Annotated in this window: 40 protein-coding genes, 1 tRNA gene and 3 pseudogenes (1 of these 44 cut by a window edge); 7 read left to right on the forward strand and 37 right to left on the reverse strand. The window is 60.3% G+C overall.

Features of this window, described 5'->3' with window-relative positions:
* Positions 1-80: 80 nt before the first annotated feature.
* Together ACS4RS_RS03330 and ACS4RS_RS03335 are read left to right on the forward strand one after the other, a co-directional pair.
* On the forward strand, positions 81-1,454 hold the full coding sequence (locus tag ACS4RS_RS03330) for a glutamate--cysteine ligase (RefSeq protein WP_439008728.1): 1,374 nt from the start codon (positions 81-83) through the stop codon (positions 1,452-1,454).
* 148 nt (positions 1,455-1,602) lie between these two features.
* The gene (locus ACS4RS_RS03335; protein WP_449313874.1) at positions 1,603-2,481 is read left to right on the forward strand and encodes a DUF937 domain-containing protein; all 879 of its coding nucleotides are present in this window, start codon (positions 1,603-1,605) and stop codon (positions 2,479-2,481) included.
* 88 nt (positions 2,482-2,569) lie between these two features.
* Here the strand turns inward: ACS4RS_RS03335 and ACS4RS_RS03340 are convergent, their stop codons facing one another.
* Positions 2,570-2,869 (reverse strand): DUF1127 domain-containing protein, encoded by a 300-nt coding sequence (locus ACS4RS_RS03340; RefSeq protein ID WP_439008726.1) that lies wholly within the window; start codon positions 2,867-2,869, stop codon positions 2,570-2,572.
* Positions 2,870-3,073: 204 nt separating this feature from the next.
* Here ACS4RS_RS03340 and ACS4RS_RS03345 point away from each other — a divergent pair, with 204 nt between their 5' ends.
* The gene (locus ACS4RS_RS03345; RefSeq protein ID WP_439008725.1) at positions 3,074-4,030 is read left to right on the forward strand and encodes a LysR substrate-binding domain-containing protein; all 957 of its coding nucleotides are present in this window, start codon (positions 3,074-3,076) and stop codon (positions 4,028-4,030) included.
* Positions 4,031-4,050: 20 nt separating this feature from the next.
* Here the strand turns inward: ACS4RS_RS03345 and ACS4RS_RS03350 are convergent, their stop codons facing one another.
* The 3 genes from ACS4RS_RS03350 to ACS4RS_RS03360 all read right to left on the reverse strand — a co-directional run bounded on the left by ACS4RS_RS03350 (position 4,051) and on the right by ACS4RS_RS03360 (position 6,265).
* A complete protein-coding gene (locus ACS4RS_RS03350; RefSeq protein WP_439008724.1) occupies positions 4,051-4,692 on the reverse strand; it encodes a TetR family transcriptional regulator in 642 nt (213 codons plus the stop codon).
* A gap of 292 nt (positions 4,693-4,984) precedes the next feature.
* The gene (locus tag ACS4RS_RS03355; protein ID WP_439008723.1) at positions 4,985-5,401 is read right to left on the reverse strand and encodes an MAPEG family protein; all 417 of its coding nucleotides are present in this window, start codon (positions 5,399-5,401) and stop codon (positions 4,985-4,987) included.
* A gap of 108 nt (positions 5,402-5,509) precedes the next feature.
* Positions 5,510-6,265, reverse strand: a complete 756-nt coding sequence (locus ACS4RS_RS03360) for an SDR family oxidoreductase (RefSeq protein ID WP_439008722.1) — start codon at positions 6,263-6,265, stop codon at positions 5,510-5,512.
* Positions 6,266-6,358: 93 nt separating this feature from the next.
* On the opposite strand from ACS4RS_RS03360, the gene ACS4RS_RS03365 reads away from it, so the two are divergent.
* Positions 6,359-7,276, forward strand: a complete 918-nt coding sequence (locus ACS4RS_RS03365) for a LysR substrate-binding domain-containing protein (RefSeq protein ID WP_439008721.1) — start codon at positions 6,359-6,361, stop codon at positions 7,274-7,276.
* 7 nt (positions 7,277-7,283) lie between these two features.
* On the opposite strand, the gene ACS4RS_RS03370 is transcribed toward ACS4RS_RS03365, so the two are convergent.
* The 3 genes from ACS4RS_RS03370 to ACS4RS_RS03380 form a co-directional block, all read right to left on the reverse strand.
* A complete protein-coding gene (locus ACS4RS_RS03370; RefSeq protein WP_449313875.1) occupies positions 7,284-7,835 on the reverse strand; it encodes a hypothetical protein in 552 nt (183 codons plus the stop codon).
* Positions 7,836-7,837: 2 nt separating this feature from the next.
* Positions 7,838-9,322: an IMP dehydrogenase gene (gene guaB, locus ACS4RS_RS03375; protein ID WP_439008719.1), complete on the reverse strand. Its 1,485-nt coding sequence runs from the start codon at positions 9,320-9,322 to the stop codon at positions 7,838-7,840.
* Between the two features lie 303 nt (positions 9,323-9,625).
* A complete protein-coding gene (locus ACS4RS_RS03380) occupies positions 9,626-10,588 on the reverse strand; it encodes an MBL fold metallo-hydrolase (RefSeq protein ID WP_439011764.1) in 963 nt (320 codons plus the stop codon).
* 379 nt (positions 10,589-10,967) lie between these two features.
* On the opposite strand from ACS4RS_RS03380, the gene ACS4RS_RS03385 reads away from it, so the two are divergent.
* Positions 10,968-12,392 (forward strand): DHA2 family efflux MFS transporter permease subunit, encoded by a 1,425-nt coding sequence (locus ACS4RS_RS03385; RefSeq protein ID WP_439008718.1) that lies wholly within the window; start codon positions 10,968-10,970, stop codon positions 12,390-12,392.
* Between the two features lie 41 nt (positions 12,393-12,433).
* On the opposite strand, the gene ACS4RS_RS03390 is transcribed toward ACS4RS_RS03385, so the two are convergent.
* Genes ACS4RS_RS03390 through ACS4RS_RS03400 form a run of 3 tightly spaced genes read right to left on the reverse strand, consistent with a single transcriptional unit; the run spans position 12,434 to position 15,164 of the window.
* Positions 12,434-12,817, reverse strand: coding sequence for a VOC family protein (locus ACS4RS_RS03390; protein ID WP_184693065.1), 384 nt, complete (start codon positions 12,815-12,817; stop codon positions 12,434-12,436).
* Between the two features lie 55 nt (positions 12,818-12,872).
* Positions 12,873-13,592, reverse strand: coding sequence for an SAM-dependent methyltransferase (locus tag ACS4RS_RS03395; RefSeq protein WP_439008717.1), 720 nt, complete (start codon positions 13,590-13,592; stop codon positions 12,873-12,875).
* Between the two features lie 9 nt (positions 13,593-13,601).
* A complete protein-coding gene (locus ACS4RS_RS03400; protein ID WP_439008716.1) occupies positions 13,602-15,164 on the reverse strand; it encodes a Ppx/GppA phosphatase family protein in 1,563 nt (520 codons plus the stop codon).
* Positions 15,165-15,408: 244 nt separating this feature from the next.
* Here ACS4RS_RS03400 and ACS4RS_RS03405 point away from each other — a divergent pair.
* Positions 15,409-15,482: transfer RNA gene (locus ACS4RS_RS03405), tRNA-Gln, on the forward strand.
* Between the two features lie 119 nt (positions 15,483-15,601).
* Positions 15,602-17,728 (forward strand): DUF6538 domain-containing protein, encoded by a 2,127-nt coding sequence (locus ACS4RS_RS03410; RefSeq protein WP_439008715.1) that lies wholly within the window; start codon positions 15,602-15,604, stop codon positions 17,726-17,728.
* Positions 17,729-17,749: 21 nt separating this feature from the next.
* On the opposite strand, the pseudogene ACS4RS_RS03415 reads toward ACS4RS_RS03410, so the two are convergent.
* The 27 genes and pseudogenes from ACS4RS_RS03415 to ACS4RS_RS03545 all read right to left on the reverse strand — a co-directional run.
* Positions 17,750-20,079 (reverse strand): annotated as a pseudogene (locus ACS4RS_RS03415) (hypothetical protein).
* 217 nt (positions 20,080-20,296) lie between these two features.
* On the reverse strand, positions 20,297-20,608 hold the full coding sequence (locus ACS4RS_RS03420; protein WP_439008713.1) for a hypothetical protein: 312 nt from the start codon (positions 20,606-20,608) through the stop codon (positions 20,297-20,299).
* A gap of 401 nt (positions 20,609-21,009) precedes the next feature.
* Positions 21,010-21,759, reverse strand: coding sequence for a DUF429 domain-containing protein (locus ACS4RS_RS03425; RefSeq protein ID WP_449313987.1), 750 nt, complete (start codon positions 21,757-21,759; stop codon positions 21,010-21,012).
* Positions 21,760-21,962: 203 nt separating this feature from the next.
* Positions 21,963-22,748, reverse strand: a complete 786-nt coding sequence (locus ACS4RS_RS03430; RefSeq protein WP_439008711.1) for an ATP-dependent Zn protease — start codon at positions 22,746-22,748, stop codon at positions 21,963-21,965.
* Positions 22,749-22,774: 26 nt separating this feature from the next.
* A complete protein-coding gene (locus ACS4RS_RS03435; RefSeq protein ID WP_439008710.1) occupies positions 22,775-23,653 on the reverse strand; it encodes an AAA family ATPase in 879 nt (292 codons plus the stop codon).
* Positions 23,654-23,724: 71 nt separating this feature from the next.
* On the reverse strand, positions 23,725-24,639 hold the full coding sequence (locus tag ACS4RS_RS03440) for a hypothetical protein (protein WP_439008709.1): 915 nt from the start codon (positions 24,637-24,639) through the stop codon (positions 23,725-23,727).
* A gap of 481 nt (positions 24,640-25,120) precedes the next feature.
* Positions 25,121-26,212: a hypothetical protein gene (locus ACS4RS_RS03445; RefSeq protein ID WP_449313876.1), complete on the reverse strand. Its 1,092-nt coding sequence runs from the start codon at positions 26,210-26,212 to the stop codon at positions 25,121-25,123.
* 370 nt (positions 26,213-26,582) lie between these two features.
* Positions 26,583-27,761 (reverse strand): hypothetical protein, encoded by a 1,179-nt coding sequence (locus tag ACS4RS_RS03450; protein WP_449313877.1) that lies wholly within the window; start codon positions 27,759-27,761, stop codon positions 26,583-26,585.
* 626 nt (positions 27,762-28,387) lie between these two features.
* Positions 28,388-28,885 (reverse strand): hypothetical protein, encoded by a 498-nt coding sequence (locus tag ACS4RS_RS03455; protein ID WP_439008705.1) that lies wholly within the window; start codon positions 28,883-28,885, stop codon positions 28,388-28,390.
* A gap of 10 nt (positions 28,886-28,895) precedes the next feature.
* Complete coding sequence (tnpB, locus tag ACS4RS_RS03460) at positions 28,896-29,249, reverse strand: IS66 family insertion sequence element accessory protein TnpB (RefSeq protein WP_439008704.1); 354 nt, start codon at positions 29,247-29,249, stop codon at positions 28,896-28,898.
* On the reverse strand, positions 29,246-29,632 hold the full coding sequence (tnpA, locus tag ACS4RS_RS03465; RefSeq protein WP_439008703.1) for an IS66-like element accessory protein TnpA: 387 nt from the start codon (positions 29,630-29,632) through the stop codon (positions 29,246-29,248). The genes tnpB and tnpA overlap by 4 nt, the downstream gene beginning before the upstream one ends.
* 279 nt (positions 29,633-29,911) lie before the next feature.
* Positions 29,912-30,529: a hypothetical protein gene (locus ACS4RS_RS03470; protein WP_439008702.1), complete on the reverse strand. Its 618-nt coding sequence runs from the start codon at positions 30,527-30,529 to the stop codon at positions 29,912-29,914.
* Positions 30,526-32,475 (reverse strand): BREX-3 system phosphatase PglZ, encoded by a 1,950-nt coding sequence (pglZ, locus tag ACS4RS_RS03475; RefSeq protein ID WP_439008701.1) that lies wholly within the window; start codon positions 32,473-32,475, stop codon positions 30,526-30,528. Before pglZ ends, ACS4RS_RS03470 begins: the two co-directional genes overlap by 4 nt.
* Positions 32,472-35,258 (reverse strand): DEAD/DEAH box helicase, encoded by a 2,787-nt coding sequence (locus tag ACS4RS_RS03480; protein ID WP_449313878.1) that lies wholly within the window; start codon positions 35,256-35,258, stop codon positions 32,472-32,474. The genes pglZ and ACS4RS_RS03480 overlap by 4 nt, the downstream gene beginning before the upstream one ends.
* Positions 35,255-37,636 carry a DNA methyltransferase gene (locus ACS4RS_RS03485; protein ID WP_449313988.1) on the reverse strand — a complete coding sequence of 794 codons (2,382 nt, stop codon included), beginning with the start codon at positions 37,634-37,636 and terminating at the stop codon, positions 35,255-35,257. The genes ACS4RS_RS03480 and ACS4RS_RS03485 overlap by 4 nt, the downstream gene beginning before the upstream one ends.
* Positions 37,637-37,666: 30 nt before the next feature.
* Positions 37,667-38,074: pseudogene (locus tag ACS4RS_RS03490) on the reverse strand (hypothetical protein); the annotation flags it as partial.
* Positions 38,075-38,076: 2 nt separating this feature from the next.
* Entirely contained in the window at positions 38,077-41,826 is a 3,750-nt protein-coding gene (locus ACS4RS_RS03495; RefSeq protein WP_439008698.1) for a DUF6079 family protein, read from the reverse strand.
* Positions 41,823-42,356, reverse strand: a complete 534-nt coding sequence (gene brxF, locus ACS4RS_RS03500) for a BREX-3 system P-loop-containing protein BrxF (protein ID WP_439008697.1) — start codon at positions 42,354-42,356, stop codon at positions 41,823-41,825. The genes ACS4RS_RS03495 and brxF overlap by 4 nt, the downstream gene beginning before the upstream one ends.
* A gap of 824 nt (positions 42,357-43,180) precedes the next feature.
* Positions 43,181-43,861, reverse strand: coding sequence for a transposase (locus ACS4RS_RS03505; protein WP_439008696.1), 681 nt, complete (start codon positions 43,859-43,861; stop codon positions 43,181-43,183).
* 325 nt (positions 43,862-44,186) lie between these two features.
* Positions 44,187-44,510: pseudogene (locus tag ACS4RS_RS03510) on the reverse strand (type I restriction endonuclease subunit R); the annotation flags it as partial.
* Positions 44,511-44,849: 339 nt separating this feature from the next.
* Entirely contained in the window at positions 44,850-45,371 is a 522-nt protein-coding gene (locus ACS4RS_RS03515) for a hypothetical protein (protein WP_439008695.1), read from the reverse strand.
* Between the two features lie 392 nt (positions 45,372-45,763).
* Positions 45,764-46,414, reverse strand: a complete 651-nt coding sequence (locus tag ACS4RS_RS03520; protein WP_439008694.1) for a hypothetical protein — start codon at positions 46,412-46,414, stop codon at positions 45,764-45,766.
* A 1-nt stretch (position 46,415) separates the two neighbouring features.
* Positions 46,416-47,405, reverse strand: coding sequence for a hypothetical protein (locus tag ACS4RS_RS03525; protein WP_439008693.1), 990 nt, complete (start codon positions 47,403-47,405; stop codon positions 46,416-46,418).
* Positions 47,406-47,889: 484 nt separating this feature from the next.
* On the reverse strand, positions 47,890-51,003 hold the full coding sequence (locus ACS4RS_RS03530) for a sacsin N-terminal ATP-binding-like domain-containing protein (RefSeq protein ID WP_439008692.1): 3,114 nt from the start codon (positions 51,001-51,003) through the stop codon (positions 47,890-47,892).
* A 1-nt stretch (position 51,004) separates the two neighbouring features.
* Positions 51,005-54,010, reverse strand: coding sequence for a helicase-related protein (locus ACS4RS_RS03535; RefSeq protein ID WP_439008691.1), 3,006 nt, complete (start codon positions 54,008-54,010; stop codon positions 51,005-51,007).
* Positions 54,011-54,209: 199 nt separating this feature from the next.
* Positions 54,210-54,740 carry a hypothetical protein gene (locus ACS4RS_RS03540; RefSeq protein WP_439008690.1) on the reverse strand — a complete coding sequence of 177 codons (531 nt, stop codon included), beginning with the start codon at positions 54,738-54,740 and terminating at the stop codon, positions 54,210-54,212.
* A gap of 628 nt (positions 54,741-55,368) precedes the next feature.
* Positions 55,369-57,671, reverse strand: the end of a protein-coding gene (locus tag ACS4RS_RS03545) for a RecQ family ATP-dependent DNA helicase (protein ID WP_449313879.1). Its footprint extends 2,806 nt past the window's final position; the window shows 2,303 of its 5,109 coding nt (coding positions 2,807-5,109); the start codon falls outside the window, past its right edge; the stop codon is at positions 55,369-55,371.

Consider the following 57,671-nt stretch of genomic DNA (forward strand, 5'->3'; position numbering starts at 1 on the left):
GCAACATACGTGACTTGGGTCCTAATCAGCCTTCCAGCTGCCCGGCCCCCTGGGCGCCTTTTTGAATACAGGTACCCCGCATGGCCCGCGACACCACCGACCAGACACCGCTCTCTTCGGTTCAGGATCTGACCGATTATATCGCCGCCGGCAACAAGCCGCGGGAGCGCTTCCGGATCGGCACCGAACACGAGAAATTCGCCTTCTTCCGCGCCGACAACAGCCCGGTTCCCTATTTCGGAGACGCCAGCATTTCCGCCCTTTTAACCGGCTTGCAGGCGAAAAGCGGCTGGGAGCCGATCGTGGACGGCGGCAACATCATCGGTCTTGCCGAGCAGAACGGCATGGGCGCGATCTCGATCGAGCCCGGCGGCCAGTTCGAACTGTCCGGCGCGCCGCTGGAAACGATCCACGAAACCTGCAGGGAATCGAACCAGCATCTGGCGACGCTGCGCGAAATCGCCGAGCCGATGGGCATCCGCTTCCTCGGCATCGGCGGCAGCCCGAAATGGACCTATGCGGAAACCCCGCAGATGCCGAAATCGCGCTACGAGATCATGACCCGCTATATGCCGAAGGTCGGCAGCCAGGGTCTCGACATGATGTACCGCACCTGCACGATCCAGGTGAATCTCGATTTTTCCTCCGAAGACGATATGCGCAAGAAAATGCGCGTTTCGATGAAGCTGCAATCGCTGGCGACCGCGCTCTTTGCATCCTCACCCTTCACCGAGGGCAAGCCTAACGGGCTGCTCTCGTGGCGCGGCGCTATCTGGCGCGATGTCGACAACCGGCGCGCCGGCCTGCTCGATTTCACCTTCCGCGACGACTTCGGCTTCCGCGACTATGCCGAATGGGCGCTCGACGCGCCGATGTATTTCATCGTCCGCGAGGGCCGCTATCACGACTGTACCCATGTGACCTTCCGTCAGTTCATGAATGGCGCATTGAAGGGTGAGATCGCCGATCCGGCCCCGACGATGGGCGACTGGACGAACCATCTTTCGACACTCTTCCCCGACGTGCGGCTGAAGCGTTTCCTCGAAATGCGCGGCGCCGACGGCGGCCCGTGGCGGCGCATCTGTGCCTTGCCGGCCTTCTGGGTCGGGCTGCTTTACGACGATGCCGCGCTCGACGCCGCCGACCAGTTGACGAAGGATTGGAGCTTTGCCGAGATCGGCGCGCTGCGCGATGCCGTTCCGGCGCAGGCGCTGAAGGCTGACTTTCGCGGGCACCCGCTCTTCGACATGGCGCGGGAAGTGGTCGGCATATCAAGGGCCGGCCTCAAGGCGCGCGGCAAGCTCAACGGCGAAGGGCAGGACGAGACAATCTTCCTGGCGCCGCTCGACGAGGTGCTCGCCAAGAAGGCGACGCTCGCCGAGGATCTGCTGTCGCTCTATCACGGCCGGTGGAACGGCTCCGTCGAGCCGGTGTTCGAGGACTATCAATACTGAGCCTGCCCGAGGTCTTCGCCAAGTCGGAAAACCACCCGGCAGCTTTGCAGGTACGGCTTTAAGTTCTTATAGCAAAAAGCCGTTTGCACATTTCCTTTTCCGGATATAGTGGCGTGACACGCGTCACGACTCGGGGAAAGGGACCTCCATGCTGCCACTCTTCGACATGATGATGCAGGCACAGAACGGCGCGGCGATGGAGGCGGTCGCCCGCCAGTTCAATCTCGCCCAGGAGCAGGCGACTAAGGCGATGGCGGCGCTGATGCCGGCCTTCTCCGCCGGCCTGAAGCGCAGCACCAGCAACCCTTATGATTTCGTCGGGCTGATGCAGGCCGTCTCTTCCGGCAATTATGCGCGCTATTTCGAGGATATGAACCGGGCCTTCACGCCGGAGGGCATCTCCGACGGCAACAATATCCTTGCGCAGCTTTTCGGCTCGAAAGAGGTTTCGCGCGCGGTCGCTGCCCAGGCCGCACAGATGACCGGCATCGGCCAGGATATCTACAAGCGGATGCTGCCGGTGCTGGCCGATACGCTGATGGGCGGGCTCTTCAAACAGACGACCGGACAGATGGCTTCGGCGGTCAACCCCTTCGTCAACACGGCGATGGGCGAGACTATCCAGCAATGGCTGGAAAGTACCGGCTTCGCGCCGAAACCGAAGGCGGCGCAGCCGAGCATCTTCGACAATCCCTTCACGCAGGCGATGCAGCAGATGTTTTCGGTGCCGAAGGCCGAACCGGCACCTCAGCCGAACCCCTTCCTCGACAACCCTTTCGCCAAGGCTTTCCAGGAAATGATGGCCGGGCTTGGGCAGCCGGCGGCAGCCAAGCAACCGGCTGCCAAGACGCAAGAGGTGCCGAAGGCAGAAGCGCCGAAAGAAGAGGCGAAGGTCAATGCCGACAGCTACGCCGAAATCCTGAACGCGATGTTCGACAGCGGGCTGGAAGTGCAGAAGACCTACCAGAGAAACCTGGAAGCGATCTTCGAGACCTATCGGCCGAAGCCGCCTGAAACCAAGGCATAAAAAAACCCGGAGATGGCTTGGGAAAAGCCGATCACCGGGTCAAGCGGCAGGGCTATTGGCTATCACCCTGCGGGGAAACGCGACGCTCCTATTCGTGGTAGGAGCGGAAGAGCTGCAGGCGCCAGCGATTGCGCGCCGAGCGCGTCAGATGTTCCGACGGGTCCTCGAAAAAGGTCGAGGCCAGGAACGCGGAGGTCAGGTCGGCCCTGCTTAGGCCGATATCCCTCAGCTGACTGTCATTCAGATCGTGCAGCGTGTTGATCTCCATGCGATTGCGGAACCCGCGAAAGAGGAAGACCAGCGGAGCGAGGCCTGCGACCAGACGCTGGAAAAGCGTCGGGGCGAGCTTGCCGCAGTCGAGTTCTGTTGTCCGGTTTGTCATAAGCATCGAACTCTCCTTTCTCGAGGGCACGCAACAACCCGCCCCTCCCGCGAGGTCGAACGGGAAGGGATAAGGCTGAATTCTGCTTGGACAGGCAGGGCGTCTGTCCTTCACTTTGCTTGATTTGCATCCCGAAGATGCCAAAGAGCTATTGATCAGTCCAACGAATGTTTCTAATGATTATCATCAGCTATCTTTATGGGTGACACAATGTCCGCGCCTCTTGATCTCGACCAGTTGCAGACTTTCATCGCCATCGTCGATTCCGGCAGCTTCACCAAGGCCGCCGACAGGGTCTACAAGACCCAATCGGCCGTTTCCATGCAGATGCGCCGTCTCGAAGAGCGCATCGGCAAGCAGTTGTTCATCAAGGACGGACGCGGCAACCGTCTGACGGTCGAGGGTGAAAAGCTGCTGAATTACGCCCGGCGCATCATCCGTCTCAACAATGAGGCGATCGCGGCCTTCGACGACAACAGGCTGGAGGGGACGCTGCGCATCGGCACGCCTGACGATTATGCCGACCGCTACATGCCCGAGATCATCGGCCGCTTCGCCAAGACGCATCCGAATGTCGAGCTCTACATTGTCTGCGAGCCCTCGGTGGACTTGGCCGATCGCATGCACAAGGGCGAGCTCGATATCGCGCTCGTCACCCACAATCCGCGCGAGCGCATGTCCGACGTGGTGAGAACCGAGCCGCTCTGCTGGGTGGGTTCGGCCAACCATCCGATCCGCGACGACGCGCCGGTGCCGCTTGCCGTCGGCCGGCGCGATTGCCAATGGCGCCAGCTCGCCTGCTCGGCGCTCGATGCGGTGGGGCGCGAACACCAGATCCTGTTCACCAGCTGGTCCTGCACCGTCGTTGCCGCTGCCGTGCTTGCCGGCATGGCGGTCTCAGTGATGCCGGAATCGGCGCTGCGCACCGGCATGAAGGTGCTGAGCCAGGCAGACGGCTTTCCGGCGCTGCCGCCGGTGCAGATCGGCATCATGAAGCGCCCGGGGGTTTCGCTCTCGCTGATGAACGCGATCACCGCGCATATCACTGCCTGCCTCGACAACATCACGCCTGCCGTCGTCGACGACACGCTGGAAGCCGATGTCAAATCCGCCCAGGCACGTCTTTATCCACGGCTGAAGGCCGCCAATATGGTGCCGAGCTGGTAGGAGATAAGAGGTAAGCGCCCTTAGGCGGCGCGCTTTGCGGTGGCGGCGAAAAGGGAAGCGCGGATGACGCGTTTCCACTCGTCGAGCATGCGTCGCGCCAGGGCCTTGTCGCTGACGGCGGCAAGCCGGATGACGGCGCCGATCAGGTGGCTGAACAGGTAAGTGCGCGCATACATCTCTTCGTCGCAAAGGTCGGGCGCCAGCCGGCGTACGGCCTCATGAAAGATGCCGGCGACGCGGCCGCTATGCTCGATGTTCAGCTGCAGCAGATCCTGGTCGGTCTCCGTTCCCATCCAGACGCCGAGATAGACCGGATCATCATGGTAGGACTCGTAATACCAGTCGATGATATCGCAGACCACGTCGAGCGCCTGGTCGAGCGTCTGAACGTCGGCAAACATCGCCGCCGTCTTCGCCTGGATTGCCGAGGCGTGTTGGTCGAACAAGGCTTTGACGATCGCCGCCTTTTCGGGAAAATACTGGTAAACCGAGCCGATCGGCACTTTGGCGGCAACGGCAAGTTCCGTCATCCGCATGGCGCTGACGCCCTTTTCGGCAATGATCTTGGCAGCGGCAGCGAGAATGAGGTCCAGCCTCTGGATACTGCGCTCCTGCTTCGGCTTCCTGCGCAAGCCGATCCGATCCATGCTTTCCACGCCCATGTCGTTCCCGTTCTTATCGTTCGCGCGGGGCAGGCATCATGCCAAATCAGCGCGTCGGGCGGGTATGACATTGCAGGTCTTCATCAGTCGTAAATGAAAACGCTCGCATTTTAACGACCGGCAAAGCCATGTGAAATCAGGCCTCTAGATCATATCATGCTAATTGATCAGCAGCCGAAAGACCTGAAATAGTTGTAGGATTCTTTGACCGAAGAGATATCCATGCCGCGGCCCGAGACGAGTGACAATTGCTGTCCACCCGGGCGCCTGGCGAGGCACTCCGTGCCGGTCCTCAGCCCATGGCCATCCATACGGCGAGCCAGACCCACATCGCGCCCAACACCAGGTATCCGGCGGCGAAGAGCGGGCTGCGGTAGCGCAGATCGTTGCTGGTGACATGGACGGCGGCATGGACATAACGCAGGGCGACGAAGAGCCAGGCGAGGCCGACTGCCGCGATATTGTCGGCCTCGGTGACATAGAGAAGAATACAACAGGCGTAGAAGAGCACAGGCAATTCGAACTGATTGGCGAGGCAATTCTTGACAACGAGGCTTTCAGCCGGCTCGTCGCGATTTTCGCGATAATCCGATTTCGCGACACTGCCGGCGCGGACCATTTTTGCCCGCCGCTGCCCGAGAAGCGCATAAAGACCATAGACCAGCGCCACATGGGCAAGGAGTGGCCAGAAGATTTGATAGCCGGTCATTTCGCCACTGCCTTTTCCGCTTTCGCATATCGCGAGGAGCATTAGCGGAAAGGTCAGGCGGATGCCAGGGGCGGCTCGCCGCTGGCATCCGCAAAGCCGATATTGTCTTTACACCTGGGCGCTGCCGCCATCGACGAAGAGTTCGGCACCGGTGACGAAGCTCGAATCATCCGAGGCGAGGAAGAGTGCGGCAGCAGCAACCTCCTCGGCACGGCCAACCCTGCCCATTGGCACCTGGGCCGCCAGGGCATCCAGCAAGCCCTGCTGTTGGGCTGGATCCTTACCCGCCAATTCGACCAGTCCGGTCGTTTCCGTCGGGCCAGGACTGAGCGTGTTGATCCGAATGCCGCGATCCTTCAAGTCGAGGATCCAGTTGCGCGCAAAGCTGCGCAAGGCGGCTTTCGATGCAGCGTAAACGCTGAAGGCGGGTGTGCCGCTCGAGCCTGCTGTTGATCCCGTCAAGATGATCGATGATCCTCGCGAGAGCAGAGGCAAGGCCTTCTGCACAGTAAAGAGAACCCCCTTCACGTTCCGATCGAATGTGTCGTCATAATGCTCTTCCGTGATTTCGCCGAGGGGCAACATGGAGCCGCCACCTGCGTTGACGAAGAGCACGTCAACTCTCCCGGCCTCAGCCTTCACCTTTTCATAGAGGCGATCGAGGTCAGCGAGGTTGGCTGAATCAGCCTGGATTCCCACAACCCCGCCGCCGATTTCAGCGATTGCCGCATCGAGAACGTCCTTGCGGCGGCCTGTGATGAAGACCCGTGCGCCCTCAGCCACGAAGCGCTTCGCTGCCGCAAGGCCGATCCCAGAAGTGGCGCCGGTGATAACTGCAATCTTCGCATTCAGTCGTTGTGTCATTGTCGTCTCCTTTTGACTCGACTGAAGCTGAGATATGGACGAGGCTATCGTTTCAGAATAGAAAGAATTGAAAGCTATCGTTTCAGGAATGAAATGAACAAATTTCCCGATTTCGAAGGACTGGCGATGTTCGCAAAGGTCGCCGAGGAGCGTTCTTTCGCTCGGGCTGCGCAGACGCTCGGCGTGTCGGTGCCGACGGTTTCGCGGGCCGTAAGCCGTCTTGAGCAGAGGCTGGGCGCAAGGCTCTTCAACCGCACCTCTCGTCAGCTCGCTTTGACCGATTTCGGCCTGCGACTGGTCGAAAGCGCTGCACGGATCTATGCTGAGGCCGAGATGGCAGAGGATGCTGCCCGGGAACTTGCTACCCGACCGAAGGGGCTCATCAGGCTTGCCGCGCCGATGGACTTCGGGACACGCTGGCTCGCCCCAATCTTGCCTGACTTTTTCGAGCTCTTTCCGGAGATTTCCATCGACCTGCACATGAGCGATGCTGTCGTCGATATCGTGGGAGACGGCTTCGATGCGGCACTCAGAATCGCGGTCCTGCCGGATTCGTCATTGGTCGCCCGCAGGCTGGCGCCGGTAGATCGCTTCATTCTCGCGGCACCCGCATACCTCGAACGGTACGGCGTGCCGAAACATCCCCGCGAGCTAACGGCTCGCCATTGCCTCGGATACGCCAACAGGGCGCGACAGGATGTCTGGCGCCTGCGCAATAGCGAAGGCAAGGAGGAGGTCATCGTGCCAAACGGCTCTCTCAGGGCCACCAATTCGCAAACATTGGTGCCAATGGCGCTACGGGGCCTCGGGATCATCGAACTACCCGAGTTTCTCGCGCATGACTATCTCGTCGACGGCCAATTGACGCCAATCCTTCCCGACTGGACGCTGCCGACCGGCGCACTGTATTTCGTCACACCTTCGGCTCGGAGCCGGCCAGCGAAGGTCGAAGTCCTTGCCGATTTCATGCTGGCGAGACTGTCAAATCCGGTTTGGCGGAGGAGGAGCTGACGCCGCGTCAATCCCGGCTTGGCGACAGCCAACGGGCAATGGCCAGCCTGACCAGAACGATGCACGAGATGGCGAGGCTCGCAAATTTCAGCCTTGTCATCCATGGCAGCAGCTGCGCGGCAAGGCCTGCGGAAGGACTGTCGCCGAAGGCGATCAGGCTCGAGATGTTCTCGCCGTAGTCGGCGATGCCGTAGACGAAGGGCAGCAGATAGATCGCCTTGCCGACGAGCGGATGCGATCGTCCGAACCACGCGCCGACAGGGCCAAGCTTGAGCGAGGTGAGAAACAGCAGCGCCGTCAGCAAGGTAGGAAAAATCAGCTCTGGCCCGAAATACATGGCGCTGAGCAGCTTCGCCGCCGTCTCGTTCTGATCGAGCAGCTTCTGCATGTGGAAGACGGCCGATTCGTCATAACCGGCGAAATAGGTATCGAGCACCGCCTGCCCGGTTTCATGCTTGAAGGGAACGACGAAGCCGAAGGTTGTCCAGGCGAGCACGGCAAGGCAAAGAGCAGCGAGCAGCGCGATGATCCAGAGCGGAATCCCGCTGCCCGCCCTCATGATCAGAGACCGGCGCCCGGATAGTTCGGGCTTTCGCGGGTGATCGTCACGTCATGGGCGTGGCTTTCGCGAAGGCCGGCGCCGGAAATGCGCACGAACGTCGCCCGCTCCTGGAAATCCTTCAGATCCTTGCCGCCGACATAGCCCATGGCCGCCTTGAGGCCGCCGGCGAGCTGATGGACGACGGCCGAGACCGGTCCCTTGTATGGCACCTGGCCCTCGATGCCCTCGGGCACGAGCTTCAGCGTGTCGCGCACCTCAGCCTGGAAATAACGGTCGGCCGAGCCGCGGGCCATGGCGCCGACGGAGCCCATGCCGCGATAGGCTTTGAAGGAACGACCCTGGTAGAGATAGACCTCGCCGGGGCTCTCATCGGTGCCGGCCAGCAGCGAGCCGATCATCACGGCGGAAGCGCCGGCGGCGATCGCCTTGGCAAGATCGCCGGAAAATTTGATGCCGCCATCGGCAATGACGGGCACATCCTGAGCCTGCGCTGCCTGAACCGCCGACATGATGGCGGCAAGCTGGGGAACGCCGACGCCGGCGACGATGCGCGTCGTGCAGATCGAGCCCGGGCCGATCCCGACCTTGACGGCATCGGCACCCGCATCGATCAGCGCTCGCGTACCGTCATAGGTGGCGACGTTGCCGGCCATGATGCGAACCGAGTTTGACAGCTTCTTGACGCGGGCGACGGCATCGAGGACGCGCTGCGAATGGCCGTGGGCGGTATCGACGACCAGCAAGTCGACGCCGGCCTCGATCAGCCGTTCGGCACGCTCGAAGCCGTCATCGCCGACGCTGATGGCGGCGGCGGCGCGAAGCCTGCCCTGCGCATCCTTGGAGGCGTTCGGGTTCAGCTGCGACTTCTCGATATCCTTGACGGTGATCAGGCCGACGCAGCGGCCTTCGGTATCGACGACCAGCAGCTTCTCGATCCGGTGCGAATGCAGCAGGCGCTTGGCCTCCTGCTGATCGACGCTCTCCTTGACGGTGACCAGATTGTCCTTGGTCATCAGCTCGTGGATCTTCTGCTCCGGATCGGAGGCGAAGCGCACGTCGCGGTTGGTCAGGATGCCGACGAGGCGGCCCGACTTCTCGACGACCGGGATACCGGAAATGCCGTGCGATTTCATCAGGCCGAGCGCTTCGGCAAGTTTTGCTTCCGGGCCGATGGTGACCGGATTGACGACCATGCCGCTTTCGAACTTCTTGACCTGGCGGACTTCTTCGGCCTGCTCGACCGGCGTCAGGTTGCGGTGAATGACGCCGAGGCCGCCGGCCTGGGCCATGGCGATCGCCAGACGGCTTTCGGTGACGGTATCCATGGCTGAAGAGAGGATCGGGATGTTGAGCTCGAAATCCCGGGCGATGCGGGTCGCGATGTTCGTCTGGCCGGGCATGACCTCGGAGTGGCCGGGCTGCAGCAGCACGTCGTCGAAGGTAAGCGCGTCCGCGCCGGTTGCCGTTTCAATGATACGTGCCATGGCCAAATTCCTTCATTTAAGAAAATGCAACCTGGCCCGGAAACGAATCGTCCGCCCCGGCGGTGTGCATGGGATTGCTTGGAAGTTGGCGAGGGCTGGTAACACGTCTATGACAGGAAGGAAATAGCAAAAAGCCCGGCCGGTCCGCCGGGCTCGTCATGGGTGCCATGCGCCTGGAGCAACACCGTGGTTTCCCCAGGTCACGGAGATTGCCTATCCCTTTGTTTTCACCCCTTCCCGGCAAAAGCGCTTCGCGCTTTGCCTGGCAAAACCGCCGTGCAGTTTCGCTGGAACGGCTCCATGTCAGATGTCGAACTGATAGGACTTCGGCACGAAGCGATAGCCGCCATCCTGCTTCTCGGCAAAACCGACCGCCGGAAACGGCATGTGGTAGCCGAGGAAGGCGATCTTCTCGCTCGCGATCATGTCGAAGACCTTGCGGCGGCTGGCCGCTGCCTGCGCCTTATCCATGTCGAAGCGCACCTCCCAATCCGGTTGTAGCAGCGACAGGATATAATGATTGGCGGTATCGCCGGTGAGAACCAGGCGCTTGCCCTCGGACTCGACGTGGAAGACCATATGGCCCGGCGAGTGGCCGGCCGCCAGCATTGCCGTGACGCCGGCCGCGACGCTGTCGCCGTCCTTGATGAAGGTGGTCTTTTCGGCAAGCGGCAACACATTGGCAAGCACCGCCTTGTGGCCGCCTTCGGCCGGCGTGCCCTCTCGTGCCTTGTTCGACCAGAAATCATATTCGGCCTGGCCGACGACATAGCGGGCGTTTTTGAAGGCCGCCGCGCCGTTTTCCATCAGGCCGCCGATATGATCGCCGTGCAGGTGGGTGAGCGCCACCAGAGTGACGTCGTCGGCCGAATAGCCTGCGGCCTTCAGCCCCACGGTAAGCTGGCCAGCACCCCGCGCGCGGCCGCTCTCGCCGAAGCCGGTATCGATGAGGATGACATCCGAACCGGTATCGATGAGCGCCGGCGTATAGCCGTTCACGAACTTGTCGGCCGGCAGGAAGTTTGCGCTCAGCAACCCCTGGACCGTCTCGGGAGCCTGATTGGTCCCGAAGGTTTCATATGGCTTTTCGGAAACATTGATGCCGTCGCGGACGACGGTAAACTTATAGGAACCGAGCCTGAATTGGTTGATATCGGGCAAAGGCGTCAAATCCATTTTATTGGTTTCTCCAGTCGCGGCTGCTTCGGCCTTCTCGCTTAAAATGACCGGCGCTGCGACTGCACAATTCCTTAAATCGTATTCGATTTAAGGATAAAATTATGCAGCAATCAAAGTGTTACAGCGTCCTTTGCGCATCTGAAAAGACGCGCGGCGCTGTAATACCGAGGCCTGCGGCAAAAGGGGTGCGTCGCTTTATTCCCGACGAAATTGCCATATGTCCATCCTTCCATGACGTGCTGCGTCGCTGCACGGGACCCGATGTCGATTCCGGCCGGATTTCTTCTGCCGACGGGAAGGATATATCTCAATCTTGACACGCGACGTTGTCGGACAAGCCGTTTCACGCAGACGTGAAGCAATCGGGTCGTCGAGGCGGATTGAGGGATTGGCAGGCCCCCGAAGTGGGACTAAACAGCACGGGCCTTCCCAGCTCCCATCCGCAGCCCATCAAGGCCTCCCGCCTATGAACCGTATCGTGCCGCTGATCCTCGCCGTCGCTCTTTTCATGGAGCAGATGGACTCCACCGTTATTGCAACCGCGCTGCCGGCGATCGCAGCGGATCTCAATGTCGGGCCGATCACGCTGAAACTGGCGCTGACCTCCTATATGGTGGCGCTTGCGGTGTTCATCCCGGTCAGCGGCTGGATGGCCGACAGGTTCGGCGCCAAGAAGATTTTCCGCCTTGCCATCTCGGTCTTCGTCATCGGCTCGATCTTCTGCGCCGTCTCGTCCAACCTCGTCGAATTCGTGTTTGCCCGCTTCCTGCAGGGCATGGGCGGGGCGATGATGACGCCGGTCGGCCGTCTGGTGCTGGTGCGCACGACGAAGCGCAGCGATCTGGTCTCGGCCATGGCGCTGCTGACCATCCCGGCGCTGGTCGGCCCGCTCACCGGCCCGCCGCTCGGCGGCTTCATCACCACCTATTTCAGCTGGCACTGGATCTTCCTGATCAACGTGCCGGTCGGCATCATCGGCATCTGGCTGGCGACGATCTTCCTGCCGGAGGTCGAGGCGACGGCGCCGCCGAAGCTTGATTTCACCGGTTTCGTGCTCACCTCGCTTTCGGCGTCGGGCGTCGTCTTCGGCCTGTCGGTGGTCAGCCTGCCGGCCCTGCCGCCAGTGATCGGCGTCACCGCTACCGTAATCGGCCTCATCTGCGGCTACTTCTATATCAGCCATGCCAGGCGCCACCCGGCGCCAATCCTCAACCTCAACCTGTTCAAGAACCCGACCTTCCGGGCCTCGACCATGGGCGGCACGCTCTTTCGCATCTGCGTCGGCGCCATGCCCTTCCTGACGCCGTTGATGCTGCAGCTGGGCTTCGGGCTGACGCCGTTCCAATCCGGCCTCATCACCTTTGCCGGCGCCATTGGGGCGATCACCACCAAGTTCATGGCAAAGCGCGTTTTCGCCGCCGTCGGCTTCCGAACGACGCTGCTTTGCGCCGCCATGGTGACGACCGTCGTGACCATCGTCACCGGCCTGTTCACGCCGGCAACGCCGCATCTGGTCATCATCGGCGTATTGCTGCTCGGCGGCTTTTCCCGCTCCTTCATGTTCACCGGCGTCAATGCGCTTGCCTTCGCCGATATCGACGATGCTGAAGCGAGCCAGGCGACATCGATGAGCTCGGTGATGCAGCAGGTGAGCCTGGCGCTCGGTGTTGCGGTCGCCGCCGCGATCCTGGAAAGCTCGATCTATATCAGGGGCGAAGCGCTGCAGGTCGCCGATTTTCACCTTGCCTTCTATATCATCGCCGGACTGACCGTCATCGCCACCATTCCCTTCGTCAGAATGGACCGCAATGCCGGCGCACTCGTTTCCGGCCATCGCTCGAAGGTGGTGACGGTATCGACTGTTGAAGCCGAGCAGACGATGGTGAAATAGGCTCAAGGTGCTACAGCGTTCCTTGCGCGCCTCAAATCGCGCTATTCCGGGTTTTCGCAGACGGCAGAGAGCTTGTTGCCGTCGAGATCGCGCACATAGGCGGCATAGAAATGGGCGTGGTAGGGACGCAAGCCCGGCCCGCCTTCATCGACGCCGCCTGCCGCGATCGCAGCCGCATGGAAAGCATCGACGGACGCCCGGGTCTCGGCCGCGAGCGCGACCATGGCGCCGTTGCCTGATGTCGCCCGGCGACGATTGAAGGGCGTCACCACCCAGAAGCGGCAGCGCGTATCGCTCTCGGCGGAATAGCCGATTTCCTCTTCCGAATAATGCTGGCGGCGATAACCGAGCAAAGGCAGCACGGCATCGTAAAACTGTCCTGCGCGATAAAGGTCGTTGGTTCCGAGCGTGATGTACAGAAGCATGGGATCAGCAGTTCAACTCTTGGGACCGTCATCATCGGACCGGACCGGCCCAAGATCAAGCTTTCTCAGCGTCACCTTCGGCCTTGCGCCCTTTAAAGCCCTTGGCCAGCAAAAACATCTCGACCGATTCCGCGCGTGAGGCATTCGGCTTGACATGGACGACCTGGCGGAAGTTCTGCTTCAGCATGGCGAGTAGTTCACGCTCGGTGCCGCCCTGGAAGGTCTTGGTGAGGAAATGTCCGCCCTCCCCCAGCACCTCGACGGCGAATTGGGCCGCGACTTCGCAGAGATGCATGGTGCGCAAATGGTCGGTGCGGTGGTGGCCGGTGGTTGGTGCTGCCATATCGGAGAAGACGAGATCGGGCGTGCCGCCGACCGCCTCCAGCAGCTTTTCCGGGGCACTGGGATCGAGGAAATCGAGCTGCAGGATCTTGACGCCGGGCAGCTGGGCCATTTCGAGAAAATCGATCGCAGCCACACGGATATCCTCGTCCGTCGAGCCGGTGACCTTGGCGGCGATCTGCGACCAGCTGCCGGGTGCCGCACCCAGATCGATAATGCGCTTGGCGCCGCGCAGGATATGGTGCTTCTCGTCGATCTCCAAAAGCTTGAAGGCGGCGCGGGCGCGATAGCCTTCCAGCTGGGCGCGCTGCACATAGGGATCGTTGATGTGGCGCTGCAGCCATTGGCGGGACGAGGCCTTCATCTTCTTGTTCTTGACGCGCTGGCCGAGCTTGCGGCCGGTGCGGTTTCCCGCGATCGGTGCCTTGGTCATGCGTTCTCCTTATCTAGCCCGCTGGCCGCGGCGGTTGCGGTTGCGCCGCCACACGCCGTCATCGGCCATCATGTCGGTGAGCAGGCCTTCCCTCAAGCCGCGATCGGCGACCCGCATGCGCGGGCTCGGCCAGCGGCGGCGGATCGCCTCGAGGATGGCGCAGCCGGCGAGCACCAGATCGGCCCGATCCGGCCCGATGCAGGGATTGGCGGCACGGCTTTCGAAATTCCAGGAGAGCAGTTTTGCCTGCATGGCGGAAACCTCGTCGTCGGACAGCCAGATGCCGTCGACCTTGCGCCGGTCATAGCGCGGCAGGTCGAGATGGACGCCGGCAAGCGTCGTCACCGTGCCCGATGTGCCGATCAGATGGAAGTCGCCGGTCTGCGCGACCTCGATTTCCGGGCAATCGAAGCCTTCGAGCATGCCGCCAACTTCGCGCACCATGCCTTCGAAAGCTTCTGGCGTGACGTCGCGCCCGCCATGACGCTCCGACAGCGTCACAACGCCGACCGGCAGCGAGGTCCAGTGGGTGATGTGATTGGCAAGGCGACTGAAACGATTGTCGCCGATGCGAATGACGGCGATCTCCGACGAACCGCCGCCAATATCGAAGAGCACGACGGAACGGGTCTCACGCCCGACCAGCGAGGAGCAGCCGGAGACGGCGAGCCGCGCTTCGGTCTCGCGATCGATGATCTCGAGCGCGAGGCCGGTTTCGGCAACGACGCGGGCGAGGAACTCCTCACCATTGACCGCCTGGCGGCAGGCTTCGGTGGCGATCAGCCGCATGCGGCGGATCTCCCGGTTTCTGAGCTTGGAGGCGCAGATCCTCAGCGCTTCGATCGCCCTTTCCATCGCCTCGTCGGACAGACGGCCGCTGGCCGCCAGGCCTTCGCCGAGGCGCACGATGCGGGAAAAGGCGTCGACCACGCGGAATTGGCCCGGGCGGGTCGGCTGAGCGATGAGAAGACGGCAATTGTTGGTGCCGAGATCGAGAGCGGCATAGAGTTCGTCCGGCCACGCATGTTCGCCGGCCTGGCGATCGCCTGGATAACCGGAAGGGGCATGGCCATCCTGGCGCCCCCTGCGGCCGGCATTTGCGCTGTTTTGCGCCTCGCGCGGCTCGGCGCGCTGCACCGTCTCTTCGGCGCGGCTTTCCTGCTGCGGCAGGGAAGGCTTTGCCGCCGTCAGCGGCCGGCCCTGAAGACCGCGCTTACCGCGATGTTTGCGGCGGTTGCGCCGGCTTGGCGTCTGCTCGCCTTCGGCCCGGGCGGCATTGCCCGCCGCTCTCGCCTGTTCCATGGCTTGGGGATGAGGTGCACCGTCCTGCGCAGCGCCTTGGCCGCCACGGCGGCGACGCTTTCGCTTGCGGGCCGGATTTCCGGCCGCATCTTCCATCGGGCGCGCAGACTGCCCGGCATTGCCGGAAAGCTCATGCGAAGCGGGATGGGCCGCGTTGCGGGATTGCCCGCCACGCTTGCCCTTGCGGCGCCTGGACTTCTTGCCGTCCTTGCGCCCTGCCGCCGACGCCCCGTCAAATTGCGGCTTTGCGCCGCCTTCGGGGTCTTCCACGTTGTTTTTCCACCGCGCCGCGCAACTCCCTGAGGTATGCAGCAGGCGCTCGTTCGATTTTTGCGTTGCGGCAAGAATATCAGCGCCCGCCAAAATCACCAAATTCTTTTTTGGGAGAGGGATTTGCGGCCGGCTTCACGCCTTCCGCACAGCACCGATTTTTTTCAAAACGGGTATTTGCAATCCGCCCGCTTTTGGTTATAAGCGCCGCACAGCAGCCAAGCCATGCTTCGGCGGCCACTGCTGGGGAATAGTTCAATGGTAGAACGACGGACTCTGACTCCGTTAATCTTGGTTCGAGTCCAGGTTCCCCAGCCAATTCTCCCTAAATGCCCTTAATTCCTTGATTTTCCAGTCGTGCCGGATATCGTTTTGGCATCATTGGCGACCTGATGCCCAGAACTGTAGCCCACAGGTGATGCCCACGCGGAAGAAGCGTGGCGGCGTCGCCGGTGGCAGGCAAGGGCAACAACCTCATGGCGGTCCGCCACGACGTCGAAAACCTCACCCGCCGCGGCAATATCTTCTATTGGCGTGCGCGCGTCCCAAGCGCCTTCGGGCAATGCCGACCGGGCAGCCGGCTTTCACTGAGCCTTCACTGTTCTGATCATAAAAAAGCGCAGACGATCGGCCGCAAGCTCAACATGCTTGTCGCCGAACTGAAGTTGAAGCAGAAGGAACCCATGTCCAAGGCGCAGCTCCAAAAGCTTTGCGAACACGAACGAGACATGATGCTCATGCATCTGGAAGATGTCTCGATGGCGGCGCGGCGCTATGGCCGTCCCGCCGACATCACAGAGCTGGAAATGGATGTCGAAAATGGATGGGCCTATCGACTGCTCGGCATGTTCGGCATCACCCATCACCTGACGCTGAAGGACGATTGCCGCGGCTTAGCCTACCTCAGGCAAAACGGGGTTCCCGCCTCCCATATCTTCGCGATCGGCTCCAATTATTTCGAACTGCTTCACGAGGCCAACACGCGCGGCTTCAAGGAGGGCATTCGAAGATTGATGCACCTCTTCGAAATCAGTCCAAACCCGCTCAACGAGGAAAAGGCCATGAAGGCCTATTTCAACGGGCGGGCAGAAGCTCTGTTCGACGTCGCGGAACGGCATCCTCTTGCCGATCGTGACCTCAGCGAACTCACGGGCGGTTCGGCTTCGAGGACGCAGCCTGACTTCATTGATGTTGCAGCCCTCAAAACGGCGCCGCCATTGTCGGAGATCACGGCCTCCGCCGATGACGCTGTTGCGCCCCCTACGCTCGAAGCTTGGCCGATCAGGGAGCTTGATCTCACTCCCTCGCCGCAGTCGATCCTCAAAGAGCCGGTTGAGGAAAAGACCCGACCCGTCATTCACCTCGCTGATTTCGAAGCCGAGTGCGAAAAGCTCGTCAAGAACATGAAGGACGCTTGGGACGAGGCTACCGCACGTGACGCTCGTGCGCTGGTCCGCATCTTCAAGGGCGTGCTCGAAGAGCACGGGGTCGAACACACCGGGCAGATTACCCAGTATCATCTCGGCAAGCTTCGCCAGCACTTCAATGAAATTCCCGTTAGCTGGGGAAAGAGCGCCAGAATGAGGGCGATGTCGGCCCTCGAGCTTCGCGCCGAAGGGCAGAAGCTGCGCGACCAAGCCGAGACGGAAGGCAAAGAGGCGGCCGTGGGCTTGAAGGCAGCCACCATCCGCAAACACTTCGGAAATTTGAACCATTTCCTGAAACATGTCCGCGGCCACGGGTTTGACGTCGAAGATTGGACCTTTGAAGGCTTGAGGCCGAAAAAGCCGAAGCTTGGCAGTATTCGCAGACAACAGCACAAGCCAAAGCCCGACGAAATCAAACCGATTTTTTCCAGCCCGATCTATACTGGCTCGCTAAACCACGACCGGGGTCGCAAGAAGCCGGGACCGCACGTCTTTCATGACGCGGCTTATTTTCTGCCCGTTATGTTTTCCTATCTCTGTGCGCGCAGACTCGAGTTTGCAGGGCTTGCGTTGGACGACATCGCGGAGGACGACGGCGGCCTTGTGCTGATCCTGCGGACAAACAAATTTCGGCGGCTCAAGACTGAGCAATCAGAGCGGTTCTTGCCACTCCCGGACGAGCTGGTACGCTTGGGCTTCCTGGACTATTGTGCATTGCTCCAGGAGCTGGGGTACGAGGCCGTGTTCCCCGACCTCTTCTCCGACAAGACCTTGAATGATCCGGGCGACCGCTTCTACGACGTCTTCCTCCCGATCATGAAACAGTGCCTCGGAGAGAAGATGTGGGATCGCGCTTTGCACGCGTTCCGCCACGGCATGGCAGATACCCTCCTTCAGGCGGGCGTCCCGCCCTTGGTCATCGACGACATCTCCGGACGGCTGAGCCAAGGGGGCGAGACAAGCCTTCGCTACACCAACCCCGCTGGTCTGCCGTTGATGCGCGATGCTCTTAGCAAGTATCCGATCATCACCGCCGGCATCGAACCGAAGCCGATCAAACTGCTGCCATGGATCGAAAAACGGCTGCCACCACCGTGGGCGCGCGAAGCAAAGAACGAGGCGAGACGCCGGAAATAATTTCCGACGCCTCCCTCTGCCTTAGGCGGCTTCCCAGACCTGATTGAGGATGCGCGCCGCAAGTGCGGCCTTGTCCTGGGGCAAAAAGCGCCCGTAGTGCTTGGCGACCATTTCGGCGGTGTCCTGGATGGCGTAGCTCGCCTGCTCATATGAGCCAGTCTGCTTCAGGATGTGGGTCGCCAGCACGTCACGAACGTTATGCGGACCGTGCGGTAGCAGCCCCTTGATCGCGCCTCGTCCGGTATAGGGGTTGTAGATGCCGTAGCGCTGGATGATGAGACGCCACGCCTCGTAGAAGCTGGTCGTGTCGTAAGCCGCGTCGGTGCTCGTCGTCTTGACCGTTTTGACGAAGAACGTGCCGGGATCCGCGGCTGACCGTAGCAGCACCGAGCGGTGCCGGTCGACATAGGCGTCGATGTACTTGTAGAGATCCAGAAGGTCCGGAAGAACAAGGCGAAAGGGCTTGTCGCCAAAGAAGGACGAGTGGGCGTTCTTGAAGGCGACAGCAGGAATAAACACCTCCCAGCCGCCTTCCCGATCACTCCAACGGATTTCGCCGCGCTTCATCTTTTCCAGCGCGCGCTCCGAACGCGGCATCGATCCTTTCGGATTGAGCATCAGTTGCCGGAGGTTCTTCTGGCGGAGCCCCAAGTGCAAACCAAGCCTCAGCATTAGAAATGAACGAACGGCTTCGGCAGCCGGCCGAGGATAACGATGTTCATCCGGCATCAGGCGGACGATTTCCTCCGTGATCTTGCGATACTCGCCAACGGGGCTCGCCGCCTCGAGGACCGGCATGATCGGCTCGAACGGATCGCGATGGACGCGAGCGATCCGCTGGATTTCCTTGACGCGGTGGGCAGCATGCTTGTGGAAGTCGTCGCAGGCACCGTGCCAGTCTGCATTCGCATAGTCGATCTCGTTTTGCGAGACGAGGCCGGCAATCGGTTGAACGCGCGCCAAAAGCTCCGGATGCTGTCGTAGCCATCCGGTCTCCTCCTTGGTGATCGCCAAGGCGATCCGCAACATGTCGACTTCCCAAGCAGTGAAGAAGCCGCGGCGAGTCTCCCGCCACTGCAGATACCAATCCCAGACGCCGGGGAAAATGAGGAGCCCGAACGTCAACTGCCGGACCGGCACCCCGTAGCCCTTCACCTCTCCATCTCTCGCGGCTGCAAGGGCGCCGAACATCAGCCCGAGATGCTCGATCTTCTGCGAGGCGGTTTCTTCGCCCCAGACCCCGTTCCGCTGAAAACCGACCGACGTTAGAGCTGACGTCTTGAAGCGCACCAGGTCGGCCATTTCCAAGGCAAGTGCCGGTGGCGCTCTATGACGCCTGACAGCAGGTCAGGATCCTCGACCCAGGTCTCCTCGTAGTTCGCAGGCACAATGATCTTTCCGTCGCGTGGCGCCCGCCCGCCGTAGGAGACGCCGGGAAAACGGATGGCGTAGCGTTGTTTGGCGGCTGCTGCCTGGTACTTCCTGTAGTCTGTCGTGCCGCTGATAATAACCCGCCGTACCCAATCGATGATCTCCTCCCTTTTCTGGAAGGACAGCGTGTTGAAATCCTCGGGGAGATGCCAGGCGATCCGACGCCTCTCGGCAGGCTCTATTCCGGAGAGCTCAAACCCTGACGCCGATCGCGACGGGTGTGGAAGCTTGGCTTTGAAGTAGCCGGCCGGGAGCCGGTACCGTCGCTCGATCCGTGACAAGATCTCGAAACTCTCGATACTCCGAGGTACCTTCCGACCTTCGATCCAGCTTAGAAGCGTATTCTTGTCTGTGACGTCATCTGGACCAATGATGCCGCGATAGAGCGTCCAGTAGGTTTCACCATGGCGCCGAAGATGAAGCTGCAAAGCTTCCGAGAAGTCCGCCGGATCGTCCCAGACGTCGAAGAGTGCTTCTGGATATTCCAGATGTACTCGGGTGCTTGCTGCGGTAACCGGGCGCGCTGATGTTGGCTGCTTCGGCATCCGCGAGGCAGGCGGGGAAGCGGAAGGGCCTGCCTTCGTCCTCGGCGTCGTCTGTGTTTGACGGACTTCGGAGGTCGCCGCGGGGGCTGACAGACGCGTGTCTCGGATCCAGCGAGCAATCGCGTCGAAGGCCGGATCGATCTGACGTGCATTGTCCGCGAGCAGATTGGCGTCCACGCCGCAGGCTGCCGCGACAACGTCCCAGTCTGTCTTGCCGCTGGTTCTTGGCGCCGGTCTCCTCGTCTGAATGAGCGTGTGCATATACCACTTCAGCCGGGGAAGTTCATCTTCCTTGAAAAGCGGCGCCAGCCGCAGTTGGCAGAAGGCATCGATCTTGCGTTGAAAAGCTTTGGCAGAAAATTGGTTCATTTCCATTCACGTAGCTGTTGTTCGTCGTTCCCGCAGATGCGAGGCACGCGAGCTATTGGAATGGAGTTAACCTCCGGTAACCAAGGGTTACACAGGGGGAAGGCTTCATAAAAGCGATTCAGTTGCAAACGGCGTTTCACGAAGTAACGGGGGGACGAAGTCCCTGATGATAACGCCGTTTGCAAAAAGCTCGCGATCAGGCAGAGCAGATGGCCTGAAATCGTCAGTCCCGCAGGTGAGGCTTACTTCGGAAGGGACGGTCATCGCGGACATAGCGATCGACGAGATCATCGAAGACTTCGTAAGAAGCCCGCTCGTCAAAGCCCTGGTCCACCAGCAGGGCAGTCACGGCGTCGGCGAGCTGATCGATACGATCGGGCCGATCTTCCTTCAGATAGCCGGTGATTGCCCAGAACAGCATGGTGCGCGCGACGTCGTCTCGATCCGGGCGCCGCTCGGCCCGATGCCGGTCCCTCAGCCGCTGCTGCCGTTCCCTCTGTTTCGCGTTCCGCTCCTCCAATGTCTGTCGCGCCATGTCATCTTCCCCCTGTTTTCGTTGATGGCACTCTTATGGTCAGAGGACCGGCGACATGGCGCAAGGCGTTTGTCGCCGAAACGGAATCATTGTGTTTTGAATCGGAATTCCGGAGTTTCGAATCGAATGAGCGCAATTTGTTTCAGGTTGCGGGCGCGTCGAGACAAGTTGCCGGCAATCCCGCAGCTATGTTGACGGATCCGGACGCACGGCGTCCCACCCTTCCGATATCAGGTGAATCGGAAATCTGGCCGATCGAAACGTTTGCCAAGAGTGTGGAAACGTTGCCCCGGACCCTCGAATCGTTCGTCCAGAGATTCTGAATCGAATGAGCGCAATTTGTTTCGAGTTGCCGACAACCTGCATCAGATCGATTCGCCGTGGATCAACGTGCGGGAGACTTAAGCCTGCTGACCAAGGATCCAGCCTTCCCAAGTTTTGACATCATCAGCTTCCGGTACGCCTTCGCCCCGTCGGCCATCGACGACGTCGATCATGCCAAGCAGGCCGACTGTCGCGTCGAACCGGTCTTCACCGTCCTTGCCGGTTCCGAAACCGTCGCTGATAAGACCTTGGAGTCCGCTCCCGTCGACGTGTGGCCTGTTCTCCAGCCACCGCATCAGATGACTTGCCACGGACCGGCGTCCGTTTTGCTTTCGCTTACTCCATACCGGACGTCGGGGGATGCCAAGCTGCCCATAGACGTCGCCGGGATAGGTCTCGGCGACAACAGTGGCGCCCGGCATCATCAGCTCATCGAGCGTTCCGTCGAAGGGCCAGAGCGATAGCTCCCCGAGGTTCGGGAGGATAATCTCACGCCAGCCGGTCAAGGCGGCCTTGCCCACCTGATTGCCGCCGAGCGTCCAGAACAACATGCAGGCGTCGCCGCGATCCGGCGTCGCCCGCTCGCAGCGGCGCAGAAGATCCTTGGCCCTCAGCCCCAAAGCGTCGAAAAGATGCTGCCGCTGCGTGCCCCCAGGCCGCATCGGATAGAATGGTCGGTCGATGGAGATATCATCGCGATGCTCCGCGACGTCGAACCATCGTGAAAAGCGTGCGTCACTGTTCGTCCCCAAAAAGGAACGGAAGTCGGGTGTCCCCAGAACTCTGCCGTAGGCGGCCGGAAGACCGATCGGGAAGTCGAAACCCATCAGCACTGCGGCGTCTGCTCTCGAACGTCTCCGCAGCCGACGTATAAGGTTCTGCGTGTCGCCGACGGGCTCCGGCGCCGACAAGGCCCATGTCTCACTCTGCCGAACCGCAACGCACATCCACCGCTTCTTGGCTTCGATACTCCAGTCGCAATGTGCGATGACCGTTACAGACATCCCGTCCTCCAGACCTCGCTCAGGATTTACGAGTCGGCGACCAGGATGTCCATGACCGCTGCCCCATCGAGCGCCTGGGCGTCGAAAAGCGCGCGCACCAGCCGGTCGAAAGCCTGCCGGTTGTCGAGGATGACATCCGTTGCCCGTGCCTGCGCGAACTCTAGCCGCCTATGCACGCGCTCTGCCAGCTCGGCGTCGCGGCTGAGAATTGCCGTGGGGTTCTTGTGCTGGAGATACAGCAGCGGATGGCGGCCACCGAAACCGAGCGCCTGCTCCATATCGAGCGCAATGCGAGTCGCGCGTGCAAGGTCGCTCTCTTCGGCGCCGCCAGAGCCTCCGGAGACGGTCTTGAGCACGATGAGTTCAGCCGCGCGGCCAGCCATCAGCATTGCCAGCAGCCGCTCATACCAATCTTCCGTATCCGGAATGCCAGTGGCAAAAGTCAGCGCATTGTGGCCGCCGTCCTTGGTATCGATCGTCAGCCCCTTGATCGATCCGAGACGCAGAGCGTGATGCACGACCGCATGACCGGACTCATGGATCGCAAAACGCCAGCGGACGTCGTATGGAACGGGCGGACGATGACCACGAATTCCGGCTTCGACATCGGCGTAGGTCAGGCGCCGCTGTTCACGTCGCGCCTTGAGTCGTGCTTCGCGGACGATCCGTTCGATGTCGGCGCCAGTCAGGCCCATTGCTCGTGTTGCCAGACGCCGCAATGCCTGAAGCACTGGGTTGTCCAGCTCAGCCGTCTCTGGCCTGTCGATGCCGCGCTCACCGTCATCCTCCAGGATGATCTCGATCTCGTCCATCGCGCCGCCAATTTTGGTGTTTCCCATCATGGCTGACCTCCGATCTGGGTGTCCGACGCGGTGACGGCATCGAGGTCGCTGCCTAGATGATGGGCGAGAATGCCAGCGAGCGTCGGAATATCCGGTCGCGGGATTTCGATATGTGTTTCCAGCCGTCCCGAGCGGCGGATCGCCTCGTCGATTTCGCCCGGCCGGTTGGTGGCGCCGACAACAATGACGCCGTCGGTCTTGATGGCGCCGTCGAGCAGCTCAAGGAGTTTGTTGACGCAGGCATTCCAGTAGTCGGAATAGGACCGCGACGCAGGAGCGCGCTGGCCGATGCCGTCGATCTCGTCGATGAAAAGGATGCACGGCGCCTGACGCCGGGCTTCGGCAAAAGTGTCTGCCATGCGGTCCAGCACATCATGCAAATATTCGCCTTGCAGCCAGGTCGAGACGGAGGTGACGACCAGCGGGACCTGCAGCGTGTTGCAAAGCGCGCGTGCGAAGGTCGTCTTGCCGGTCCCTGGGGGACCTGACAAAAGAAGCCTGGTGCTCATCTGTGACCACGCTAGCTCGCCGCCGAGATAATCCGCGATATCGGCTTTCAGGCCGAGCGCCCAGTCTTTTGCAGCACCATAGCCAGTCAGCGTCTCAACCCGCAGGACAGATGGCGCGGCCGGCGCAGATGCATCATCGACGGGCTTCGGCCGGATCACCTCGGCGCCGGTTGGCTTGCTTTTTGATCTCCCTTTGCCCTTGGATGAGGAGGTCGACGTCGATGATGCGCGATCGTCGGTATTGTCGGCATTCCGCGACGTCTGCTCTCTACGCTCACTCGGGCTTTGCGTGACCAGCCGACGCGAAGAGCCCGCCTTGTCTTCGTCTTTCTGATCCCGTTTGTCTTCGCGATTCAGCGCAGCCAATCCGACGAGCGCATCGATGCTCGACAGGATTGGGCGGCCCGACCGGATTGCAATGGCGAGATCGTCGAGCGTCAGGGCCTCCGCATCGACCTCGCGATGGAACTATCGTGGCGCATGACCGCCTCGCTGCCATAGATGGCTTCCAGCAGATTGGCGACGAGCAGACGATCAATCCCATCGCCCGTCAGCCTGACGTCGCAGGTCAGATCGACCTGATCGGGCACGCCCTGGTGCGTCTCCGACACGGCGAGCACCGGCGTTCCATCCGCAAGCGCCCGCAGCAATTGCCCACGCAGAGCCGAGCGGCTCGGACGATTGGTCTCGCCAGCCGGGATCTGCAGGAAGACGCGTCTGGTCTCGCTGTCCACCCACCGCCAGAGATCGTCGTCGAAGGCAAAATCCGCCGCCATGCCGGTGTATGGCCCGTACGGCACGACGTCGCTCTCTTCGATGAGCAGCGGCAATGCTCGCTCAAAACCGTCGACGAGGACTGCCACGGAGAAGACGGGGGCGGACTGGCGAAGGACCTTGCCCAGATCGCGCAGTGTGACGCCGGATTGTTCCATTGCCGCGGCAAGCAGCAGCAGGGTAGCCATGGACTTGACGCTCGGAGCATAGCCGGCCTCGGCAACGGCGCGGACAGCGTAGGCAAGTGTGGCGGGGTTGATATCCGCCTCGCTCGCCGGACGCCGCACAAGATGCGCGGGCCACACCGGCACGGCCGGAACGAGAACAGGTCGACCGTGACCGTCCTGTGGCCCCTCAATCAGAAATGCCGCAAGATGATCCCGCACCCACTGCCGATCCCGCTCGGCATCACCCGTGAGATGGGAGGGATTAAAGGCCGGAACATATCGGCCGACGACGTGACCATCGACGATGCTGGTGCTCATCGTCAGCAGGCCGTTGCGGACTGCAAGACGGCGGACGGCACGGCGTTCGACATGGGCGAGACGTCGAAGGAGGAAGGAAGACAGTCGATCCATCAGCATTCCTCCTTCATTGCTGGGTTGCTGGAAACAATTTCCGGCGGCACGCCCCGATGAGCGACAGTCCGATGACCGGTGCCGGCCCTCCTGTTGAGGCAATCGAGAACGAGCCGGCAAGTGGGATCGCCGGACTCTGCCAGGTGGCGGAGTGGTTCGAGCACCACGGAGGGAAACGCGCGCGTGTCGGGCGCCCCCTGCCGGAAAAAGCGCGAGCGCGAGGCCAACGATCAGAGCCGGGTCGTCCTGCGGACGCGGAGCCACAAGAGGCTGATCGGGTTTGGAAGCTCTCGAGCTGCCGCGCTTGAGGCGGGCAGATGTCGATGGCGCTTGGGTGGACATGATTTCTGCAGACATGCAAGATCTCCTCGCCGATCCAGCTTCGGTGGACGGCGTTTTCTCAAGGATGATGGGAACGGCAAGAGGCCGCCGCGGCGTCACGCGCCGCAGCTATCGCCTCTTTCGAGCGGGGTCGATCGCCTCAGGCGTCGAGCAGCCGCCGAGCAAAGCCGATGCGGATGTGCTCAGGTGGCCAGGAGACAGTGTCATCCGTCAACGCTTCCGGATCATCGCGGCCATCATCGTCATCGTCGAATCTCAGATCTTCAGAGGAGCCGCAACGGCATCCGGGCCCGTGATCTCCGGTGTCGTTCGTCGCATCCACCCAGACCATGGCACGGGGCTTTGTCCGCAGCGTCCCGAAGCGGCGCCCATGGAGCGACGTCGTGGAGGCAGCAGCGGCGAGCACTGGGGCCGACATCACCGTTGGCGTCTCCGGGATACCGAGCGCTCGGCGCGCCTCGACCTCGAGAAGCTGTTGCACGCGGCGTCCGAAGCGCAGGCGCAGTTCCGCCATGCAGGTCGCCGCCCCGTCGATCTCGAGAAGGTCGTCGATTTCCGAGAGCGCCCAGACGCCGGCCGCATGATCGCTTGGACGGCTGGCGCCATCGATGATCGCAACGCCCACCGTCTCGACCATCATCCGCTTCTGCGTTTTGTAGAGCCAGTCCGGCACGATCATTGCCGACGCCAGCATCTTGAGCTTCAGCTCCTCGAGCCGGCTGGTATCGCCGTAGGACGCGAGCGACCGTTTCAAATCCAGCACAAAGGCGGCGCGCTTGGCGCGGTTCACGATGATCAGGTCGGGCGTGTAGCAGCCCTTGGCCGGCGCCTCGCAGTCAAGCCGCACGCCCTCGAGCTGGCGCCAGTCATTGCCGGCCACCGCCTCGATCGCGGCCTTCACCAGTGGCAGTTTGATCGACTGCATCAACACGACCAGATCTGGATTGACCTTGGCCAGCCGCTCGACGGCCTGCTCTAGCAGCTTGCCCTCGCGAAATGACACCGCCCGCACCAGAGAGGCGACGTTGACGTAGTGCCCGAGGATCTCGTCCTCAACCGGCTCGCCGTCGGCGATGGCCGCGATCGCCTTCTCGATCAGGGTGTCGAAGTCGGCCTCGACGTCGGGGTAGCGCACCAGATGCGAATGGCGGCGAAGTGCCGGCGGTTCAGCCTGGAGAGCAAAGCGCTCGCCGAAGAGGCGGCGCGACGCCGAGCCGGCGGCAAAAGACATGGTGGAGGATGCCGCTGACGCGGCGCGCAGAACTTCCCCGGCTGGGGTCTTGGCAGTATGAATAGTCACAGCCCGATTCCTTTCACAAGAAGGCTTGAGGGTCAGGCCCTTGGTAGCGTTGGCGCGCTGCCTTGGGCCGCTTTGCTTCATCAATGTAGCCTTTGTTATTTCGCAGGACCCGCCGCGGATCTCAAGGGCCCGATCGGCAAAAAGAGAACAGATCCTGAACGCGGTTAATTTGGGGCTCACGCCCGGATTCTGTCCGCACGCGATGGTAAACGAGCGGTGAAGCGCGATGAGGTTGCGCTGAGCACGGCGCCAAACGCACAGCCGGAATCAAGAAAGGGGCCCGAAGGCCCCTTTCTTATGTTCAGTCCGCCGACGTCTCGGCGGGTTTGCGCGTAAGCGCCTTTGGCTTCCTCAGTCCGGACAGCCCTTCGGTCGAACCGAAGGAAAGAACGTTGGAACCGACGGCCTCAGATGCGCCACCACTCCGGGTAAACATCGCCGGCGGCACGTAGTCCTGGACCGCTTCATCCTCGTCCTCGGACGGGTCGAGGCTTGGCGCCTCAACCCGCACGACGCCACCGAGCGCCTCCAACCCACTGCGCATCACCTCGTCGGGCGAGTTCGAGGCAGCGGTGGCCCCAAGCGGCCATTCAGGCTGCTTCGTTCGAGAGGTTGCCCAATCGAGGAGCGGCAGCAGCTCCTGGCTCAGCCACGGTTCGAGCTCCTTGGCCTCAGGCCAGGCCTCTCGATCACCCACATCGTCGAGCGTCTCGAACACTCTGTGCCAGCGGCTTCCAGGCGCAAGCTCAGTCGCGGAGAGCTTGCGGACGTCGATGTCGCCTGGTGCGTCGAGAAGCAGGACGTTGCCCAGGCTGCGCTTGGCAATTCGTCCCAACGGCTCAAGCACGGGGACGAGTGCCTTCTTTTGAAGGCGCTTGCCCCGAGGTTTGCTTTGGAGAATGTCCTCTACAGTCTTGGCAAGCATTGCCGCATTCTCAACGAAAGCGGCAACACCACTCTTCGTCTTGAGATCGATCAGCGCCCGCAGCCCGGAGAGACCGCCGACTTCGGCAAGCTCAGTTCTTGTGACCTCTTCGGACGCTTCTTCGGCGCCGTCCGCCAGCAGAGCTTTCACTTCGCTGACGCGAATGCCCTCATGCTCCTCCGCAAAAGCCAGTGCGGCCTGAACCTTTTCTTCCGGCGCGGACGCTAGATGAAAAAGAACCGTGGGGCTGACGGCCAGCTCGACCGCACGTGTACGGTACGGAGCGAGGTTGCGAGCAACAGACCGATAGTTTCGCGCGGTCTTCGAGGAGATGTCGCATCGCTGCGATACCCATTTCTCGAAAGTACCCGGCTCAACGAGTTCGGACGCCTGCTCCAGCAGGTCGCCCAGCTCGAACGCCTGCTCCGTGGAGCGGCGTCCCAAAGCCTGGATGTTGAAGGCTGTCGCTTCCAACGCTCTCTTGCTCTGCGCACCGATGTTGAGCGCGTCGTAGTCAAAGCGGCCGGATGCCGCTTCGGTCGTTTTCTTCGTCATGTCAAAGATCCTTGCATGTTGCAAAAGCATCAACTGCACCCGCGCAATTGATAGATCAATTATCCGCTGGATTGAAAAGTAAAACAAGGTGTATCAAAAGTTGCGAACTTAGGTTATACAAAAGAATACTCAAGATATACGCTATTTGTTACTTCGTAATATGTATTCTATGCGAATTCTAGAAATTTTTACTACGATTCGCTTCAAGTAACAGAACGCAACCACAGGACGCACCGTATGGCGCGCGTGTGCATGTTTTCGAAAACCTGCCGACCTGGTAACACCGGGACAGTTCAGAGAGGTGCAACGATGTCAAAAGCGGTCCTGACGACTAAAGTCGATCCGACCTACGACGATCTTCCGGAGCAGCGCTACCATTTCCCGCGTACTATCTGCGTCAGGTCGAGGCCGCGCGGGGAGACTGGATCGTCTATTATGAGCCGCGGCGGCCGAGCGACGATCTGATGAAAGCGGGCGGCAAGCAGGCATATTTCGCAACAGCCGGGGTCAACGACATCGTCGAGGATCGGTCAAACCGGAAAGCGAGAGCCGGCAGCAAGGGATCCGATTCCACTTTTGCGCCAGATGTCTAACAAGCCAACATCCAAAGATCGCAGTCAATTTCGCTAAACCTTTATGGTTAGATTGATGACCTTCCATCCCTGCGCTTGCGCTGCCGGCGCGACTGCCGCCGAATGGGATTTCCGCAGCGCAAGGCCAAGCAACTCGCGCGGCCTGGTTACACCTACGAAGACGTTCGTTGCGGCGGTTAGTCCTACACCCGTCAACGGCTGGTCAGTAACGCCAAAGGCAAGGGGAAGGACCGTGGTGAGATCAACGCACTGCTGGTCAGCTCTGCTACCTTTCCATACCTCGCTCTCAACGATGAGAATTCCGTCGACACTCTTACCCTTGACCGAGTGGATCGATCCAAGCCGCAATGTGAGGTCGTCGAATTGCACCTGTTTCGTGGAGCGGCGTTCGGGGTCGGCGGGATCGGCCTTTCGTTCAGCGACGAAACTGCAGAATTCAGCGATATCAGCTTCGGCGCGTTCCGGATGCTGTGCGAAGAGGGGCAACAACTGTTCTATGAAGGCCTGCCATGCCACCTCCGCCCGAGTCATCGTGCCGCATCTATTCGATGGTGTCCGGCGGCCTCGTCTCTACGGAACGAACCCGACGCCAGTCGAGGCCTGCAAACAACGCCTCGAACTGTGCGTGGCCGAGTGTCATCAGACCATCCTTGATGCCGGGCCAGGTGAAGGCGTGTTCTTCCAGCCGCTTGTAGGCCATCACCAATCCGCTGCCATCCCAGTAGATCAGCTTCAATCGGTCTGCTTTGCGAGACCGGAATACGAAGACCGTACCAGTAAAAGGGTCTTTGTGCAGCTCGTTCTTGACTAGCGCCGCCAAGCCATCGTGGCCCTTGCGGAAATCGACGGGCTTGGTGGCCACCATGATCCGAACCCGGTTGGACGGAAAGATCATGCCGGAACCGCGCAGGCACGCGCGACAGCGGCGATGCGGGCGGCAGACGCACCTTCTTCTAGCCGAATGGTGATGGACCCGACGATGATCTCGGGACGGCTGGCTTTCTTGATGAGCGGTTCCGCAACGGGTGGATCGACGATTACCGCTGCAAATTCTACGGCATCCTCGGGCGCAGGCAGAACCAGCTTGCCCTGCCGCGCCATCGTTCGCCAGGTAGACAGGTGGTTCGGCTTCAGGCCATGTCGCTCTGCGACTTCATTTACCAGCGCTCCGGGCCGAAGACTCTCCGAAACGATCTGCGCTTTCACCTCGTCCGGCCAGTGCCGGTGAACCTCACGTCCAGACTTCCTGGTCGTGAGAACCTCCAATGTACTCTCCATGGAGAAACTCCCGTTGCTCGTCCATGGATAGGCGATCACAGATCAGGGCAGAAAAGACAACGTGGGTATGGAACATCGGTTACGGAGGGAGGGCGCAAAGCGGAAATGATTTCCGCATGGGGGCCGACTGCAGACTGTCCGATTTTGACTGAGATACTGGAGAAAGCCGACGTTCAGCCACGACTCCCACTGCGCCCAGCGTCGGCACTCGCTTCTAGGGTAGGCTGTTATTTTTCCCACCACTGTGTTTAATACGCAGGTTCCTGAAAAGCTATCTAATTAGCCTTTTTTGAAGGCGAAAAGCAGCGGATCAGTCACTTGTAGCGGGGTAACGCTGTGTCGCGACCTGTTGGCAGCAAGATCAAGAAGTCTCTTTGCCTCTGGAGTAAGCTGCAGCGGTGCTGCATGGCAGAGTCTTCGGCCGGCTTGACGTTGGATCATGCCCCAAGACACCATTGTCTTGAAGGCATAGCTGGTCGCCTGATCGATCGTAGTCCGCTTACCGTGCAGCTCGAACATACGACGGTGGACCTCTCCCGCGGAGCAAGTTTCTTGGAGACGAAGTAGGCGACCAACGTTCTCCACTACCTCGCGGAAATACGGATACGCCCCGATAGCTACAGCCTCAAAGGCCGCGGTGCGTGTCCCTGGCTTACTATGTCGCACGAGCATCGCAGCCTCCATCGCCAGACTCCGACCGACTGTATCCGCAGGAAACCACATCCGATTTAGGATGCCGACGGCCTTGCGCTGGACCTGAAGTCCTGGGATGTCAGCTGCGAGTTGCGCGTGGAGATCTTTCAAGTCCCTTTCGCCACGCACGACGCACGCCGCTAACTCCATCCATTGGGCATCGACGAAGCGATCCATGCCGATTCGAGGTGGTGCAGTGCTCACGTCTTTTCCTTTCTCGAAACCCTGACGAACGGGACAATGACTTCCTCCAGGGATGTGCCCCCGTGCACGACTGCTCGGCGGCCCTCGGGTATAAAAGCCCGCCCATGCGGGGCGAACAGCGGCTTGTAGGTGTCCGGCAGACCACCCGGCTGCAGAACCCGGCTACCGGCGATAGTGGCGGACGACTTCTGCCGCAGCGCCTCGCTGTCGTAGATGCGGGCCCGCTCGCCACGCTCCTCCGCGGCGCTCCCCTCCGACGGACGGCCCATGCCGACGACGTCCACATTACCGTGGTCGGCGGTGACGTAGATGCGGTAGCCGGCATCGACCAACGAGCAGACGAGCCGATCCCATTCGCCGAGTTCGAGCCAGTGCTCGATGCGGCCGACCAGCGCCTGCTTGCCGAACAGCTCTCCGTGGAGAAGCTCGTCGACCGTGTCCACGACGAGCCCGATGACCTCGACTCCATCGGCGATCGCGCCGGAGATAACCTCGTCGCAAGACCCCGGCTGGCCAAGCCCCTTGGCGTAGAACACCTGGCTCTCGGCGAGCCCCTCGTTCACCCAGAAGCGCCGCCATGCGGCAGGCTCGGGCGAGGTGCTACCGATCGTCTTGGCGAAGGCCCGTGGTTGATCGCCGGTGAAGATCGCCTGGCGGGAGACGCCGGTCACCGTCGGTAGCCAGGCAAAGCATGACCGGGTGTCGATGAGGAGGTCCGGCTGGTCGACGCGAAGGCGGCGCTCGAGGATTAGCCACTGGTCGAGCGCGATCCCATCGACAACAATCAGCGCCTGCCTCCGCTCACCGGACCGTCGACGATGCGCCATGTGCGGCGCGATCTGATGCACGATGGAGGGAGCGGTCGCGTAGCTGTTGAAGCTTAGCCCGTCGAAGCTGCTCTCCAGCCAGTCGAACAGGGAGACGTCGATGGCAGGCGCGATCCCGGCCATCGGATCCGGACTGGTGGCGTCGGCGACTAGGCTTCGCCCGGCATCGATGATCTCGGCGTGCCGTTCCGCGAACCGCAGCCAGTCACCGTGTGTGGCGCCATCCTTCGGGATGTCCTGTCGCAACAAGTCGATCCGCTGCTCGGCCAGGGTGCGAGCGGCTTCATCGTCCGGCACCATCCCGACGAGCATCCAGCTCGGTGTCGAGGCTGGAACCTGGTCGACTTTCGCAGGCGCGATGGTGCCATCCAGCACCATGCTGTCGAGGCTCACGCGGATGCCCGGCAGCGCGAAGGGAATGATGTCGGCGGGCGGCTCCTCGCCGCGTGCCGATGCCCGTGCGAAAAGGTTCCAGTCCCGTTGGACGCGGTCGATGAAGGTCGCTCGGTCGGAAAGGATCGATGCCGCTACCTGTACAGAAATGCTATCCGGCCGACAGGCCCGCTCTGCCACATGGCAGGCAATGAGGTGCGGAAGGGGCGAGCCGCGGAAGAAGATGTCGAACGCCTGCTCCCAGAGATCGGCGGGGCGCCGGAGTAGGTCCGGCACGACGCGGTATAGGTTGGCCGCCAGGAAGTCTTTCGTCGCGCGCGTGCCCATCGTCGGCATGCTCGGTCTCGACGACGTGATCTGCCACAGGTCGTCATAGCGTTCTGATCCGACCGCGCGTACCGCGTTCGCGTCGAGCGAGCCGAACAGCTCGGGGATCGAGAGAGCATGTACGCGCGCCTCGTTCAGGACGTCCCAAGGCACGATCGTGCTTGCGTCACCACGGACGTGAACTATGTAGGCGCCGCCTCCAGCCGCGTCCCGTATCTCGGCTTCGTAGCGGTGCCGGAAGGCGAGCGGGTCACGATAGGTGACGAGCTCGAAACCTCTTTTCGCGAGGATTGGGGCAACCGTGGGGGTGAGCAGAATCTCGTCGGGGTCGGTGACGACCCACAGATGGCTGAACTCGCGCTGGAAGGGAGCCAAGATGTGGTCGGACCAAGCCGTCATGCCGGTCGCACCTCGACGATCGTTACCGGCTCCAGGCTTGGCATTATCGCCGCCGCGTCCTGCAGCTCACGGATGCGACGCTCATGCTCCTCCTCAAGGCGCCCCAGCCGTGCGCGTCGGACATTCTCGAGCCCTATCCGGCCTATCGCACGTCGGCGTGCGTCGAACGCCGCAGCTACGCGCTGGCGTTCCTGTTCAAGCTGCTGCAGGTGTGCGTCGCGAAGCTCCAGGTAGATCGGCTCGGCCTGCGCTTCGGCGAACTGCTCCAGGGCGGCTACCGCGTCGATGGCGTAGTCGCCGTCTGTCGCGAGTTCGCCTGTGACGATCATGTCCCACAGCCTGCGGGCCGTGGGTGCGAATGCCCGCCCGTTTTGAACGAAGAGCGGCATGTATCGCTGATCGTCGCCCCGTATCGTGCTCATCCGGATGCGCCATAGCGACCAGACGCCCTCCACGCCGGCCGGCAACTGTGGCACAGATACGCGCGGAATCGGACGACCCGGCGGTTCTGCGGGAAGGTCGTCGATCACGCCACGGACGGCAGCATTGTCGAGGGTCAGCCAAGTCGCGTCGGGAGCCGCGTCGAGACCGGATGCGTCGAAGCAGGCCCGATCGTTGGTGGAGCCGTCGGGCCAAGTAATCCGCCAGGATTCACCATTGCGTCGGGCATCGCCTCCGGCGTCGGCGAGACCGGCTGTAACCGCCTTTTCAACCCAGAAGTGGATGGGATGGCGGCGCCACCTCTGGGCGGCGCCCGGATCGAGCGGGGCGCCGGAACCGAGGAACTCGTGACGCTCGCGGTCGGCAGCGATCCGTGCGCGTAGCTCCTCCAGCCTGGCGTCGGCGCGTTGCTCGACCGCGTCGGGCGAGAGGATCCCGTCGATATAGAGGCCGTCGAACATCGCCTCCGCCTCGACTGAGTCCATCACGTCGGCCGCTTTGTTGACGCCGAACTCCTCGGCGATCGCCTCCAGCTTCGCCTCCAGCACCTCACGGACGCGGTGCTCGACCGTCTCGCCGAGGACGAAGTTGGTGGCGCGGACCGTGTGCTTTTGCCCGATTCGGTCGACGCGGCCGATGCGCTGCTCGATGCGCATTGGGTTCCAGGGCATGTCGTAATTGAACATGACGTGCGCAAACTGGAGGTTCAGACCCTCGCCACCAGCGTCCGTCGAAATCAGCACCCGCCCGGTTCCGGCGAACGCCTTTTGGGCGGCCACGCGCTCCTCCACCGCCATCTGCCCATTTAGCGTCGCGACCTCGAAGCCGCGCTCGCGGAGCTGCGTGGCGAGCATCGCCTGCGTGGGGACGAATTCGGTAAAGATGAGCACTTTCAGGTCGAGGTCGTCCTCCTCCTGCTGGATGCGGTAGATGTGCTCCAGCAGCGCCTCGACCTTCGCGTCGGTTCCTCCGAGCGCCTGCTCCGCAAGACGCAAAAGGGTTGCTACCTCCGCCTTTTCAGACCGCCAGCCAGGCCAGTCTACTAGCTCGTCGAGCTGCGACTGTCCATCCATGTCCGCCATCTCGGCGACGTCGACGTCAGGCGCGAGCGACAGCTGCGCGGGCGCATCCTCAAGCGCCTGGAGACGGCGGCCGAGGGTTGTAGCGATGGCGGCGGTGGACGATGTCACCAGCCGCTGCATGAGAACCATGAGGAAGCCGATGTGGCGCTGCTTGCTCTTCAGTGCCTGATTGTAGCCATGCCGCACATAGTCGGTGACCGCCTCGTACAACTGTCGCTGGGCGTCGTGTTTCGGCCCCCAGTCCACTGTCACGAGCCGGGTCTGCCGGGGCTTGAAAAGCGGATTGCCCTCGTTGTCGATGGCGAGCCGCTTCTCGGTCCTGACGACGTATGGCGCTACCCGATCACGGTCGATGCAGTCCTCGCCGGGAAACGTTTCGCGGTCGAGGAGCTGCATCAGGCGCAGGAACTGGTCCGACTTCCCCGAATGCGGCGTCGCGGACAGCAGGAGCAGGTTGGGCGTGGCGTCGGCGAGCGCGGCGCCCAGCTTATAGCGGGCCACCTGGTCGGTGCTGCCGCCTAGGCGGTGTGCCTCGTCGATGACCACCAGGTCCCAGGCGGCGGTGATCAGGTCCTCAAAGCGCCGCTGGTTGTAGGCCGCGATGCGCTCCAAGGACCAGCCGCGACGCCGTGCAAGGGGCTTCACGCTATCGAGGGGGCAGATTACTTGGTCAGCGACGCGCCAGACGTTGTCGTCGTCCGACCAGCGGGAGACCGCGTCGAAGTCGCTCGGGTCGGCGATGCGGAACGCCTCCCCAAAGTGGAGCTGCATCTCCGCCTGCCACTGCGGAGTGAGTCCCTTCGGCGCGACGACGAGGACGCGCTTCGCCAGGCCGCGCAGCTTGAGCTCGCGGATGACGAGTCCCGCCTCAATCGTCTTGCCCAGCCCGACCTCGTCCGCGAACAAGTGGCGGACTCGCCCCTTTTCCATGGCGCGCTCCAGCGCATAGAGCTGGTGCGGCAGCGGGGTGACGCTTGAGCGCACAGGAGCGAGCAGGATCTCGGTGGCGAGCGCCTCCTGCACGCGCGCCGCGGCCGCCCGGTGCACGATAGTGTCCAGCGTGGGCGCGTGGGCAGCGATTGGCTCGGCCGCGGCCAGCTCGATCTGGGCGACCGTGCCTGACGCGGGTGACCACACTCGGAGCGACTGCACGCCCCAGCGATCCAGCCGGTCGATCACCTGCACGGCGCCAAGGCGATCGTGCCACAGCCAGTCGCCGCGTTGAGCGACCGCCGCGCCTGACGCGGCGACGGCGCTCACCGCTCGGCCTCAAGTCGCGTCTCGGCCATGCTGTGCAGCATCATAAGGCGCTCGTCCTCCTGCCACACCTCGTCGGGCACTTTTGCCGATACGTCGATGATGGTGCGGTAGTCCTTGGCCGCCCACGCCGCCTTGAAGCCGGCACGCATCACCTCTAACCGGATCTCCTTCATCTTCTTGCCTTTAAAAGCCTTGTAGATGTCGAACTCGCGTAACAACGCCTTTTCGCGGCGTGCCTCAACATCCTGTTGCTTATTCGGATCCGGCACGAACCAACGATTTCGAGCCCTTTCCACTAGACGAGGATCCTCCTTGTCGAGATTGCGCAAGTCTTTCCAATTAGATGAAAGATACGAATGCACCTGAGCCGGGACGGGCCCGTTGCCATCATACATCAGGAAGTTTTGCTCCAGAAGGTCGATCAATTCCGGCTTTGCCTCGTGCTTACGCCATCCAGCACCGATCTTCTGCGTGAAGTCGTTCGTAATTTCTTGTCTCGACGAGGGCCGCGCTCGGAGGAGGTCACCTAACCAGTCGATTGCGCTCTTCTCATCGCTGACAAACAACTCAATCTGTGACGCTCCGCCTTTCTGAAGCGCAGCACGGTCGTACGTATCGATTTGCTGAGGCAGAAAGATCATGCCGTCCCTCGACGGGAAGCGCTCACGAAGCTCGGCCTGAAAGTCACCGCTAGAGAGTGGAATTGGCACTCCATGTGACACAAACCAAGCGATCATCCTGTCGAAAATAATTCTGGGGTCGCGCTCAGGAACAGTGATGATCTGGTCCCCCCTTGTTCGAAGAACAGGCAGGTTTTTGAGGTGTGTGGAAACGAAGTCCCAAACCGACTGAACGTCAGAGCTGCGTCTTTCGAATCGTTCCTCTAGGCCTCCGTTGGGTTTGTACGCCGAAATGACAAGGTCCTGTTTGACCGACGTCGGGTTTGTTACCGCGTTAAAACTACCCTGCTTTTTATCCAGAGCGGATACATTTGCTACGACGAAGCCGGCTTCTTGGAGGGCAACTTGAATAGCGTTCCAGACACTCGCTCTAGTGTTTGAGAACTCGATCGTTATCCAACGGCCTGGTTTCAAAACGCGAAAGGCTTCCCCGAACGCAGAGGACATTAGTCGCCGATAGGAGTTGATCGTCTTCTCTTGGTGAGCGCTCTCAATCGCCTCATGCTCGTTTGCCGTATGTACCGCTAGCCAACCTTCCCAGAGCTGGTTCAGGTCGGAATAGATGAGATTGGCTCCGAAAGGTGGATCGATAAAGATGTAGTCGATCGAGGAACTCGGAATGGACGTTAGATGCGTCCCCGACTGGGTTGAAATGAAGCCATGGCGCTTGGCATGAAGACTTCTTGAAAAGTTTTTGACACGGTCTTTTGCCTGATCCAGGACGTTCATCTCGACCGACAGGGATGGAATGTAGAGTGTGCCATTGATCACGCCAACGGTCGCGCCCCCGACCCCTTTCTTCTCACCACCAATGCGGCTCGCAGCTATTCTGTGCATTCTAGTCGCTCTAGGCGTCAGCGCACTGAAAGGAGGCCAGGAATGGAGGCCTAGCTTGCGCAATCTCGCGAGAACTTGAAGAGAGCGGGCTGTATAGAAGCTGTCGACGGTCTTGTACCCGGCTCTAATCGCCTCGACGCTCTTGTCGCCAGGAGAAATGGGATCGGTCGGCACCCAATCACTCAGTCGGAGTCGACCCACATGACTGGAGAGTTCCTCATCGAATACGTCAGCTTCTTTTGTGAAGCGCTTTTTTCCGTATGTGTAGTTAACTAGGACTGGGCGCTGCGCCTTACGCGCAACAGGCTCTCCTCCGCCGGGAGCTGCAGCCCACGTCTTAACGGGCTCAAGATCGCCTTTGCCAAGGTGCTTCTTGCACTGCGGACACGGGAACTCATCTCTGACTTTACCCTCATCCTGATCGACGGCAACCGTCCAGAAATCAAAGCTCTCAGCGCATTGAGGGCAAGAATAGATGTCCGACCAAACGATGTAATTCACTCGCCCGTACGCAAACGCGTCTGACACTTCACCATTCTCTCGAAGAAACTTAGCTGCCTTCTGAGCAGTGCCAGCATTTGCTGCATGCAAAGTCTGGTAGAGCCAGCCTAAGTCCCTATCTATAACCGAAACATCCGCCTCGACTGATCCCCAATGCGCCTCGCTCTGCGGTGTGTTGTATGCGTTAGTTATGAACGTCGCAGCCGGCGACAGGTCAAGCAGCACTGGAACGCGCGCGCCTACTTCCGAGCATGGATCGGTTGATCCGTACTGGAAGACGTTTCCCTGCGCGTCAACCTCAAAGCCCAGCTCTTTAATGACTGCGGCATCGCCGCAGAGCTGGGAAGCAACACCGGTCATCCCCGTCCCGCAGAAGCTGTCAAGGACCAAATCACCTGGCTTTGTATAATGCAAGATGTAGCGCATTATCGCGCGTGGCGGCACCTTTGTGTGGTAGCTGTGAAGATTATATATAGGGTCGTTCTTACCCTCAGCCACATCCACAGCAAGAGGGGTTCTATAATAGTGGCTAGCGTCGTCTGGCGCAGCATCCTCGATTAGCTGTGCCATGAATGGGTTTGGGCATGCAGTGTAGTATGGAGGGTCCGAAAGCTCCACAATCGCGTCATCACTCCCTTCGGGGAACCCTGGCGTAGCGCGAAACTGCGGGTCAGATAAATGCTCTCGCAGCAAACCGCGGAAGTGCTCACGACGAGCGTTCTCGTTTTCGAATGTCTTGCCCAAACACGAGACGGGCTTCGCTGCCGCCTCAAAGTCCATACGCACTTGACCTGACATTTTCAGTTAGTCCCTTCAACGATGACGAAGCGCACCTTCGTCTCGTCCTTGCCTTTGAGTTCGGCGGCGAGCAGTTTCTCGAAGCGCTTCCGGATATCTTCCACGGTGACCGGTGAACCGCCGCTCGTGAGCGCAGTGCGAAGGTCGGCCGACGTGATCTCCACCTTAGCAAGGTCGGAGAGAGCGTCCCGGATCCCGGCCACGAAATCCCCGTCGAGCGGTTCCGGCAAGTCGCCGCCTGCGGCGAAAGCCTTGATGCGGTCGCGAACCTTGTCCTCGACGAGCTGCAGCCCCTCAGCAAGCATGATCGGATCGTCGAGTTCTTCGCGCAGCCTGGTCGTCCACGCCGTCACCAGGGTGTCGAGCCTGTCATCAAGCGTCGCAAGGATCGACGACGCCGGTGCCGTCAGCGGAAGCTGGTCGGCCTTTGGCGTGTAGGAGCAGTGCGGGCATGTGGCCCGCGCAGCCAGCTCGCTCTCTACGAGCGCCGAGCAGGTCTTCAGGTCGGCCAGCGTGTTGCGGAAGCTCTCCAGCTCGTTGCCGGGCAGGATGGGGATACGGGTGAGCTGCTCGAGGGTCTTGAGTCGCTGATCGTTCATCAGCGTCCCCTTGGTCTTGCTCTCCGTCATGCCGAGGCGAGCCTTCGCGTGCAGCGATATGTAGTGGGTGACATAATCCTTCTTGAGCGTTGCAAGGCGCGTGCGGACCGCGGTCATGGCTGTAGCGTGCAGCACGTCGCTCAATTGGCCGGCGATCTCGTGTCGGGCCTTTCGGGCCTTCTCCAGCCAGGGATCATCATCCCGCAGGACGATTTCGGTCTGCTGCAGATAAGTCGCGTCCTTCGCCACGGCCTCGATCTGGCTGACGAGCGATGCAACGCGGCGGTAGCCGGCGAAGTCGTCGGTCCGTGCGGCGATCTCGACGGGCGTGGTCCGCAGGTTCTTCAGCTTCGCGGGGCTGTTGTAGGCGGTGTGGGCCTCGGCGAACTTCCTCGTGGCATCGATCCGTGTCCTGCTGTCCTGGACCTGCTCCGGTGACATGACTGAGGCACCCCAGAAGGAGAGCGAGCTCTCGAGTCCTGTCCCCAAGGTTAGGGTGCTGGCGATGACCTTCTCTAGCGCGTCCTGAAGATTGCGGACAGCAGCGTCGTCACCCTTGGCCGCCGCCTGAGCCTGGCCGGCCGGTAGCCCGAACAGCTCGTAGAGATGGCGCAGGACCGCCACGTTGACGTCCTTCGGCGCCTCGACGTGCTTGAAGGCCGCCAGCTCCTCGACGAGGGATGTCGAGCCGTCGCCGAGGTTCGACGAGTCGACCTTCCTGCCAGCGACGGACACGACCACGTCGCCCGAATGGACCAGAGCCGCCAGAACGACGGCGACGAGGTCGGGCTCAAGCCCGAAGCGGCCCGGAGCGAATGACTCCGCCATGGAAGTCGCTTCGAAGATCTCCCCTCGGTTCAGCACCTGACCGCTGCCCTTGGCAGCAAGGCGGGCGGTGATCTCCTGAGCGTAAGGGGATTGGCGCGGATCGAGCTTGTCACCGTCCAACAGCTTCAACGCGTCAAGGATCATGACCGCGTCCTTCGGCCGCGCCGGGCTGGACAGCGCCTTCACGGCGGTCGTGGAGAGCATTCGCCGGTTGGCGTCGGTCACTATTGTGCCGAACGTCGGATATTGCGGATACTGCTCGGCGAAGTGCGGCGCGAGCAGGAAGCCGGCAGATGCGTTGATGTACTCGCGGAAGTTGATGGTTTCGTCGCCCTTGATGCCGGCGCGCTCGCGCACCGAGAAACCCTTCGCCCACTCGCCGAGCGTGCGGGTCTTGCCCCGATAGGTGACGTTGAAGGCGGTGGTCTGCTGGTCGCGCAGCCACTTGCGCATGCTCTTGAGCGCGTCCTCGGCCTTGTTCGTGTAGACGTTCTTGGCGTTGCCGCTGTTGAGCCCGGCCAACGCCGCGGCCGACGAGAAGCGCCGTAGGATGGCGGTCAGCGCCTCGTCTTTGCTGGCGAGGCGCAAGAACACCTCGTCGGGTTTCTCTTCATCCTTGAACTTTGGCGGGTCGTAGGGCTGGACGAAGTAGAGGTAGAAGTCGCGTGCCGGATAGGCGGTCGGTCGGTCGTTTGGCGAGCCGAAGAACAAATAGCCGTCGCGGTGAACCCTGCGCTCGAACCACTCCAGCGGATACTGCCAGATCTTGTGGCCCGGCAGATGCGTCGCCTCATCAGTCCGCTCCATCAGGTGCGCGACGGCTTGGTAATAGGCGTTGTCGAGGTCCTCGTCGTCAAGGCTCTCGCCGCGCTTGTCGATCTCGGCGTCATAGTCGACGTCCTTGGCGACATCGATGTACACCTGGTCGCTGCCGGTCGCGCGCGTGATGAACTGCCCGTTCACCGCCTTCATGATGTCGCCGATCGTGGCGTCGATGAACGTGAGCAGATCCTGCGCGGGCTCATCCGAGGGGAAGTCGGCGGCCATGGGGTTCATCAGCAAGAGCTGGTCCCGCAGCTCGGCCGAAGTCGGCCCCATCGCGACGTGGATGTCGGGCGTGGTCAGGCGCTGGATCGCCAAGCCGTCGATGATCCTGTGCGCGGTCGGGCGGCTCATTGCTTTGCCCTTCGGGAACGCAGTCTCTATCTTCTCCTGCAGGGTCTCGGCGATCCGCACGACATCGCGCACGCCGGTCTGCGCGCGGAAGGCCGGGTTGGTCCGCACATCGGTCCAGAAGCTGTCATAGGTGATGACGCCTGGTCTATCAGTGGGCACGTCTTGTTCGAGCATCCTCCTCATCGTGCCCGAAAGCGTCGACAAGGCGTTGCGGTTCTCGGCGAACTCGATCCGTTCGAAGATGGCGAGGTAGTCGGGATGGACTGGGAAGAGCCGGACGAACTGCTCGAGCCTGTCACCCATGCTGCCGTAGAATTTAGCGAACGGCTCCAGGTGTTTGCGGATGGCCCCGCGCTGATGCTCGTCCTTGCGGAGCAGCCGCTCGGCGACAACGAACCCGATGTCCTGGCGGTCGATCAGCACCTGCTGGAAACGATCCTTAACACGCCGTAGGCTGTCCGCGGTGGACGCGAACCGCGCGCTGTCGAAGATCGCCTCCTGCACGCCACCAACGAAGCGGAAGCGGGTGTTCTTGGCAATCTCGCCGATCTCGCGCAGGAAGGACAAGTCGTGGACGAGCTCAGTATCCTTGCGGGAGCGCAGGTAGTCGAGCATCTCATCTACGACCACGAGTAGTCCCTGACCAGAGAATTTCTGCTCAAAGACGTCCATCATCTCGATGAGCGCGGTCTTGTTTTGCGTAACTTTGTCTTCGGGCGGGAACTTGAACGTGAGGCCTTTGGAGGCGAGGAAGCCTTCTAGTTCCTGTACCAGAATATCGCGGAGCGACATCCGACTGGAGATCTCGATGCGCAGCACCTGGAACCTGCCGCTAATCGGCCCGGCGGCCGTGCGCACCTTCTCGTTGCGGACCTCTGGCAGCACCTCGGCATCCTCCGCGATAGTGGAGAGCACAGACATGAGGTGCGACTTGCCGGTGCCGTAGTTGCCGACGACGAGGATCCCTTTGTGGTCGACAGCGGGATCGAAGCCTAGTTGAGGGAAGATCACGTCGGCGATGCGGTCGGCCATCGCATCGGAAATGACGTAGCTTGCGACGAGCCTACGGCCCTCGTCAGCCTTGTTGGCAGCAAGCAGTTGGATAACAGACTCGATTGGCTCGAAGCTGACGAGATCGCGATACTTCATTGGTCTGCGCTTTCGTTGATCGACAGGTCAATGACGAGCGCACGGGACGCATCCTCATCGAGAAACTCAGGGTGATTAGGATCGGCGTAGAGAAGGCGCCCACGATCAAGTCGACCGGGCCAGGAGGCGCAAACCGAACGGCGGCGAGCTACCCGGCACAAAACGTCGGTCGCCTTGACCATAAGCTGAGGCAGCATCAAAATCTGAATCCGATCTAGCAGCAAGACCGGTGAGGATGGTTCAAGCGCCGAGATCGTCGAGACGATATCGAGACGCGCATCGCTCGCGTCGACAAGGGCCTGAACCAGATGGATATTCAGATTGATAGACGACGTATTCGAGAGCGTCGCCAGCGCCTCAATAGTTGAACTTCGGTCATGCTCGCTGCCCACGAGCAGCACCGGCTTACCACCTGACACGCCGGTTGCCTCCAGAAGTTGCTTTACGGTGGCGGCCGCAGCTGCGGGATCAACCATGACCACCCCAGGATTCGCGAGCGACAAAAACGAGACGTCCTGTAGCTGCATCATGGTATGACTCGCCGCAGGTCATTCGCTACTGCTTTCCCCAATGCCCGTGCCGATCTGCCGGAGCACGGCATCAATCTCTATTTTTCGCTTCCTAAGGAGAGCCTCTAGCCTGACGGGGACGTGCTCCGGAATAGGGTGAGCTCTCGCCAGCCAGTTCCGGACCGTTCGATCCGTCGTTTCGAGGTCGCGGCCAACAGGACTTTGCCAGCGCTTCCCATAAAGCGCTTTGCCTGCCGCGATCAGAAGTTCGACATTGTTTCCCATGCTTCCTAATTATCGGAAATCAGGAAGGCTCGCAATGAGAGATTGCTCCAGACAGCGCCTTGTTGAAAAACGCCATCCGCCTGAAGCACGCCCACCTGGTCGATCTCGCTCAGCCATGTTGCGGCTGCCCGCGTCCGGGTCTCGAGAGTCTTTTCATCACGACACGTTGAGGCGCATCGGCTATCAAGCCGCTACGCAGCGCGCGAAGCTGCGTCAACAATCGTCTTGTCATCATCCAGTTCGTACCCACTAGGGCGGAGCGTAAACCCGACCGGCTGACGATATCATCTGAGCTGGACGGCGTCCGAACGCTTAATGATTGAAAGCGGCAACCTTGGTGCCGGAACCGGAAATGATTGCCGATAGCCACCTCTTGTTGACTGATGCCCAAAGCCAGAGCACAAAGGTGATATCCACGGTCGCTCGCGAAAGGAAAACAGAGGGAATCTCAAGGCTTCTCCGCTAAGCTATCGAATAACGTGAGAATCCAGGTCTCCTAAGCCGTGTGGACGGATTTGACCAAGATGAAACCCGCAGCGATGGCGACGATGGCTGCGAAGTTACGCTTCGTCTTCTCGCATCGTAGGGCGACACGCTTGCTTGAGCTTGCCAACTGCCTGCTCGACACGTGCGCGTCCTTTATAGATGGCCTTTGCGAAGAAGCCCAGCCTGCCCTTTCCGTTGGCTTTTCGCGGAATTATGGGGACAATGCCGCGGGCCAGCGCTGCCTGCCGGTTCGCCTTGCTGGCATAACCCTTGTCGGGACGGCCGCCCGCGGATCGACATCGGGGCCGAGCCCGAGCAGGATGGCGAAGTGAGGTGCGTATCCTTTTTCGCCGCCGGTCAGGTCGAAGGCGATCGGACGGCCGTCGAAGTCGGTCTTGAGGTGAATTTTGGTGGAGAAGCCGCCGCGCGAACGGCCGAGCGCCTGTCCGTTCTGCCCCCTTTGCGCCTGCTGCCAAGACATGGGCGCGCAAAACGGTGCTATCGAACATCTGGATCAGATGCGCAGAGGATGATAGCGCCGCAAGGTGCTCGAAGAAGGTTTCGAACACGCCGGCCTTGCTCAGCCTTTCAAAGCGTTTCCAGACGCTGTTCCATTTTCCGAACCGATCCGGCAGCGCTCGCCAAGAGATGTTGTGGATCGAGAAATAGTGGATCGCTTCCAACAACCGGTCGTCACGCCCCTTGTCGCCCCGACGCGGCAACGAGGCCCGAAATACCTCCAGCGCAACAGCCAATCCTTCTCCGTCATCTTCGTGGACATTGCCGACCTCCAAATTAGTCCGCTCTCTATGAATCAGACAAGTTTCATCAAAGGAACGCGATCATAAAATTGCTTCAGGTCCGACTGTACCACAAGTGTTTTCGGAGCATTTCCATATATCGCTTCCGCCATCGTTTCAGGCCTAGCCAGAAACTTTTGATAGTCTTCGTAGAACCCGCGATAGAGATTAAAGGATCCCCATCGATGCTTGGCGATTCCGTCATCGTAATCACAAAGTAGGCAATTGCCGTACGACACGATCGAACCGATATGGGGGCTAGCCAATGGGGTGGTAGGGTCAGCGCCTCGGCGGGCTCCATGCCCGCGTCCTCAAGATCCTGGGCAATCACCGTTGTCAGCGCCTGCTTGTAGAGGATCACCGCCTCGCGATCGATGGCGACGATCTGCGCCTTGAACCCATCAGGCCGGGCATAGGCCTTGAAATGGGTCCAGATGTCGTAGGCAATCAGCGCGATGCGGCGCGGATGCTTGACCAGATCCTCGATCTGCAGGCCGCGCTTCTTGATCTCGTTCAGTCTGTCGTCGTCTAGCTCGGCAAACCAGGTGTCGAACAGGATGTCGATCTTCGCCTCGTCGATATGCCAGTCGGTCTTGCGGCCGGTAACCTTGTTCATCAGCTTCTGGTATCGCGTCTCGCGGTCCTTGTAGACATCGTTGTTCCGGAAGTTATGGGACTCATCGATCACCACTAGGCCATAGTTGCCCCAGTTCACCCGGTTCAGCGGTATGCCAAAGGACTCGCCTGACGTGCGCGACAGATCCGTGTGGCAGAGGACGTCATAGTCGAAGCGGTCCTTGGCGAAGATGTTCGTGGTGAGATTGGTATTGTAGTTCCGCCAGTTGTCGGCAAGCTTTTTCGGACAAAGGACTAGCACGGACTTGTTGCGGAGCTCGTAGTATTTGACCACAGCCAGCGCGGTGAAGGTTTTCCCTAGGCCGACCTAGTCAGCCAAGATGCAGCCGTTATAGGTTTCAAGCTTGTTGATGATCCCCGTTGCAGCGTTGCGCTGGTAGTTGAACAGCTTGTTCCAGACGATGCTGTCTCTATAGCCGGTGAGATCATTCGATAGAACGTCCTCGCCGATATCCTCCAGGAATTCCCGAAAGATGTTGTACAGCATCAGGAAGTAGACCCGCTCGGGGGCGTTCTCCTGATAGATGGACTCGATGTGATCGCAGACGGCGTCAGTCACATCGCGGAGCTTGTCCGCGTCGTTCCATATCTGGTTGAAAAGGTTCAGATACGAGCCGGTATGAACAGGCTCGTCTAAGCGGTTGACAAAGTTGGAGACCGCGTTGCCCGTCTGATAGCCGAGATCAACGGCTGTGAACCCGCTGATCGGCATGTAAGCGACGGCGGCGCCCCTGGTCTCCACGTGACCGAATGGCTGCATGGCGGCCAGGGTAGCGTTGGATTTGAACCGGGCCTTCTTTCGGGTCCACGCCGCACACTCCTGAGCCACAGCGCGTTTCGTGAGCCTGTTTCGAAGCTTGATCTCGAATTCGCTGCCGTAGAGGCTGCTTTCACGCCCCGCCTTTGGGATGAAGAACTCGCGCTTTTTTTCCGTAGTTTGTCGGTCGCTTCCGTCGGCACGAATGTCGGAGCCGTGAAGATGAACTGCAGGCTTTCGATCTTGGATAGCTCAGACTTCAGGGCCTCATAGGCATAGATTGAGAAGCAAGACGCCGCGATCTTCACGCGAGAGCCTTGGCTCAGCGTTTCCTTCAGATCATCGCCAAGTAGTTGAGAGGTGTTGTCGATGATTTTCATGTGTTTGCGTTCTATTGGATTGGTGTGTGCGATGAGCCTGGGAGTGAGCGTGTAGTCTGCGGATGGCTACTACTTCTTATTTTTTCAGTCACCATCGCCCCCGCTTTGCGTCTGCTTCAACAAGTCTTCAATCTGGATCGTGATAAGAACTGATTGATAGAGATTCCAAATGAATGATTTCAGCAGAAGAGTTACGAACGCAAGCCACGATAAGAGCACAGCCAACAACGTTGACGTTAAGGCGCACCCAATAGCGTCGCTGTAGGTGCTCGCTAAATCCAAACCCTTTGGCAGCGGGCCAGAATCACCAGAAATAATCTTAATAAACGCACAGGCGCCCACGAAGATAATGTAGTGAATAAAAACAAGTATAAAGTTAAAAAATATAAACTGCAGCTCTGATATACGTGGGTTCTTATAGTCAGTTTTCGCCAAGATGATGAGGACGTCTGGCTTAGATATGCTTGCAAATATTGCAAAGCCAGAGATCAAAAACCCAAGCATGGTAGATGTGAACGCGAATCCCGTATCTGCGACAGAATTTATCGCTTTCTGAAGCGCCGGCATTGACGCGATTGCCATACCGGTAAAAGCGTTCACTCCAAGCAACATGACCGACATGAGGAAAATGCAGACCGCTGCGACCACGTTCCCTTTCGAGAACGCGACTATCCGCGCGATCTTGTAGATTTGAAAGAGGCTTTTTTCCTGGTTCAGTCGCTGTTGCCAGGTCATCCTACAGAAGCCCTACTAACTGCCTTATCTTTTCAATTGCATTGTTCAGCCCAGGCGCGTTAATTTCTTGTTGATCAACCTGCTCGCGGTACTTTCTGAATAAAAACTTCGCCTTTGCTAAAAGTCCGTCCGGCAGGTCCATGATAGGGACCGAAAGTTCGAAAGAGTCATTTGCGACCTTTAAAGAATTTCCGGCTTCGTCGACGCCCCGAAGAATCACCTCTTGATTACCTGTTGCAGTGGCCTCTTCTACCGCAGCCAAGGAAGCCTCTTTATCGAGCCCATCCTTGTTCTCAGTGATGACTTTTGTGATTTTTGCATCAAGCCCCAGCCCCAACTTCCTTACCCGCTCTAACGTATCAGAAGCATCGATTTCATCGTTTGGTGTGATCAGCCGGAAATCAATCCTGCGCAATGTCTCGTAACGCTCGACGAACTCTGCCAAGCTTCGTCGATCCGTCAGAGGGACAACTTCCAGCGTGGGAATGGGATGCAACTTCCGAAGAGCTACTTTTGTAATCGGTTCCCCGCTGTGTTTCGACGCCTCAAATAAGTTATCAATCAGCTTGTTCCATTTGCTGCGGAGGAAAGTTAAGGCAGTCCCTCTGAATGCTACCAGATCTGGCGCATAGGGCGTTTCTGGCATGTAGATCAGTCGATGGTTATTCAGAATTAGAACAAAAAATGCGGAAGGCGCAGAACGCATACTTTGCTCATCCTGGATTAGGCCATCACTTTCATCGAAGACCTGCACTCGTGTAAGGAGCGTGTTCTTAACGAACTGTCCGACGACGGCAAGTATCGGTTCCTCACCTCGCTTTGCCAAATTAACGAGCTTTACTTCGTAGAAGTGGTACTCAGTCTCACCATACGATCTGATTAAGGTATCGTCCGTAAATGCTGGAAGTACGACCTGCTCTGCGTAGTCCAAGAGCACCTTGTCACCAAACCTGCAAATGAAGTTTGCGAAGACGGCAGTGTTCTGCTTCATAAATCTACTCTCCTACGAGCGCGGCATTTTTCCCTTTTTGCTGGCATAACGAAGCATTGATGCACGTCATTCACAATGGGGTCCGGGAGCATTTTTCCATCGGGGCGTGCTTTATCTACAATCAAGTGCAGATCTCAGGGCACTACTAAGAGAACACCGGCGAGTCGCGAGTAGATGTCGGCTAGGAACTGCTCGATCTCACTCGACAGTCCATCTGGGGGCCGGTTGCGGCAATTCCTGCCGTCGTCCTTACATCGGCATAGTTGCGACAGCAGCGGACGCTGATCCCCCTAAACGACCATCTTAGTCCGGCTGCGTACTGTCAACTATGGTCAGCCAGCCCACGAAAAGGGGACATAGCAGCCCATCGGCATCGAACGACTTCTATGTGGCCGCTAGCCACGCTAAACCACAGATGAGAACGGGCAATCATCCACCGAGGCTTAGAGAAAAACCGTCGCATCCCTCAAAAGAATAAAACAACTCACGCGATTACATGAGATTTCACCCCACCGACATATGACAAGGAAATGCCCCCGATTGTTCGAATATCATCCATGTGAACTTGCGTGAATCGCAGCCGCACGGGTGCGCCTGCGAGTTCGACCGAGATCTCGGGGGCCTCTGCCTCGGCGATCTTCTCGCGCAGCTCAGCATCGGTAATCGGATTGGCATGGCGCCACTTTGCTGAGCAGGTCGGGCATAGCGCCAGGTGATTTTCGGGCTGTTCTTGCGGTAGGGAATCGAGACATTCGACGGCTTCGAAGTATGGCGAGCCGTCGGGACGATTAAACGGCATTTTGTCGTGACACCCCTGACAGACCATTTCCTCAAGAGGATTGGTATATTGATCTTCAAGATAGGTACGGGCGACCTTGTGGCTCTCGACGTTGCTTGTTCGCACCGATCGCGCGCGAACTTCATAGGTCTTGGCGGGCGCTTCTTTGGCGCGCGCAGCAAGCCGTTCTGTGCGCCGGCCGGCATTTCCGGTCTCGCGCACGGGGAATTCAACGGGCTCGAACGCGCCGCTGTCAATGGTGCGCATCATATCGGCGCTCAATGTTGCAAGAGCCTCCGACGAGAGACCGTTCAGCCGATCGACGAGTTCCGGTGGCAGGCCTATTAGTTCGCCCGCCTGGCGCCGCGCTTTGGATTGCTCGCTACGCAGGCGTTCCTGTTCGCCGAAGCCGATCGCGCGGAGCCAGTCCTCGTTGCCGCCTATGGAGAAGCCTTTAGCTAGTTCGGATGCGGTGATCTCACTCGGCTTGCGAAGAGATCCGTCTTTGGCAGGTATCCATGGCATCTGGCGCAGAACATGGCCCATTGATGAGGGTGCCTTGTGCGCCGCATATTGCTGGTTTGGAGAGTACTGGGCCGCCATGACTATGGCCCCGCCTCGACGAGCTGTCTCCCAGACCAGCTTTGAAATCTGAGGATCTTGCCGGCCCAGTAGAGCAGCTAATTGGTCGATGCGGTAGTCGACATTGACGCCCGTCCCAGTGTGCCGCGCTGAGCCCCAGTTATGGCGCAGAAAGCTCCAATTTGGATGGTCGTAAAATATGGTCGACGACAAAACCGTCAATTGCCGTTCGACGCCGCACCCCTCGAGAAATGCGACTAGATCATTGCGTGGGAGCGACTTGTATCCCTCCCACAGCGCGACGCGATTACGATCGGCGATTGTCCCGTCATATACTTTCGATAGTGGCGATTCCTGGTAGGGCGATCCGAAGTAGACCTCGTTCGGATTGCGATAGCCTGCCCCGACACCGGCGCGGATAAACGCGAGACCGGTAAAAAGGCCGGTATCCTTGCTTTCCTTCCACCACCGGAGAAAACGACGCATGTGCTGAAGATGCTGCTCGCGGGTAGGGCGTGGGCCCTCACCCTTGTATCGTGTTCGGATGATCGCGCTTAGAAAGGCGCGCTCGTCAATGTCGCGAACGCCCACACGTCGAAGAAATTGCTCGACCTCTTTGCCCCGCCCTCGACCCAACCTGATCAGGGCTTTCTTGACAAGGTACAATTCCCCTTGGTCGGCTTCTGCCTCTAGATCACTTTCAGCGGGAGCAAACACGGCATATCGTGGCGAGTGACGACGACCGTCTTCCAGACGGACGAACGACATGTCTGCGATCGATATCGAAGGCCGCTGCGCTTTTTGCGCGGCGTCTAATGCAAGGTAGAAAAACTGAATCTGTTCGTCTGTGCGTTGGCCGAACCAGTTCAGGCCACGGCTGCGCCAGAGCTTGTCGCTCTCGAGAAAGAGTGTCTGGGATCCAAAGACATGGCGGAAGGATGTGAAGAAGTCCGCTGAGCCGAATTCCTCGATCTTCAGCGAGTTGATAAAATGATCGGCCCGACTGTTCCGCAAGGCGGCGACGATCCACCGTCGATCGGGCCGGTTGGAGAATTCGGCTAGTCCTGCTTCGCCAAGCAGATCGCGAAGGTCGGCTGGCCCACGCATAGCGGTCGCCGTTCTGGTGAAGCCGCCCCCATTTACCGGTATTAGATCTTCCTCGGCGAATTTCTCCATGATCGTCGCGAGTATTGGCGCGAAGGTGGGCGGCAGCTCGTCCATGGCGTTGGGCAGAAGATCGAGTACGCCGCGCTTGAGCATGCCGCGCTCGCGCATATCCGGAAGCGCGTCGGCCACCATGTTGGCAATAGCGGCCACAAGCTCAGTATTCCAAGGATCGTCGCGTTTGATGTTGCCACGATTGTCCGTTAGCTGAAAAGGGCCATGGATCGTGAAGTGCAGGCCCGTAAGTTCCTCCGTCTCGAAGAATACCATCAGGCGGGTCGGCGCATCCTCCGCAACAAGATCCCCGGCGCCGTTCAGCCTGAGTGCTGCTTTCACCTCATACTGCTTGCGATTGGTCTCGTGCTCGACCGCGCGCGACAGCACCAAATAGCGATCCAGATTCGAGCGCCCATCCGGCATCGTTGACTCGATTGAACGGATCGAACCGTTGGCATCGACGACTTTGGCGCTTCCGCGCCGATCGCCGTCGATCCATTCAAGCCGCTGAATATGGCGAAGGAATAGAAGTGATCGCGCACCCAACGCCACTAGACCGTTCCTCGCCCGGTCGAGCGCTAACGCCGCGCGGTCAGCTCGGAGGGGAAGCACAATCTGCGTCGTCGGCTCGAGGTGGTTCGAGGTGATGAGCCTGGGAACTACGAGCTTGTCGATTGCGAAGGCGAGCGGGTAGCCCTCTATCGTCGAATGAACCTCGGGGCGCTCGGTCACGACATATACGGATTTGAAGCCGATTCCAAAGCACCCGATCTTGTGACCATCGTCGAGCTTGGTGGTGTTGCCGATGCCGGTAATGCCCTCTATGTCCATCCGGTCGAAGGGCCGTCCATCATGCTCGAAGACGATACGGTCGGGGTGCAGCTCGAAGCGGACCCATGACGCGACAGCGTCCTCAGCATTTTGTAGCAGCTCGAAAATGAAATGGCTGGGGTCGGCATATTTATCGACGGTCGCATTCCAAATACCGCGATCGAAATCGTTTTCACGGCTAGCATCGACCCAACGTTCGCGCTTAGCACGCAGTTCGTTTAGCCAATTTTGAAAAGTGTCAGCCATATCAGTGCTCCACCCGCAACGTACCCGAGGCGACGCGGCGCGGCAGGATATCTGCTCGCCGTTCTGCGATAGTGAGACTATCGAGCGATTCGCGGCAATCTGCATTCGCGCGCGCCAACTGCCCCGTCCGCATGCGCCGAATCCGCTCTTCCGATGCGGCGGCAAGCTGCTCTTCGAGAATAGCGACGCGGGCTCGGTGGCTTGCTTCCAGGCTATCGCGTCGGAAACGCGCAATCTCACTCGCTTCGGCAATGTGGGCTGCTCGGCGCCGCGTCCACATCTCGTGGTGCCAGCCTTCAAGTCCTTCGATTGTGGCACTACCTGGGGGTGCGACGTCCGAGGCGTCATGAGCTCTTGTGAAAACGTCCATAAATGCCGCCGCGACCTGCGGATCCTCGACGACAGGAACCAGCATCGCGTCTTCGCGCAGACCGCGCATCTGCCACTGATAGATTGCGAAGGGGTGTTCCCCCGCAGGCAAAGCGGGGTCGGTTATCCGCAAGGTCACCATAACCTCCTCGTCACTGGCGAAGGACCGCGCCGCCGCTTGAGTCAGTGGGTGAACCGGCGTGATGAAGGAAAGCGACCGGTCTTCGTTGGCGGCCTCGCGGTCGAATGTTAGAGCAAGCGTCTGCTGGTCACCACGCAACCAAGTTTCCCATTCGCGTTCGGCAAGGCTGAGACGGGTGCCACGGGTGCGGGGAGGTACGAGCCGACGACGGGCGTCTGCCGCCAGCCGCAGGCTCTTGATGGGCCCCTGTCCGCTGATGGGATTGCGGCCTACATCGAGTTCGCGTTCGAGATGAAGCCCGACTAGGCGCTCTATCGCTGCCGGCTCGAGCCAGCGGCTCGATGCCTCGGCAATCTCATCGTTCATACGGGTGCGCTCGATACGAACACCGAATAGCTCAGCTTCCCGCTCCTCAAGGGCATCGGTTTCGATAATCTGGCGGATCTCGTTGTCTGCGAGCTGCTGCAACCGCGCTCGACGTTCCTCGTCCGTCAGTCGGAAATCGTCCGCCACCGCTTGCAACCGACCGGCGATCTCGCCGAGGATCGCCTCGCTACCGCCGATGGCGCGCTCGAACACGCCGATCCGCAACAGGCAGCGCTGAAAGATATCGAAATCGACAGTACCCGGCGTGACGAAGTTATAAATTGCGACCGTCTGGCTCTTCTGGCCGTAGCGATCAATGCGACCAATGCGCTGCTCGATCCGCATCGGGTTCCAAGGAATGTCGAAATTGACGATCGCATCGCAGAACTGGAAATCGAGACCTTCTGATCCGACCTCGGACGAAAGGAGAACATCGATAGCATCCGGATGCTCGGGGGCGAGCGCGAATGCCCTACGTATGGCTCGCCGGTCTTCGTCAGCGACACCGCCGTGAATTAGACCAATCCGCACGCCACGGGAGCGCAAAGCCTGCTCAAGATAAGCCAGCGTGTGACGGAACGAGCTAAAAGCGAGCAACCGGCGATTGGGCATGCCGGCCTTCTGGTCGACGATGTCGAGAAGAGCGGTGAGCTTGGGGTCTTCATCCGACAAGTTCTTCGCTCGCGCGACCACCGCGGCAATCTCGGAGCGGACAGCCGCAATGTCGGCGTCACCATGATCCAACGCGTCATCGTCGATCTCAGCGAGTTCGAGGTCGCTCAGCCGGCGAGACAGAATGTCTTCTAGGAACGGAGCAAGCCCATGTAGCGAGCTCGCTGCCTGTCGCCGAATAGTGGTCATGAGAAAGCCGAGGGGGCCAGCCCCGTGGGTGCGCAGATAGATTGAGCGCTGCAATGCCAACAGGTCATCATGAACGGCCTGCTGCTCCGGGGTGAACGGAACCTCGACGGTCCGTGCCTTTCGGCTCGTGAAGTTGCCAATGTCGCGCCGCCGGGTACGGCTGATCATAGTCGAAAAGCTGTGGAGGCTTTCTGCGGGCCGAATGAGACGAACTCTGTCATCATCTGTGGCGGCGGAGCGCGTAGCGGAAAGCAGATTGCGATACTCCGGCGACGGCGCGAGCATGACGCGTCCCCAATCGGTCGCAGCGGCCTCGCCAAGGTGCGCGATGGCCTCATCTTGCCAGCCGGGCGCGGTGGCGCGGATTGCGGCGATCGCGGCGTTGATAGCCTCGTTTGGTTCGGCCATCCGCTCGAACGTTGGGCGGTCGATTACGAGGTCGGGGCGAAGCAGATTCAGAAGCGCGAACAGATCGCCGGTCCCGAGCTGCACCGGCGTCGCGGTGATAAGCACGACCGCTTCCGCTTCGTCAGCGAGAATCCTCAAGCCTTGGTGGAGCCCAGTGTCACTGTTTCGCGCGTTATGCGCCTCGTCTACGATCAGGAGATCGAACCGAGGCGGCGTATCTAGCGTGCTTAGGCCGGGGCCCTTAACGCCGCCCCGCTGCGGAAAACCCTGGAGAAGGTTGTCGTTGACAAGTGAAAAGGGAAGTATCGCGCGAGAATAACGGTCGGGCCATTCGCCCTCAAGATCAGTCTGATCAAGACAATAGCGCAACTCGTCGCTGCCGAGCGTTACAAACTCCTCGTCGAAGCGCCGCATCTCGCGGTGCCATTTTTCTTCGGCGACGAGAGCCTTCGAGCAAACGATCAGAACAGAGCGCAAGGGACGGCGGGCCTGCAGCTCACGCAGCAGCAAGCCCGCTTCAATGGTCTTGCCGACGCCCACCTCGTCAGCGACGAGCAAACGTGGGCGGTCGGCGCGGATGAACTTGAGCACAGGGCGAAACTGATAGGGGATGAAGTCGATACGTCCAGCCTGTAGCGAGTACAAATTTGCGATGCTGGGTTCGGCGAGCTGCAGCGCCGTTAAACGCGCGTTGAACTCGTCTAGGGTTGCCCGCACGGCGCCGGGCGTTAGGTCGGCGCGGACGACCTGGCTGAGATAGAGTGTCTCAAGGCGGCCGTCGATGAAGACGCTGAGACGGGTCTCGCGGTTGCTGGGCGTGATGCCGGTGATGACACCGATTCGCGCACTATCGGAGCGCAACGCAACTGTCTCGCCGATCCGAAGCGGGGGGCCGTCTCCATCCCCGAGATTCGGGTGGCGATAAGCTCGCGCACCTTCTTCTCGAGAGCATCGACATCGACGCCGTTTGCTCGTGCGATTTCAACTATCTCTTCGTCGCTCGCGTCGAGGATGCCTTCGGCAATCAGCGCGAGGATCTGGTCGGATTCGAGGGGTGTCGTCATTGTGTCCATCCAGGCTTAAATTGGCGTCGAAGCGCTCTGGTCATGCGGCGGCGAGCCGTGTCGTAGCCGGTTGCGTCGAGACTAAGCTGGTCAAAGGCCTGCTTTCGGCTAGTTTGCGTTAGGATGTGGTCGAAGATGCCGAGCGCCGACGGATCGTCTGCAAGCGCAGTGCGCATGCGAATAGCAAGATCACTGAAATCGAGATCCCGTCGCTCCGCCGGGTCAGTGATGAGGCCATCGTAGTCGCCGATGAGCGGCTCGCGCTTGTCCTCGCGACGCCATTGGCTAGCGATACTACGCATCACCTGAGACAAGAAGGGGTGGAGGCCGAGGTCCGCCGGCCATGGCCGATCCCCCGACAAGATCTGCGCTAGTGCCTCATTCAATAAGTCGGAAGCGTCGCGGCGAGGCACGCCGCGCACCCAAGTCTCGGCGATGGCGGCGAGGCGCAGGATATCAGGCTGTCGCTGACGGTGCAGCAACTGCGCGACTTCCTCGAGTGAAAGATGTTCGACCTCGTCTGACATGAGCCCTTCTCACTGCCCTTTGCCAACATTGCGCTGCTGGGCAGTAAAACGGGAAGGGCTTCCAAATTTTTTTCAGCAGAACGCCCAGAGCCTGATTAGCGATGTCCGTGCCGGTTAATGCAGCCGGCGAGTGACCGACTGCGGCAATCATTTCGATGTGCGTAATCCCACAGAGGAGAGTACTGGATCGGCGGCATTACTGCTGGATACCAAACTGGCGCAAGACGGTCATGGTTGCGGCAGCAGCCCGATGGCGATTTCGGTCCCATAGGCGGAAATTATTACCGCTCACTGCCTCCTGTTGACTGATGCTCACACCAAGGGCCCGAAGGTGGCATCCAGAGTCGCCCGCGATCGGAAAATAGAGTGAATTTCGAGCTTTTCAGCCAAGCCTATTTGAATCATGCAAGATTCCGAGCCTCCAGACAAGCCATGTTTGGGTCCATTCCCTCACTTCAATGGCTGTCAGTCTACCCCAGAAAAAGCGGCGCCGGGAAGCAGACGTTTAGTCTGTAACCGCAGGGGTCTCAAACGGGCCCAAACCTGATCTTTTGTCATTGTCCACGAGCTGTGCGATGTCGCCACATCGCACAATGTCAAAATACTGAGGTTCGTGACGAGCAAGCTATCAGCCGAACACAAGCTCCGGCACAACCACTTCCCAAACATCTCGGTGAAGGTGCACCCGGAACTCTTCTTGATTGTCGGCCTTGCGCCAGCACACGATGGCGCCGACCTCCCCGCGGAGGAAGTTGAGTCCTTCGGGAGGTGACCAACTTTTGGCCATGCGTCCGAGAATTTGTCCCCGAGCGTCCTGCATCTTCCAGGTGGGGCCGTCGCGCACGATCTGAATCGGATCTCCTACTTTTGCCGTCGAGATTGCGACAAGCGAGGGATGATCCGGCTTGAGACGCCCGGCCCACGACAGGTCTACGGTCTTGAGGTTAGGCACTTGGTATAGCGCAGCCGGAAAATCGGCGGCATTAGAGACGGTGGACGCGGCGCGGCGCAGCAGATGCTCTTCGCCGTGTGGGACGAACGGATGCTGTCCTTCGGCAATCATGGCAAGGCTACGTCGCGCTCTGGTCATGGCGACATAGAAAAGGCGGCGCGGCGCATCGGGATCCTCGCCCTTAGAAGGGTTGTCCCAGCCACCGTTCAGGATGACGACGTCGTCGAATTCCAGGCCTTTCGATCGATGCGCCGTCAGAAGAAGCAGTGCGCGCTGATCGCTGCGCGCATCATGGGCCCACTCAGCGAACCACTCGACGAGGTCAGGCACAGGCATGGTTTTGTTCGCAAGCTCTTTGGCCAGCGCGGCGATGCCTTCACCGATCAGGTCCGTCCAGCGATTGGACGGTATCGCGTTCAACACGCCCACCAGTTCACGGACGCCCAGCAGACGTGCAGTATCGCGACGCAGGACATCGATGAACTGCTGCATTTCGCGCAGACGCCAGATGCTGGGCAGGCTCTCATTTGCCATCTCCACCGGAATGCCCAGCGTTTCGGCATAAGCGCGCACCGGAGCCAACCGCCGCCAGTCGCGAGCTATGACCGCCGCGCGCGACCAGCTCCACTCCGGATCGAGGCGTGATAGTCGGACGAGTTCATCAACCGCGGTCATTGCTTGTGACGCATCCCCGAGTGGGCAGTCCAAAACCTGCACCCGCCCGCGCGCCACAGGATCGAGCGCCGCCATCTCTCCGCCCGCCGGCTCCTTGCTGCGCCCGCGATCGATTGCAATGTCGTGGCCGGCTTTCATGCGGCCTGCGGCTGGCGCAATGACTGCATTGGCGGCTGCAATGATATGCCCGGTCGAGCGATAGTTCTCGATCAGGTACACCGGTCTTGCATTATAGTCTGCCTCGAACTGGCGGATGAAGCGGATGGATGCGCCAGCAAAGGCATAGATGTTCTGATCGTCGTCGCCCACGGCAAACAGGCTGAGCCGAAGCTCCTTATCGTCCAGCGAGCGGCCTGCGACGGCGGAGATCAACGCATACTCCTCAGGGCCAATGTCTTGATACTCGTCCACCAGAATCCAGCGATAGCCCTGAATCAGCGTATCACGTTGTGCTTCTGCCTCTGGTTTGCTCAGTCCTTCCCCGTTCAACTGGCGCACTGCTTCCATAACGATCCCGTCGAAGTCGTGGGACGTCTCGCTCGCAGTTCCGGCAAAACTCGCGCCCACCAGTCGCATCGCGAGGGCGTGACAAGTGGATATGGTCACGGCAGCCGCGTCATCGCCGATCAGGTGCCGCAGCCGGATGCGTATCTCGGCGGCGGCATGGCGATTGTAGGTCAGCACGAGTATGCCCCGCGGGTCCTCGCGGCGGACACGGATTAGGTAGGCGATGCGGTGCACCAGAACGCGCGTCTTGCCCGAACCCGGCCCTGCCAGAACCAGAACGCTTGTCTGTTCGCGGTCGTCAGCGACGATCTCCTGCTGGGCTGGATTCCTCAGCGCCTCAACGATCGCCTTCCAGGAACTGCCGGTGGTTTGACGTCGGATCTCACCACCCCTCCCTGGCATCCAACGCCGCAGAAAGGCGTCACGCTCCAGCACGAAGTAATCCTCCGACAGCCGCAGCGCCTGATCCATCGCAGCAAGGCCCCTCTCGGCATAGCTCGCCATCACATGGGTCTGGATCGTCTGCTCAGCGTAGTGTTCCTCTAGGGGCGTGAAATCTTTCACTGTGAACTGGCCGCCCGCGGAGTTCAAATGGACCGTCATTGCCTGCCGGAAAATCGTCAGGCCTTTGCCCAGCGTTACTACCTCCTGCTCGTGCAGCCACAGAAGTGCGCGCTCCATCAGTTTTGTCATGTCCTGAATGCCGCTGCCGCGCAGCAGCGCGTCTCCTGTCAGAGTGGCGAGCAAATCACCCATCGTGGTTTCGACCTGGATGTCCTTGCCGCGGCTGCCCTTTG

The sequence above is a fragment of the Rhizobium sp. F40D2 genome (genome assembly GCF_051810745.2).
Taxonomy (GTDB): Bacteria; Pseudomonadota; Alphaproteobacteria; order Rhizobiales; family Rhizobiaceae; genus Rhizobium.

Excerpts from the sequence above, each read along its gene's own strand:
- guaB (WP_439008719.1), bottom strand. The coding sequence starts at position 9,322 with ATGGCACGTATCATTGAAACGGCAACCGGCGCGGACGCGCTTACCTTC.
- ACS4RS_RS03450 (WP_449313877.1), bottom strand. The coding sequence starts at position 27,761 with ATGACGAAGAAAACGACCGAAGCGGCATCCGGCCGCTTTGACTACGAC.
- ACS4RS_RS03360 (WP_439008722.1), bottom strand. The coding sequence starts at position 6,265 with ATGACACAACGACTGAATGCGAAGATTGCAGTTATCACCGGCGCCACT.
- ACS4RS_RS03385 (WP_439008718.1), top strand. The coding sequence starts at position 10,968 with ATGAACCGTATCGTGCCGCTGATCCTCGCCGTCGCTCTTTTCATGGAG.
- tnpA (WP_439008703.1), bottom strand. The coding sequence starts at position 29,632 with ATGGAGAGTACATTGGAGGTTCTCACGACCAGGAAGTCTGGACGTGAG.
- tnpB (WP_439008704.1), bottom strand. The coding sequence starts at position 29,249 with ATGATCTTTCCGTCCAACCGGGTTCGGATCATGGTGGCCACCAAGCCC.
- ACS4RS_RS03530 (WP_439008692.1), bottom strand. The coding sequence starts at position 51,003 with ATGGCTGACACTTTTCAAAATTGGCTAAACGAACTGCGTGCTAAGCGC.
- ACS4RS_RS03365 (WP_439008721.1), top strand. The coding sequence starts at position 6,359 with ATGAACAAATTTCCCGATTTCGAAGGACTGGCGATGTTCGCAAAGGTC.
- ACS4RS_RS03425 (WP_449313987.1), bottom strand. The coding sequence starts at position 21,759 with ATGGGTTTCGACTTCCCGATCGGTCTTCCGGCCGCCTACGGCAGAGTT.
- ACS4RS_RS03340 (WP_439008726.1), bottom strand. The coding sequence starts at position 2,869 with ATGCTTATGACAAACCGGACAACAGAACTCGACTGCGGCAAGCTCGCC.
- ACS4RS_RS03330 (WP_439008728.1), top strand. The coding sequence starts at position 81 with ATGGCCCGCGACACCACCGACCAGACACCGCTCTCTTCGGTTCAGGAT.
- ACS4RS_RS03455 (WP_439008705.1), bottom strand. The coding sequence starts at position 28,885 with ATGACTCGGGCGGAGGTGGCATGGCAGGCCTTCATAGAACAGTTGTTG.
- ACS4RS_RS03520 (WP_439008694.1), bottom strand. The coding sequence starts at position 46,414 with ATGACCTGGCAACAGCGACTGAACCAGGAAAAAAGCCTCTTTCAAATC.
- ACS4RS_RS03390 (WP_184693065.1), bottom strand. The coding sequence starts at position 12,817 with ATGCTTCTGTACATCACGCTCGGAACCAACGACCTTTATCGCGCAGGA.
- ACS4RS_RS03420 (WP_439008713.1), bottom strand. The coding sequence starts at position 20,608 with ATGGCGCGACAGACATTGGAGGAGCGGAACGCGAAACAGAGGGAACGG.
- ACS4RS_RS03525 (WP_439008693.1), bottom strand. The coding sequence starts at position 47,405 with ATGAAGCAGAACACTGCCGTCTTCGCAAACTTCATTTGCAGGTTTGGT.
- ACS4RS_RS03485 (WP_449313988.1), bottom strand. The coding sequence starts at position 37,636 with ATGACCGGTGTTGCTTCCCAGCTCTGCGGCGATGCCGCAGTCATTAAA.
- ACS4RS_RS03440 (WP_439008709.1), bottom strand. The coding sequence starts at position 24,639 with ATGGATCGACTGTCTTCCTTCCTCCTTCGACGTCTCGCCCATGTCGAA.
- ACS4RS_RS03335 (WP_449313874.1), top strand. The coding sequence starts at position 1,603 with ATGCTGCCACTCTTCGACATGATGATGCAGGCACAGAACGGCGCGGCG.
- ACS4RS_RS03495 (WP_439008698.1), bottom strand. The coding sequence starts at position 41,826 with ATGAAGTATCGCGATCTCGTCAGCTTCGAGCCAATCGAGTCTGTTATC.
- ACS4RS_RS03395 (WP_439008717.1), bottom strand. The coding sequence starts at position 13,592 with ATGACCAAGGCACCGATCGCGGGAAACCGCACCGGCCGCAAGCTCGGC.
- pglZ (WP_439008701.1), bottom strand. The coding sequence starts at position 32,475 with ATGACGGCTTGGTCCGACCACATCTTGGCTCCCTTCCAGCGCGAGTTC.
- ACS4RS_RS03350 (WP_439008724.1), bottom strand. The coding sequence starts at position 4,692 with ATGGGCGTGGAAAGCATGGATCGGATCGGCTTGCGCAGGAAGCCGAAG.
- ACS4RS_RS03345 (WP_439008725.1), top strand. The coding sequence starts at position 3,074 with ATGTCCGCGCCTCTTGATCTCGACCAGTTGCAGACTTTCATCGCCATC.
- ACS4RS_RS03540 (WP_439008690.1), bottom strand. The coding sequence starts at position 54,740 with ATGTCAGACGAGGTCGAACATCTTTCACTCGAGGAAGTCGCGCAGTTG.
- brxF (WP_439008697.1), bottom strand. The coding sequence starts at position 42,356 with ATGATGCAGCTACAGGACGTCTCGTTTTTGTCGCTCGCGAATCCTGGG.
- ACS4RS_RS03430 (WP_439008711.1), bottom strand. The coding sequence starts at position 22,748 with ATGGACGAGATCGAGATCATCCTGGAGGATGACGGTGAGCGCGGCATC.
- ACS4RS_RS03355 (WP_439008723.1), bottom strand. The coding sequence starts at position 5,401 with ATGACCGGCTATCAAATCTTCTGGCCACTCCTTGCCCATGTGGCGCTG.
- ACS4RS_RS03370 (WP_449313875.1), bottom strand. The coding sequence starts at position 7,835 with ATGAGGGCGGGCAGCGGGATTCCGCTCTGGATCATCGCGCTGCTCGCT.
- ACS4RS_RS03445 (WP_449313876.1), bottom strand. The coding sequence starts at position 26,212 with ATGTCTTTTGCCGCCGGCTCGGCGTCGCGCCGCCTCTTCGGCGAGCGC.